Annotated in this window: 53 protein-coding genes and 2 pseudogenes (2 of these 55 cut by a window edge); 28 read left to right on the forward strand and 27 right to left on the reverse strand. The window is 72.6% G+C overall.

Annotated features, from left to right (window positions below):
• On the forward strand, positions 1-83 hold the end of the coding sequence (locus tag ACIRPU_RS18425; protein ID WP_384115671.1) for a type II toxin-antitoxin system PemK/MazF family toxin. It extends 364 nt beyond the left edge of the window; the window shows 83 of its 447 coding nt (coding positions 365-447); the start codon falls outside the window, past its left edge; the stop codon is at positions 81-83.
• On the opposite strand, the pseudogene ACIRPU_RS18430 reads toward ACIRPU_RS18425, so the two are convergent.
• Positions 68-924, reverse strand: a pseudogene (locus ACIRPU_RS18430) (TIGR02452 family protein). The gene ACIRPU_RS18425 and the pseudogene ACIRPU_RS18430 sit on opposite strands and share 16 nt — an antisense overlap.
• Positions 925-1232: 308 nt before the next feature.
• Between ACIRPU_RS18430 and egtA the strand changes: the two are divergent.
• From egtA to egtD, 4 genes are read left to right on the forward strand one after another with little or no spacing between them, the layout of a single operon-like run.
• Complete coding sequence (gene egtA / locus ACIRPU_RS18435; protein WP_403868126.1) at positions 1233-2537, forward strand: ergothioneine biosynthesis glutamate--cysteine ligase EgtA; 1305 nt, start codon at positions 1233-1235, stop codon at positions 2535-2537.
• Positions 2534-3904 (forward strand): ergothioneine biosynthesis protein EgtB, encoded by a 1371-nt coding sequence (gene egtB / locus ACIRPU_RS18440; protein ID WP_403868129.1) that lies wholly within the window; start codon positions 2534-2536, stop codon positions 3902-3904. The genes egtA and egtB overlap by 4 nt, the downstream gene beginning before the upstream one ends.
• Positions 3904-4695: an ergothioneine biosynthesis protein EgtC gene (gene egtC / locus ACIRPU_RS18445; RefSeq protein ID WP_403868132.1), complete on the forward strand. Its 792-nt coding sequence runs from the start codon at positions 3904-3906 to the stop codon at positions 4693-4695. The genes egtB and egtC overlap by 1 nt, the downstream gene beginning before the upstream one ends.
• Complete coding sequence (gene egtD / locus ACIRPU_RS18450; RefSeq protein ID WP_403868135.1) at positions 4692-5654, forward strand: L-histidine N(alpha)-methyltransferase; 963 nt, start codon at positions 4692-4694, stop codon at positions 5652-5654. Before egtC ends, egtD begins: the two co-directional genes overlap by 4 nt.
• Before the next feature lie 81 nt (positions 5655-5735).
• Here the strand turns inward: egtD and ACIRPU_RS18455 are convergent, their stop codons facing one another.
• A complete protein-coding gene (locus tag ACIRPU_RS18455; protein WP_403868138.1) occupies positions 5736-6995 on the reverse strand; it encodes an extracellular solute-binding protein in 1260 nt (419 codons plus the stop codon).
• A 230-nt stretch (positions 6996-7225) separates the two neighbouring features.
• Between ACIRPU_RS18455 and ACIRPU_RS18460 the strand changes: the two genes are divergently transcribed.
• The gene (locus ACIRPU_RS18460; RefSeq protein WP_351756939.1) at positions 7226-7441 is read left to right on the forward strand and encodes a dodecin; all 216 of its coding nucleotides are present in this window, start codon (positions 7226-7228) and stop codon (positions 7439-7441) included.
• 66 nt (positions 7442-7507) lie between these two features.
• Here ACIRPU_RS18460 and ACIRPU_RS18465 read toward each other — a convergent pair whose 3' ends face one another.
• Complete coding sequence (locus tag ACIRPU_RS18465) at positions 7508-7999, reverse strand: hypothetical protein (RefSeq protein WP_403868142.1); 492 nt, start codon at positions 7997-7999, stop codon at positions 7508-7510.
• 248 nt (positions 8000-8247) lie between these two features.
• On the opposite strand from ACIRPU_RS18465, the gene ACIRPU_RS18470 reads away from it, so the two are divergent.
• Together ACIRPU_RS18470 and ACIRPU_RS18475 are read left to right on the forward strand one after the other, a co-directional pair.
• Complete coding sequence (locus ACIRPU_RS18470; RefSeq protein WP_403868145.1) at positions 8248-9312, forward strand: LLM class flavin-dependent oxidoreductase; 1065 nt, start codon at positions 8248-8250, stop codon at positions 9310-9312.
• Between the two features lie 79 nt (positions 9313-9391).
• The gene (locus ACIRPU_RS18475; RefSeq protein ID WP_403868148.1) at positions 9392-11761 is read left to right on the forward strand and encodes an ATP-binding cassette domain-containing protein; all 2370 of its coding nucleotides are present in this window, start codon (positions 9392-9394) and stop codon (positions 11759-11761) included.
• Here ACIRPU_RS18475 and ACIRPU_RS18480 read toward each other — a convergent pair.
• The 6 genes from ACIRPU_RS18480 to ACIRPU_RS18505 form a co-directional block, all read right to left on the reverse strand.
• Positions 11758-12813, reverse strand: a complete 1056-nt coding sequence (locus ACIRPU_RS18480) for an NAD-dependent epimerase/dehydratase family protein (protein ID WP_403868151.1) — start codon at positions 12811-12813, stop codon at positions 11758-11760. The genes ACIRPU_RS18475 and ACIRPU_RS18480 overlap by 4 nt on opposite strands.
• Before the next feature lie 55 nt (positions 12814-12868).
• Positions 12869-13822 carry a lysophospholipid acyltransferase family protein gene (locus tag ACIRPU_RS18485; protein ID WP_403868154.1) on the reverse strand — a complete coding sequence of 318 codons (954 nt, stop codon included), beginning with the start codon at positions 13820-13822 and terminating at the stop codon, positions 12869-12871.
• Entirely contained in the window at positions 13822-14595 is a 774-nt protein-coding gene (locus ACIRPU_RS18490; RefSeq protein ID WP_403868157.1) for a GNAT family N-acetyltransferase, read from the reverse strand. Before ACIRPU_RS18490 ends, ACIRPU_RS18485 begins: the two co-directional genes overlap by 1 nt.
• A gap of 327 nt (positions 14596-14922) precedes the next feature.
• Positions 14923-15672 carry a succinate dehydrogenase/fumarate reductase iron-sulfur subunit gene (locus ACIRPU_RS18495; RefSeq protein WP_230196666.1) on the reverse strand — a complete coding sequence of 250 codons (750 nt, stop codon included), beginning with the start codon at positions 15670-15672 and terminating at the stop codon, positions 14923-14925.
• On the reverse strand, positions 15669-17627 hold the full coding sequence (locus ACIRPU_RS18500) for a fumarate reductase/succinate dehydrogenase flavoprotein subunit (protein ID WP_403868160.1): 1959 nt from the start codon (positions 17625-17627) through the stop codon (positions 15669-15671). The genes ACIRPU_RS18495 and ACIRPU_RS18500 overlap by 4 nt, the downstream gene beginning before the upstream one ends.
• Positions 17628-17629: 2 nt before the next feature.
• A complete protein-coding gene (locus ACIRPU_RS18505) occupies positions 17630-18301 on the reverse strand; it encodes a succinate dehydrogenase (RefSeq protein ID WP_403868730.1) in 672 nt (223 codons plus the stop codon).
• A gap of 131 nt (positions 18302-18432) precedes the next feature.
• Between ACIRPU_RS18505 and ACIRPU_RS18510 the strand changes: the two genes are divergently transcribed.
• The 3 genes and pseudogenes from ACIRPU_RS18510 (at position 18433) to ACIRPU_RS18520 (ending at position 20951) form a co-directional block, all read left to right on the forward strand.
• A complete protein-coding gene (locus tag ACIRPU_RS18510) occupies positions 18433-19317 on the forward strand; it encodes a LysR family transcriptional regulator (RefSeq protein WP_267023204.1) in 885 nt (294 codons plus the stop codon).
• A gap of 118 nt (positions 19318-19435) precedes the next feature.
• A pseudogene (locus ACIRPU_RS18515) lies at positions 19436-20272 on the forward strand (APC family permease); the annotation flags it as partial.
• A gap of 103 nt (positions 20273-20375) precedes the next feature.
• Positions 20376-20951 carry an amino acid permease gene (locus ACIRPU_RS18520; protein WP_403868163.1) on the forward strand — a complete coding sequence of 192 codons (576 nt, stop codon included), beginning with the start codon at positions 20376-20378 and terminating at the stop codon, positions 20949-20951.
• 14 nt (positions 20952-20965) lie between these two features.
• Here the strand turns inward: ACIRPU_RS18520 and ACIRPU_RS18525 are convergent, their stop codons facing one another.
• Complete coding sequence (locus ACIRPU_RS18525) at positions 20966-21853, reverse strand: NAD(P)H-binding protein (RefSeq protein ID WP_403868166.1); 888 nt, start codon at positions 21851-21853, stop codon at positions 20966-20968.
• 128 nt (positions 21854-21981) lie between these two features.
• On the opposite strand from ACIRPU_RS18525, the gene ACIRPU_RS18530 reads away from it, so the two are divergent.
• Positions 21982-22827 carry a LysR family transcriptional regulator gene (locus ACIRPU_RS18530; protein ID WP_403868168.1) on the forward strand — a complete coding sequence of 282 codons (846 nt, stop codon included), beginning with the start codon at positions 21982-21984 and terminating at the stop codon, positions 22825-22827.
• Positions 22828-22855: 28 nt separating this feature from the next.
• Here ACIRPU_RS18530 and ACIRPU_RS18535 read toward each other — a convergent pair whose 3' ends face one another.
• The 4 genes from ACIRPU_RS18535 to ACIRPU_RS18550 form a co-directional block, all read right to left on the reverse strand.
• Positions 22856-23188 (reverse strand): DUF4440 domain-containing protein, encoded by a 333-nt coding sequence (locus ACIRPU_RS18535; RefSeq protein ID WP_403868733.1) that lies wholly within the window; start codon positions 23186-23188, stop codon positions 22856-22858.
• Positions 23189-23328: 140 nt separating this feature from the next.
• Complete coding sequence (locus tag ACIRPU_RS18540; protein ID WP_403868171.1) at positions 23329-25464, reverse strand: putative bifunctional diguanylate cyclase/phosphodiesterase; 2136 nt, start codon at positions 25462-25464, stop codon at positions 23329-23331.
• Complete coding sequence (locus ACIRPU_RS18545; RefSeq protein ID WP_384115623.1) at positions 25461-26273, reverse strand: SAM-dependent methyltransferase; 813 nt, start codon at positions 26271-26273, stop codon at positions 25461-25463. The genes ACIRPU_RS18540 and ACIRPU_RS18545 overlap by 4 nt, the downstream gene beginning before the upstream one ends.
• A 382-nt stretch (positions 26274-26655) precedes the next feature.
• Positions 26656-27630 (reverse strand): SCO0930 family lipoprotein, encoded by a 975-nt coding sequence (locus tag ACIRPU_RS18550; RefSeq protein ID WP_403868174.1) that lies wholly within the window; start codon positions 27628-27630, stop codon positions 26656-26658.
• Between the two features lie 457 nt (positions 27631-28087).
• Here ACIRPU_RS18550 and ACIRPU_RS18555 point away from each other — a divergent pair, with 457 nt between their 5' ends.
• The 4 genes from ACIRPU_RS18555 to ACIRPU_RS18570 all read left to right on the forward strand — a co-directional run bounded on the left by ACIRPU_RS18555 (position 28088) and on the right by ACIRPU_RS18570 (position 30103).
• Entirely contained in the window at positions 28088-28282 is a 195-nt protein-coding gene (locus ACIRPU_RS18555; RefSeq protein ID WP_403868177.1) for a hypothetical protein, read from the forward strand.
• A gap of 142 nt (positions 28283-28424) precedes the next feature.
• Entirely contained in the window at positions 28425-28553 is a 129-nt protein-coding gene (locus ACIRPU_RS18560) for a hypothetical protein (protein ID WP_403868180.1), read from the forward strand.
• Positions 28554-28574: 21 nt separating this feature from the next.
• Positions 28575-29339, forward strand: a complete 765-nt coding sequence (locus tag ACIRPU_RS18565) for a hypothetical protein (protein WP_384115614.1) — start codon at positions 28575-28577, stop codon at positions 29337-29339.
• A gap of 224 nt (positions 29340-29563) precedes the next feature.
• A complete protein-coding gene (locus tag ACIRPU_RS18570; protein ID WP_403868183.1) occupies positions 29564-30103 on the forward strand; it encodes a hypothetical protein in 540 nt (179 codons plus the stop codon).
• A gap of 110 nt (positions 30104-30213) precedes the next feature.
• On the opposite strand, the gene ACIRPU_RS18575 is transcribed toward ACIRPU_RS18570, so the two are convergent.
• On the reverse strand, positions 30214-30720 hold the full coding sequence (locus ACIRPU_RS18575) for a hypothetical protein (RefSeq protein WP_355702199.1): 507 nt from the start codon (positions 30718-30720) through the stop codon (positions 30214-30216).
• 333 nt (positions 30721-31053) lie between these two features.
• On the opposite strand from ACIRPU_RS18575, the gene ACIRPU_RS18580 reads away from it, so the two are divergent.
• Positions 31054-31722 (forward strand): class F sortase, encoded by a 669-nt coding sequence (locus ACIRPU_RS18580; protein ID WP_171400940.1) that lies wholly within the window; start codon positions 31054-31056, stop codon positions 31720-31722.
• A gap of 32 nt (positions 31723-31754) precedes the next feature.
• Here ACIRPU_RS18580 and ACIRPU_RS18585 read toward each other — a convergent pair whose 3' ends face one another.
• Entirely contained in the window at positions 31755-32594 is an 840-nt protein-coding gene (locus ACIRPU_RS18585) for a polysaccharide deacetylase family protein (RefSeq protein ID WP_403868187.1), read from the reverse strand.
• 115 nt (positions 32595-32709) lie between these two features.
• A complete protein-coding gene (gene lysX, locus ACIRPU_RS18590) occupies positions 32710-35976 on the reverse strand; it encodes a bifunctional lysylphosphatidylglycerol synthetase/lysine--tRNA ligase LysX (RefSeq protein ID WP_403868189.1) in 3267 nt (1088 codons plus the stop codon).
• Positions 35977-36064: 88 nt separating this feature from the next.
• Here lysX and ACIRPU_RS18595 point away from each other — a divergent pair, with 88 nt between their 5' ends.
• Complete coding sequence (locus tag ACIRPU_RS18595; protein WP_403868191.1) at positions 36065-36538, forward strand: universal stress protein; 474 nt, start codon at positions 36065-36067, stop codon at positions 36536-36538.
• A 33-nt stretch (positions 36539-36571) separates the two neighbouring features.
• On the opposite strand, the gene ACIRPU_RS18600 is transcribed toward ACIRPU_RS18595, so the two are convergent.
• A complete protein-coding gene (locus tag ACIRPU_RS18600; protein ID WP_403868736.1) occupies positions 36572-37723 on the reverse strand; it encodes a CapA family protein in 1152 nt (383 codons plus the stop codon).
• Positions 37724-37945: 222 nt separating this feature from the next.
• On the opposite strand from ACIRPU_RS18600, the gene ACIRPU_RS18605 reads away from it, so the two are divergent.
• The 5 genes from ACIRPU_RS18605 (at position 37946) to ACIRPU_RS18625 (ending at position 42829) form a co-directional block, all read left to right on the forward strand.
• Positions 37946-38494 carry a sigma-70 family RNA polymerase sigma factor gene (locus tag ACIRPU_RS18605; protein WP_355702204.1) on the forward strand — a complete coding sequence of 183 codons (549 nt, stop codon included), beginning with the start codon at positions 37946-37948 and terminating at the stop codon, positions 38492-38494.
• A gap of 156 nt (positions 38495-38650) precedes the next feature.
• On the forward strand, positions 38651-39166 hold the full coding sequence (locus tag ACIRPU_RS18610; RefSeq protein ID WP_355702205.1) for a hypothetical protein: 516 nt from the start codon (positions 38651-38653) through the stop codon (positions 39164-39166).
• A 141-nt stretch (positions 39167-39307) separates the two neighbouring features.
• Complete coding sequence (locus ACIRPU_RS18615) at positions 39308-39970, forward strand: zf-HC2 domain-containing protein (RefSeq protein ID WP_403868195.1); 663 nt, start codon at positions 39308-39310, stop codon at positions 39968-39970.
• A gap of 439 nt (positions 39971-40409) precedes the next feature.
• Complete coding sequence (locus tag ACIRPU_RS18620) at positions 40410-40802, forward strand: hypothetical protein (protein WP_403868198.1); 393 nt, start codon at positions 40410-40412, stop codon at positions 40800-40802.
• Entirely contained in the window at positions 40799-42829 is a 2031-nt protein-coding gene (locus ACIRPU_RS18625; RefSeq protein ID WP_403868201.1) for a caspase family protein, read from the forward strand. The genes ACIRPU_RS18620 and ACIRPU_RS18625 overlap by 4 nt, the downstream gene beginning before the upstream one ends.
• Here the strand turns inward: ACIRPU_RS18625 and ACIRPU_RS18630 are convergent, their stop codons facing one another.
• The 3 genes from ACIRPU_RS18630 to ACIRPU_RS18640 all read right to left on the reverse strand — a co-directional run bounded on the left by ACIRPU_RS18630 (position 42830) and on the right by ACIRPU_RS18640 (position 46369).
• Positions 42830-43693: an Fpg/Nei family DNA glycosylase gene (locus ACIRPU_RS18630; protein ID WP_403868204.1), complete on the reverse strand. Its 864-nt coding sequence runs from the start codon at positions 43691-43693 to the stop codon at positions 42830-42832.
• A gap of 31 nt (positions 43694-43724) precedes the next feature.
• Positions 43725-45812, reverse strand: coding sequence for a SpoIIE family protein phosphatase (locus tag ACIRPU_RS18635; RefSeq protein WP_403868207.1), 2088 nt, complete (start codon positions 45810-45812; stop codon positions 43725-43727).
• 62 nt (positions 45813-45874) lie between these two features.
• Positions 45875-46369 carry a hypothetical protein gene (locus tag ACIRPU_RS18640; RefSeq protein ID WP_403868210.1) on the reverse strand — a complete coding sequence of 165 codons (495 nt, stop codon included), beginning with the start codon at positions 46367-46369 and terminating at the stop codon, positions 45875-45877.
• 141 nt (positions 46370-46510) lie between these two features.
• On the opposite strand from ACIRPU_RS18640, the gene ACIRPU_RS18645 reads away from it, so the two are divergent.
• Positions 46511-47932: a lipase maturation factor family protein gene (locus tag ACIRPU_RS18645; protein ID WP_403868213.1), complete on the forward strand. Its 1422-nt coding sequence runs from the start codon at positions 46511-46513 to the stop codon at positions 47930-47932.
• On the opposite strand, the gene ACIRPU_RS18650 is transcribed toward ACIRPU_RS18645, so the two are convergent.
• The 4 genes from ACIRPU_RS18650 to ACIRPU_RS18665 are packed head-to-tail and all read right to left on the reverse strand — an operon-like array spanning position 47920 to position 50772.
• Positions 47920-48744 (reverse strand): amidohydrolase family protein, encoded by an 825-nt coding sequence (locus ACIRPU_RS18650; RefSeq protein ID WP_403868216.1) that lies wholly within the window; start codon positions 48742-48744, stop codon positions 47920-47922. The two genes, ACIRPU_RS18645 and ACIRPU_RS18650, sit on opposite strands and share 13 nt — an antisense overlap.
• A complete protein-coding gene (locus ACIRPU_RS18655; RefSeq protein ID WP_403868219.1) occupies positions 48741-49055 on the reverse strand; it encodes an L-rhamnose mutarotase in 315 nt (104 codons plus the stop codon). The genes ACIRPU_RS18650 and ACIRPU_RS18655 overlap by 4 nt, the downstream gene beginning before the upstream one ends.
• Positions 49052-50020 carry an aldo/keto reductase gene (locus tag ACIRPU_RS18660; RefSeq protein WP_403868222.1) on the reverse strand — a complete coding sequence of 323 codons (969 nt, stop codon included), beginning with the start codon at positions 50018-50020 and terminating at the stop codon, positions 49052-49054. The genes ACIRPU_RS18655 and ACIRPU_RS18660 overlap by 4 nt, the downstream gene beginning before the upstream one ends.
• On the reverse strand, positions 50017-50772 hold the full coding sequence (locus ACIRPU_RS18665) for an SDR family oxidoreductase (RefSeq protein WP_351757022.1): 756 nt from the start codon (positions 50770-50772) through the stop codon (positions 50017-50019). The genes ACIRPU_RS18660 and ACIRPU_RS18665 overlap by 4 nt, the downstream gene beginning before the upstream one ends.
• Positions 50773-50958: 186 nt before the next feature.
• On the opposite strand from ACIRPU_RS18665, the gene ACIRPU_RS18670 reads away from it, so the two are divergent.
• Positions 50959-51675: a FadR/GntR family transcriptional regulator gene (locus ACIRPU_RS18670; RefSeq protein WP_384109080.1), complete on the forward strand. Its 717-nt coding sequence runs from the start codon at positions 50959-50961 to the stop codon at positions 51673-51675.
• 117 nt (positions 51676-51792) lie between these two features.
• The gene (locus ACIRPU_RS18675) at positions 51793-53136 is read left to right on the forward strand and encodes an amidase (RefSeq protein WP_355702217.1); all 1344 of its coding nucleotides are present in this window, start codon (positions 51793-51795) and stop codon (positions 53134-53136) included.
• Positions 53137-53199: 63 nt separating this feature from the next.
• Here ACIRPU_RS18675 and ACIRPU_RS18680 read toward each other — a convergent pair whose 3' ends face one another.
• Positions 53200-53373 (reverse strand): hypothetical protein, encoded by a 174-nt coding sequence (locus ACIRPU_RS18680; protein WP_103782545.1) that lies wholly within the window; start codon positions 53371-53373, stop codon positions 53200-53202.
• 484 nt (positions 53374-53857) lie between these two features.
• Between ACIRPU_RS18680 and ACIRPU_RS18685 the strand changes: the two genes are divergently transcribed.
• The gene (locus ACIRPU_RS18685) at positions 53858-54307 is read left to right on the forward strand and encodes a hypothetical protein (protein WP_355702218.1); all 450 of its coding nucleotides are present in this window, start codon (positions 53858-53860) and stop codon (positions 54305-54307) included.
• Positions 54308-54332: 25 nt separating this feature from the next.
• Positions 54333-55151 (forward strand): SDR family oxidoreductase, encoded by an 819-nt coding sequence (locus ACIRPU_RS18690; protein ID WP_355702219.1) that lies wholly within the window; start codon positions 54333-54335, stop codon positions 55149-55151.
• On the opposite strand, the gene ACIRPU_RS18695 is transcribed toward ACIRPU_RS18690, so the two are convergent.
• Positions 55130-55221: the end of an SDR family NAD(P)-dependent oxidoreductase gene (locus ACIRPU_RS18695; RefSeq protein ID WP_403868227.1), read on the reverse strand. It continues 1432 nt past the right edge of the window; only the last 92 of its 1524 coding nucleotides appear in the window; its start codon lies off the right edge, out of view; its stop codon occupies positions 55130-55132. The genes ACIRPU_RS18690 and ACIRPU_RS18695 overlap by 22 nt on opposite strands.

The following is a 55221-nucleotide window of genomic DNA, read 5'->3' on the forward strand; positions in this document are numbered from 1 at the left end:
TGCGCCGTGAGGCCTGCGCGCTGGACCGGATGCGGTTCAACCTGGTCCGGCACCGACTGCACGAGCGCTACGGCTGGACCTGAGCACTCCGGTCGAACGCCCGCTCGAAAGCGCCCAGCACCACGCTCCCCGGCGTCCGGTCCAGCACTCCGAACACCACATGCCCGAACGTCCGCTCGAACCGCCCACCGGGGCCGAGGAGCGCCCGGAACGCCCCCGCCACCTGCGCGGGGTCGTTGCGGAACACCCCGCAGCCCCACGCGCCCAGCACCAGGCGCCGGTAGCCGTGCGCGGCGGCCGTCTCCAGGACCCGCTCGGCGCGGACGGCCAGCGCGCCCGGCAACTCGGACGCGCGCTCCGGGCCGTGCGCAGCACCACGCCCGCGTTCGGGGCGGCGGCCGTCAGGAAGCCGACGCCGTAGGGCTCGTCGAGCAGACGGCCCCGGTCGTCGCGGAAGACGGGCACGGCCGGTGAGTGGATGACGCGGTCCGTGTAGAACGGGTCGCGGTGGGCGCGGTGGTGGTCGTAGAACTCCCGGGCCTCGAGCAGGCACGTGTACAGCGCGGAGGCCCGGCACAGGGCCTCCTCCTGCGCCTGGGCGCCGTTGAGGTAGCCGCCGCCGGGATTGCGTGCGGAGGCGAAGTTCAGCACGGCGACCGGACCGGCGCCGTCGAGCCGGCGGGCCGCCTCCAGGCTGCTCTCGCCCGTGACCTCGATCGACGTGTCGCCCGGGGCATGCGCCGGAGAGTCCACGGCCGGCCCCCGCGGGACCGCGACGGGCCCCGGTCCCGCCATCCGCGTCCTCGCCCGGGCGGTCTCGATCGCCGGGGCGAGGGAGACCTCGCGCCCGTCGGACGCGCGGTACCGCCCCGCCGCGACGATCTCCTCCGTCTCGCGCGCGATGCCGCGCAGCCGCGCGCTCATGGCGCCACCCCCGTGGACTCCATGGCCGCGGGCCGCACGGTCTCCCGTGCCCCGCCCGTCTCCCCCGTCGTGCTCATACACGCATCGTGAGCGATCCTGGACATGGCGTGCAACAGAGTTTCCCGGGTCGGGGAACACTGCACGGACCGGTCGGGAACGCCTGGAAAACAGATCGAACTCGGTCCGAAATGTACGGTTGTGTATCCTTGTGCGGATCCGTTCGAGGGTTTTGGGTGGGACGAGCGATGCCTGCCCGGCCGCACCGAGGCCGGACCGGTGGCATGGTGGAATCTCAGGAGGATCCCGACATGTCCGACTCAGTCAGCGACTGTACCGACGAGACACCGTCCCGCAGCGCCCTCACCGAAGCAGAGGTGGAGGCCCTGGTCAGGGGCATCTGTTTCAAGACCGGACCACCCCGCACCGTCGGGGTCGAAGTGGAATGGCTCGTCCACGAGCTGCGCGAGCCGCGGCTCCCCGTCCCACCCGAACGACTCGAAGCGGCCTACGCCGCACTGCGCACCCTGCCCCTGAGCTCACCGCTCACCGTCGAACCCGGCGGCCAGCTGGAACTGAGCTCACCGCCCGCCGCCTCCCTGATGGAGTGCGTGGGCACCGTCTCCGCCGATCTGACCGCCGTCCGCGCGGTCCTGGGCGAGCAGGGCCTCGCCCTCTCCGGCCACGGCACGGACCCCTGGCGCACACCCCGCCGCTTCCTGCGCGAGCCCCGGTACGACGCCATGGAGGCGTGCCTGGACCGCACGGGCCCGGCCGGCCGCGCCATGATGTGCACCTCGGCCTCCGTGCAGGTCTGCCTGGACGCCGGGCACGAGGAGCCCGGCCCCCTGGGGCACGGGCGGCGCTGGTGGCTGTCGCACACGCTGGGCGCCGTGCTGGTGGCGGCCTTCGCCAACTCCCCGCTGCTCGGCGGCGCCTCCACCGGCTGGCGTTCCACCCGGCAGCTGCTGTGGACGGAGATAGGCGCCGGCCGCGCGGGCGGGCCCGTGCTGAACGGCGATCCGCGCACGGCCTGGGCCCGGCACGTCCTGGACGCGCCGGTGATGTGCGTGCGGCGCGACAGCGGGCCGTGGGACGTGCCCGACCGGCTCACGTTCCGGCAGTGGACCCGGACCGGATCGCCGCCGACCCGGGAGGATCTCGACTACCACCTCACCACGCTGTTCCCCCCGGTCAGACCACGCGGCCACCTGGAGCTGCGCATGATCGACGCGCAGCCCGGCGACGACGGCTGGATCGTGCCGCTCGCCGTGACGACGGCGCTGTTCGACGACCCGGAGGCCGCCGAGAGCGTCTACCGCGCGGTGAAGCCGCTGGCCGAACGGGCTCAGCCGCTGCCGGCCCCGCACAATCCGCTGTGGATCGACGCGGCCCGGTACGGACTGACCGACCCGGAGCTGCGCGAGGTCGCCGTCACCTGCTTCACCACGGCTCTGCGGGCCCTGCCCCGCCTCGGCGCCACCGAGGCGGTGACGGACGCCGTGTCGGACTACCTGGACCGGTACGTCCTCAGGGGCCGTACTCCCGCCGACGACCTGCTCGACCGCCTGCGCGGCACGGACACCCGCGCGTACGGGAAGGACCTCCGCACATGACCGACCCCGCCCTGGACACCGGGCCGGCCCTGGACGCCGTTCCCGGCCCGGACGCCGGCCCCGGCCTGGACGCGGACACGCTCCGCGCCCGGGTGCTCGCCTCCCTCACCACGGCCCGGGAGCGCACCACGCTCCTGACGAGCTGTGTCGAGGAGCCCGACCTCACCGCCCAGCACTCCCCGCTGATGTCCCCCCTGGTGTGGGACCTCGCGCACATCGGCAACCAGGAGGAGCTGTGGCTGCTGCGGGCGGTGGCCGGCCGGGAGGCGATGCGCCCCGAGATCGACGGCCTCTACGACGCCTTCGAGCACTCGCGCGCCGAACGGCCCTCCCTGCCGCTGCTGCCGCCGGCTGAGGCCCGCCGGTACGCGGCGGAGGTGCGCGGCCGGGTGATGGACGTGCTGGAGTCCGCCGAGTTCGGCGGCGCCCGGCTGACGGAGGCCGGCTTCGCCTTCGGGATGATCGCGCAGCACGAACAGCAGCACGACGAGACGATGCTGATCACCCATCAGCTCCGCACCGGGCCGCAGGCCCTGACCGCGCCCGACCCGGATCCGGTGCCGCTGTTCACCGGTCCGGCCGAAGTCCTCGTGCCCGGCGGCCCGTTCACCATGGGCACCTCCGGCGAACCCTGGGCGCTGGACAACGAACGGCCGGCGCACCGGCGCGAGGTGGCGCCCTTCCACATCGACACCACCCCGGTGACGAACGGCGCGTACCAGGCGTTCATCGAGGACGGCGGCTACGACGACGAGCGCTGGTGGACGAAGGAGGGCTGGACGCACCTTCGCCACAGCGGCATCCGGGCGCCGCTGTTCTGGCACCGGGACGGCGGGCAGTGGCTGCGCCGCCGCTTCGGCGTCACCGAGGTCGTACCGCCCGACGAGCCGGTGCTGCACGTGTGCTGGTACGAGGCCGACGCCTACGCCCGCTGGGCCGGACGCCGGCTGCCCACCGAGGCGGAGTGGGAGAAGGCGGCCCGCTTCGACCCGGCGACCGGCGGCTCGATGCGCTACCCGTGGGGCGACGCCGATCCCGCCCCCGAGCACGCCAACCTGGGCCAGCGCCATCTGCGGCCGGCCCCGGCGGGCAGCTACCCGGCCGGTGAGTCCCCGCTCGGGGTACGTCAGTTGATCGGTGATGTGTGGGAATGGACGTCCAGCGACTTCCTGCCCTACCCCGGTTTCCGGATGTTCCCGTACAAGGAGTACTCGGAGGTGTTCTTCGGCCCCGAGTACAAGGTGCTGCGCGGCGGTTCGTTCGCGGTGGACCCGGTGGCCTGCCGGGGCACGTTCCGCAACTGGGACTACCCGATCCGGCGGCAGATCTTCTCCGGGTTCCGCACGGCCCGCTCGGGGGCGGTCTGATGTGCCGTCACCTCGCCTACCTGGGGTCCGGGGCGCCGCTGGGCCGGCTCCTCACGGAGCCCCCGCACAGTCTGTACCGCCAGTCGTGGGCACCCCGGCGGCAGCGGTACGGGACGGTCAACGCCGATGGTTTCGGGGTGGGTTGGTACGCCGAGGGAGACCCGGTGCCGGCCCGCTACCGCCGCGCCGGACCCATCTGGGCGGACCTGTCCTTCGCCGACCTGGCCCGGGTCGTACGCAGCCGGGCCCTGCTGGCCGCCGTACGGGACGCGACGCTGGCCGGGGCCGACGCGGAGGCCGCGGCGGCGCCGTACGGCGCCGGGACCTGGCTGTTCAGCCACAACGGGGCGGTCGCGGGCTGGCCGGGCTCCCTGGAGTCGCTGACCGGTTCGCTGCCCGCGGCGGACCTGCTGTCGATGGAGGCGCGCAACGACTCCGCGTTCGTCTGGGCGCTGGTCCTCGCCCGGCTGCGCGCCGGCGACACGGGGAGCCAGGCACTGGCCGACACGGTGCTGGAGGTCGCCGCGGCGGCTCCCGGTTCGCGCCTCAACCTGCTCCTCACCGACGGGGAGTCCATCACCGCCACCGCTTGGGGCGACACCCTCTGGTACCTGGCCGAGCCCGGCCGGGGCACGGTCGTGGCCTCCGAACCGTACGACGACGATCCGCGCTGGCAGGAGGTCCCCGACCGCACCCTGCTCGCGGCGAGCCGCGCCGACGTCCTGCTCACCCCACTGAAGGAACCGAGCACCGACACGGCGTCCGCACCACCCAAGGAGACCGGCACGTGAGCCCGTTCCACATCACCCGCACCCTCCCCGAGGACGCCACGGACGCCGCCCTGCGCGCCGACGTCCAGCGCGGCCTCACCGACACCCCGAAGACGCTGCCGCCGAAGTGGTTCTACGACGCGCACGGCAGCGAGCTGTTCGAGCGGATCACCGAACTGCCCGAGTACTACCCGACACGCGCCGAGCGCGAGATCCTCGTGGACCGGGCCGGCGAGATCGCCGCGGCGGCCCGCGCCCGCACGCTCGTCGAACTCGGCTCGGGCTCCTCGGAGAAGACCCGCCATCTGATCGACGCGCTGACCGACCTGGACACCTACGTGCCCGTCGACGTCAGCGAGAGCGCCCTCACCCAGGCCGGGCAGGCCCTGATCGCCGAGCGGCCGGCGCTGAACGTGCACGCCCTGATCGCCGACTTCACGGCGGTGCTGGCACTGCCCGACACCCCGGGGCCGCGCCTGGTGGCCTTCCTCGGCGGCACGATCGGCAACCTGCTGCCGGCCGAGCGCCGGGAGTTCCTCGCCTCGGTGCGCGCGCTGCTCGCGCCGGGCGACGCGCTGCTGCTGGGCACCGACCTCGTCAAGGACGAGGGCGTGCTGGTGCGGGCGTACGACGACGCGGCCGGGGTGACGGCCGCGTTCAACAAGAACGTGCTGGCCGTCGTCAACCGTGAACTGGGGGCCGACTTCGACCCCGGAGCCTTCGAGCACGTCGCTCTCTGGGACGCGGGGAACGAGTGGATCGAGATGCGGCTGCGCTCCCGTACGGCACAGACGGTGAAGGTTCCGGCGCTCGACCTCGCCGTCGACTTCGCGGCCGGCGAGGAACTGCGCACCGAGGTGTCGGCCAAGTTCCGGGAGGAGGGAGTGCGCACGGAACTGGCGGCTGCCGGACTGGAGTCGACCCACTGGTGGACGGACGCCGCGGGCCGCTTCGCACTGTCGCTGAGCACCGCCCGCTGAACACCGCCCGCTAAACACCGCCCGCCGAGAACCCGGCGCCGAGGACCGGCCGCCGAGCACCGCTGCGGGCGGCCAAGGCCGTCAGAAGGTCACCGTCAGCGCCTCCGTGATCCGGCGGGCGGCGCGGCGGGCCTCGGTCGCCGGGTCGGCGCCGGAGAGCACCTTCGTCATGTAGTCCTTGATCGGGTTGTCCGCCTCGACGGCGGCCCACTCGGGTGTGCTGGGGGTCGCGCGGCCTTGCGCGGCCCCCGCCGCCATGGCCGCGACCCCCTCCTCGCCGGTGACGGACTTCGCCAGCTTCGCCTTGTTCGGCACGTAGTTCATGCTGCGGGCGAGTTCGGTGTCCCACTTCGCGCCGGTCAGCGCGGCGACCACCTCGATCGCGCCCCGCCTGACGTCGGTGTTGCGCGGCACGACGAGGTCCGAGCCGCCCGTGAAGACCGCGCCGGGCCTGCCCGCGTTCTTCCCGGGCACGGGGAAGTAGCCCAACTCGCCCTCCAGGTCCGGATTCTGCTGCACCACCGCCCGGGCCAGTCCGGGCACGGCCACGATCTGCGCCACCTTGCCCGCGGCGAACACCCCGGCCTGGGGCGGGTGTTCCTCGTCCGCCGCCACGGGGCCGCCGCCGAGGGACTGGAGCCGTCGGTAGAAGTCCATGCCGCGCAGGGCGGCCCGGGTGTCGAGGGCGCCCTCCCAGCGGCCGCCGTCCTCGGTGGCGAGGTCGCCGCCCTCGTCCCAGACGAACCCGGCGAGCGTGTACCAGTCCTGCCCGGCCAGGTAGATGCCCTGGTTCCCGCCCGAGTTCAGCTTCTCGGTGGCGGCCAGCCACTCGGCGCGGGTGTCCGGCGGTGCGGTGACGCCGGCCTGCTCGAAGAGGTCCTTGCGGTAGATCACGACCCGGTTCGCCGCGTACCAGGGGATGCCGTACTGGTGGAAGCGCTGCTGCCCCGGTTCGGCGAGGCCGGGCAGCCAGTCGTCCCGGCCCCATTTCGCGGCGGACTCCAGGGTCAGGTCGAGCAGTCCGTGCCCGTCGACGTACTGCGGGACCTGGGTGTTGCCGACCTCGATGACGTCCGGCCCGTTCCGGTCCTCGGCCTCCAGCGCGGCCTCCACCTTGCCGCCGATCCCGGTCCACTCCTGGATGCGGAGGTCGAGGTCCAGGTCCGGGTGGCGGTGCTCGAAGTCCTCGGTGAACCGGTCCAGGAACTCCTGCGACGCACTGTCCTTCATCAGCCACACCGTGACCGTCCGGCGGTCGGGTCCCCCCGTCCCCGGCAGCACGCCACAGGCGGTGAGGAGGCAGGCGGACACGCAGAGGAGGGCGAGGAGGCGATGTCTCACGGGGGTCCTGTTCTGCCCGGCGGACAGGGCGAGGGGCCCGACGTGGGGGACGAGCGCGGCGCTCGTGCGGGTGTCCCGGATTTTGGTATGGACCAATGCGGAGGGTCAAGGGGGTCCGGGCGGAAGCAGCCCGTCCGGTCCGACGCCTCGCGCTCCGCCGCAGCTTGGGGCACGGTGGAGTGACGCGTGACACACGTGACGAGGCCGTCACGGTCGAGAGGAGCACCCTGATGTCGAAACACACCTACCGGGTCACGGAGATCGTCGGCACCTCGCCGGACGGCGTCGACGACGCCATCCGCAACGGCATCACCCGCGCCTCGCAGACCCTGCGCAACCTGGACTGGTTCGAGGTGACGCAGGTGCGCGGCCAGATCGAGAACGGCGACATCGCGCACTGGCAGGTGGGTCTGAAGGTCGGCTTCCGTCTGGACGAGTCGGACTGACGGCCGGACGCCCTCCGCACCGGGCCGCGCCTTCCCGTACGGCCGGCCCTCAGGTGCGGTCGGCCCTCAGGTACGCCCCTCGCGCTCCTGCGCCTGCTCCAGCGTGTCCGAGGGAGCCGTCCAGCGCGCCAGGACGACGGCGAAACCGGCCCGTCGGGCGTCGCCGCACACCAACTCGTCGTCGTCCACCAGGACGCGCACCTCCCGGTCGCGGGCCAGTCGGCGCAGCACCTCCAGCTTGGTGCGCCGGGCGGGCCTGCGGTCGTCGTTGCGCCGCATGTGGAGACGTCCCTCCGGCAGTCCCTGCGCGGCGAGCCACTCCAGCGTGTCGCGCCGGCAGCGCTCGGGCCGGCCGGTGAGGTAGACGATCTCGCACTCCTCTGCGCGGGCCAGCACCAGCGCGACGCCCTCCGGGATCGGCGGGTCCTGCGGCGCGGCCGCGAAGAACGCGGCCCAGTCGCGCGGGCTGCGCTCCAGGAACCGCTGCCGATGGGCCGTGTCGGCGAGGGTGTTGTCCAGGTCGAAGACGGCGAGGGGCCGCTTGCTGCTGTCGGTCACGCCGTCCACCCTAGACAGTCGCCCCCGGCCGAGCGGCCCCGCCCGGTCTGCCCCGGCCGGGCGAACACACCGCAGCTCGTGCCGGTCACCGTCGACGACGTCCGTCGTGTCGTCCCCGGTACCTGGTGAAGGCGGGACCGCGCGGTCCGCCGCTCCTCGAGGGCTGACTCGCGTCGACCCGGCGGGTGATCCCGCGCACGGCGTCACGCGGTGCGGAATCCAGCGGGCCCCGCGGTGTTGAACTCTGTATGAGCTCCGTCATCGCTTCGGCCCGCTTCTCCGTCCTCGACCGCTCGCGCACCCGCGAGGGCCACACCGGCGCCGAGGCGCTCCGGGACACCGTGCGGCTGGCGCGGGAGGCGGAGGCGCTGGGCTACCACCGGTTCTGGGTCTCGGAGCACCACGGTGTGCCCGGGGTCGCCGGATCGGCGCCCACCGTGCTGGCCGCGGCCGTGGCCGGCGCGACGGACCGGATCCGGGTCGGCACCGGCGGGGTGATGCTGCCCAACCACCGGCCCCTGGTCGTGGCGGAGCACTTCGGCGTCCTGGAGTCGCTCTTCCCCGGCCGCGTCGACATGGGCCTGGGACGCTCGGTGGGCTTCACCGACGGGGTGCGCAGGGCGCTGGGACGGGACAAGGACGACGCGGACGACTTCGCGGGGCAACTCCAGGAGCTGCTCGGCTGGTTCCTCGGCAGTTCGCCGACGGGGGTGCACGCGCGGCCCTCGGAAGGGCTGACCGTGCCGCCGTTCGTGCTGGCCATGGGCGAGGGCGCGGAGATCGCCGCCCGCGCGGGGCTGCCGATGGTCATCGGCGACCTCCGCGACCGCGAGAGGATGCGGCGCGGCGTCGACCGCTACCGGGCCCGCTTCCGGCCCTCCCCCTGGGCGTCGGAGCCGTACGTGGTCGTCTCCGGGACGATCGCGGTGGCCGGGACGCCCGAGGAGGCACGACGGCTCCTGGTCCCGGAGGCCTGGTCGATGGCGTACTCACGCACCCACGGCACCTTCCCCCCGCTGCCGCCCGCCGAGGAGGCCGAGCTCCGCGCGATGACCGCGAAGGAGCGCGGCTTCTACGAGTCCGGGCTCACCGGCCACCTCGCGGGCACCGAGGAGCAGGTCGCGGACGGGCTGGAGACGCTGCTGAAGGAGACGGAGGCGCAGGAGGTCCTGGTGACCACCAGCACCTACGACCGTGCCGCGCTGCTGGACTCCTATCGGCGGCTCGCCGGCATCGTGCGCGCGGAGCGCGGCGGGGGCCGGCCGGCCGCCACCCGCGCAGCTCACCGGGCGTCGCACACCCCGCGCGCATAGGATCGTGGGGTTTGTCCCGCCCGGCGGAAGCCGCACAACCGAAGACCCGCACAGCCGAAGACCCGTACGGAGTTCCCCCATGCCGAGCCCACCCGAGCCGCACGGCGGCGAGCCGTCCACGAAGGACGGGTACATCCGGGTCCGGGGAGCCCGCGAGCACAATCTCCAGGGCGTGGACGTCGACGTCCCGCGCGACGTGGTGGCCGTGTTCACGGGGGTGTCCGGCTCCGGGAAGTCGTCGCTGGCGTTCGGGACGATCTACGCGGAGGCCCAGCGCCGGTACTTCGAGTCGGTCGCGCCGTACGCACGGCGGCTGATCCACCAGGTCGGCGCGCCGAAGGTCGGCGAGATCACCGGACTGCCCCCGGCGGTCTCGCTCCAGCAGCGCCGCTCGGCGCCCACCTCGCGCTCCTCGGTGGGCACGGTCACGAACCTGTCGAACTCGCTGCGGATGCTCTTCTCCCGCGCGGGCGACTACCCGCCGGGCGCGGAGCGCCTCGACTCGGACGCCTTCTCCCCCAACACGGCGGCCGGGGCCTGCCCCGAGTGCCACGGCCTCGGCGAGGTCCACCGCACCACCGAGGAGTCGCTGGTACCGGACCCGTCGCTGTCCGTCCGCGAGGGCGCGATCGCCGCCTGGCCGGGCGCCTGGCAGGGCAAGAACCTGCGGGACATCCTCGACGCGCTCGGTCACGACGTCGACGTCCCGTGGCGCGAACTGCCCGCCGGGCAGCGGGAGTGGATCCTGTTCACGGACGAGCAGCCGGTGGTGACGGTCCACCCGGTGCGGGACGCCGACCGCATCCAACGCCCTTACCAGGGCACCTACATGAGCGCCCACCGCTATGTGATGAAGACCTTCGCGGACTCCAGGAGCCAGACCCTGCGGGCCAGGGCGGAACGCTTCCTGACGGCCGCCCCCTGCCCGGCGTGCGGTGGCGGCCGACTGCGGCCGGAATCCCTCGCCGTGACGTTCGCGGGCCGGACGATCGCGGAACTGGCCGCGCTGCCGCTGGCGGAACTGGCCCAGCTCCTCGAGGGGACGTCCGAGACGGCCCGCGTCCTCACCGACGACCTCAGGACCCGGATCGCCCCCGTCCTCGAACTCGGACTCGGCTACCTCGGCCTGGACCGCGCCACCCCCACCCTCTCGGCGGGCGAGCTGCAACGGCTGCGGATCGCGACACAGCTGCGCTCCGGACTGTTCGGCGTGGTGTACGTGCTCGACGAGCCGTCGGCGGGACTGCACCCGGCGGACACGGAGGCGCTGCTCACGGTGCTGGAGCGGCTGAAGGCGGCGGGCAACTCGGTGTTCGTGGTGGAACACCGGCTGGACGTGATGCGCGCCGCCGACTGGCTGGTGGACGTGGGCCCCCGGGCGGGCGAGCACGGCGGGCGGGTGCTGCACAGCGGCCCGGTGGCGGCGCTGGCGTCCGTCGCGGAGTCGGCGACGGCACGCTTCCTGTTCGGCCACTCCCCGGCGCCCGTCCGCGAAGTCCGCACCGCCCGGGGCCGGTTGACGATCGGTCCAGTGACCCGGCACAACCTGCGCGGGGTGACCGCGGAGTTCGGCCTCGGCGTGTTCACGGCGGTGACCGGTGTGTCGGGCTCGGGAAAGTCCACGCTCATCGGGGAGATCACGGAGGACCTGCCGGGCGTGGGCCGGCTGGTCGCGGTCGACCAGAAGCCGATCGGTCGCACCCCGCGCTCGAACCTGGCGACGTACACGGGCCTGTTCGACGAGGTCCGCAAGGTCTTCGCGGCGACGGACGCGGCCCGGGCCAGGAAGTACGGCGTCGGCCGGTTCTCCTTCAACGTGGCCGGAGGGCGCTGCGAGACCTGTCAGGGCGAGGGGTTCGTGAGCGTCGAACTCCTCTTCCTGCCCAGCACGTACGCGCCCTGTCCGGACTGCGGCGGGGCCCGCTACAACCCCGCGACACTCGAAGTGACGTACCGGGACCGGAACATCGCGCAGGTGCTGGACCTGACGGTGGAGTCGGCGGCGGACTTCTTCGCCGACGTCCCGGCCGTCTCGCGGAGTCTGGCCACCCTCCTCGACGTCGGCCTCGGCTATCTGCGCCTCGGCCAGCCGGCCACGGAACTCTCCGGCGGTGAGGCCCAGCGCATCAAGCTGGCCGCCGAGTTGCAGCGGGGCCGGCGTGGTCGCACGCTCTACCTCCTCGACGAACCGACGGCCGGCCTGCACCCGGCCGACGTCGAGGTCCTCATGCGGCAGCTGCACGGCCTGGTCGACGCCGGACACACGGTGATCGTCGTCGAGCACGACATGTCCGTGGTGGCGGGCGCCGACCGGGTGATCGACCTCGGGCCCGGCGGCGGCGACGCGGGCGGACGGATCGTGGCGACGGGGACGCCGCAGGAGGTGGCGGGGGTCCGGGAGAGCGCGACGGCGCCGTATCTGCGCCGGGTGCTGGGCACGCGCCGCTAGCCGCGCTGCTCCCGCCAGGCCCGGTGGTGGTCCACCAGGGTCTCCTCGATCGGACGGTAGGTGAGGCCCAGTTCCTCGGTGCTTCTGCGGTTGTCGACGCGGAAGCGGATGCCGAGGTGGCCTCGGATGTACTCCTGGGAGAGGCCGAAGGCGGGGCCGAGAATCCGCACCGGCCAGTGCGGGAGGGCGGTCCGCGGGAGGCGCCGGTCGCGCGGGTGGTGCTTGAGCAGGGCTCTCGACATCTGGTGGAACGAGGTCATCTCCCGCGCCGCGACGATGTAGCGGCCGTGCGCCCCGGGGTGTTCCGCCGCAGCGATGTGGGCGGCGGCGACCTCGCGGACGTCGGCCGTGGTGAAGCTGAAGTCCGGTGCGCCGTAGAAGAAGTAGCCCTTGAAGAGCTCGTCCAGGAGGAAGAGGCTGCCCGAGTCCGAGCCGGGGGTGAGGGAGGGGCCCAGGATCAGGCCGGGGTTCACGGAGACCATGCGCCAGCGGCTCTGGGCGGCCTCCGCCTCCCAGGCGGCCCGCTCGGCCACCGTCTTGGCGTAGTGGTACGGGTTGTTGTCGACGGTGCTGGTGGTGTTGAAGTACTTCTCCGACAGGGTCTGGTCGTCCATCTCCCGTACGTCGGCGTAGTCGCCGAAGATCGCGCCCACCGTGGACGTGAGGACGAGGCGCTCGACGGACTCGGTGCGCCCGATCGACGCCACGACGTTGCGCGTGCCGGTCAGGGCCGGTTCCACCACGTCCCGTCGGCCGTCCTTGATCTTCTCCGGCATCAGGAAGGGCGAGGCCACGTGGAAGACCACCGCGCAGCCCTTCATGGCCTCGTCGAAGGAACCCTCCGCCAGCAGGTCCGCCTCGAAGAGGTCGAGGCGGCCGGGATGGGCGTCCCCCAGGGCGCGCAGGGGCCGGCGCTTGGCCGCGTCCGCCGTGGCCCGCACGGTGGTGCGCACGTGGTAGCCGCGCTCCAGGAGCTGCTGGACGAGATGGGCGGCCACGAAGCCGCTGCCTCCCGTCACCAGTACCGTCCGGCCGGCCGGGCTTCCGCTCACGCGCACGCTCCCCTCAGAGGTCAGAGGTCAGAGGTCAGAGTGCGTCATGATTCCATCAAGACGCCCCGACAGCCCCCCGCTCACCGGGAATTCGTCCGGCGTCGGCCTGCACGCCGGCTCGCTCACCGGCATTGCGGGGCACCCGGCGGCGACCGCCGAGGCGGTGGCCGGCCGGCCCGGACAGGCCGACGGGCCGGCCGAGCGGGGCGACGGGACGCCCCTCCCCCGCTTCGCCCCGCACCCGGGCGGCGGCGGCCGCGGCCAGCGCCCTGCGGTCCGGGTGGCTGCCCGGCGCGAGCGCGGGCAGGACCTCGACCTCCGCCACCAGGCCGCGCGCCGACACGACCCGCCACAGCGAGGCGAGCAGCGGGTCGTCGCCGACGAACGCGGTCACGGTGCTGGCCGCCCCGGCACGGTCCCGGTAGCGGATGCGCACGGGCTGGACCGGCACCCGGGCGTCCAGAGCGGCCTGGAACACCGCCCGCCGGAAGTGCCCCTGGGCGCGGCCGCACCAGGTGCTCCCCTCCGGGAACACCGCCACCGCCCGCCCGGCGCGCAGCGTTTCGGCGATCGCGGCGACCGTCTCGGGCAGCGCCCGCAGCCGGTCACGGTCGATGAACAGCACACCGCCGCGCGCGACCATCGCGCCCGCCACCGGCCACCTGCGGATCTCGTCCTTGGCGAGCATCCTGGCCGGGCGGACGGCGGCCAGCAGCGGGATGTCCAGCCAGGAGATGTGGTTCGCGACCAGCAGCAGCCCGGTTCCGGTGGGCGCGGTCGCGCCGGTCACCCGCACCCGCACCCCCGCCGCCCGCACCACGGTCCGGCTCCACCACCGCACCACCCGGGACGGGAACCGTCCGCCGACCGGCGCCAGCACCACCCCGACCAGGACCAGCACGACCACCGCCGTGAGCCGCAGCGCGGCCCGCGGGACGGCCGTGAGGGACACCGTCGCCTCCACGCACGCCCGCGGGGTGCAGGGCGCGCTGGGCAGCCAGACGCTCATCAGGCCGGGACGAGGGAGAGGAAGTGCCGCAGATAGCGCGCGTTGACGCGGCTCATCGGCAGCAGCACGTACAGGTCGGCGACGCCGAAGTCGGGGTCGTGGGCGGGCTCCCCGCACACCCAGGCGCCGAGGCGGAGGTAGCCGCGCAGCAGGGCCGGGAGTTCGGTGCGGGCGGCCGGGACGGCGTCGTTCGGGGTCCAGGGCCGCAGGGGCCGTACCCGGTACTCCGGCGGGGCGAGGTGCTTGTCGCGCACCCGGTCCCAGGTCGCCGTCGCCAGGGTGCCGCCGTCGGCCAGCGGGATGGAGCAGCAGCCGGCCAGCCACTCGTGGCCGCGGTCCACCATGTAGCGGGCTATCCCGGCCCAGATGAGCCCGATGACGGCGCCGTCGCGGTGGTCGGGGTGCACGCACGAGCGGCCGACCTCGACCAGGCCGGGCCGGATCGCGTCGAGCGGGCTCAGGTCGAACTCGCCCTCGGAGTAGAGCCGTCCGGCGACCGCGGCCCGCTCGGGCGGCAGCAGCCGGTAGGTGCCGACCACCTCGCCGGTGGCCCGGTCCCGGATGAGAAGGTGATCGCAGTACGCGTCGAAGGCGTCCGTGTCCAGGCCCGGTTCCGGGCCGTCGAGCCGGGCGCCCAGCTCCCCGGCGAACACCTGGTGGCGCAGCCGCTGCGCGGCCCGGACGTCGTCCTGGTCGCGGGCGAGCGACACGAGATAGCCGGCACCGCCGGGCGGGACGGCGAGAGCGGGGGGTGCGACGGGCATGGCGGTCATGGAGGTCTCCTGCGCCGGGCGGAAGAAGCATGGGGACGGTGCACGGGGATACGCACCTGCTTTCTTCCGCGCCCGGCTGGCCTCGGCGTGACCGGCACGGGGCCCGTGGATGTGCGGCTGCTGAATGCCGGGAGTCACCGCCCGCCCGGCATCGCGCATGCCTGGCGGGGCCGGGGATGAGCACCACTCCCGGCCCCGCCCGTCCGCACCTCGTCGGCGAACGGCTCTTGTCGAAGCGGGCGTCGGGGCGACCCCCCAGAGGCGCGGGGAACTGCGCGACCGGCCCGAACGGACCCGCGGCCCGAAACGACGCTCCGCCCTACGGCGCTACCGCTTCGTGACCTTCCGAGCGGCCCGCAGCCACTCCTTGTTCATACCGGTGATGGACACCAGCGGGATGCCCTTCGGGCAGGCGGTCGCGCACTCGCCCGCCAGCGTGCACCCGCCGAACCCCTCCTCGTCCATCTGCGCCACCATGTCCAGCACCCGGGTCTCGCGCTCGGGCGCGCCCTGCGGCAGCACGTTCAGGTGGTTGACCTTGGCGGAGGTGAACAGCATCGCCGCGCCGTTCGGGCAGGCGGCCACGCACGCCCCGCAGCCGATGCACTCGGCGTGCTCGAAGGCGAAGTCGGCGTCGGGCTTGGGCACGGGCGTCGCGTGCGCCTCGGGGGCGGCGCCGGTCGGGGCGGTGACGTAACCGCCGGCCTGGATGATCCGGTCGAAGGCGCTCCGGTCGACCACCAGGTCCTTGACGACCGGGAAGGCGGCGGCCCGCCACGGCTCGACGTCGATCGTGTCGCCGTCCCGGAAGGACCGCATGTGCAGCTGGCAGGTGGTGGTCCGCTCCGGCCCGTGCGCGTCGCCGTTGATGACGAGCGAGCACGCGCCGCAGATGCCCTCGCGGCAGTCGTGGTCGAAGGCGACCGGGTCGTCGCCACGCAGGATGAGCTCTTCGTTGAGGGTGTCGAGCATCTCCAGGAAGGACATGTCGGGTGAGATGCCGTCCACCTCGTACGTGGACATGGCGCCGTCGGCGTCCGCGTTCTTCTGCCGCCAGACGCGCAGGTTGAGCCTCATGCGTAGCTCCGCTGGGTGGGATGGACGTACTCGAAGACCAGGTCTTCCCGGTGCAGGGCCGGGGCCTCGCCCGTCCCGGTGAACTCCCAGGCGGCCGCGTAGGCGAACGCGTCGTCGCGCCGGGCCGCCTCACCGTCCGGGGTCTGCGACTCCTCGCGGAAGTGGCCGCCGCAGGACTCGGCGCGGTGCAGCGCGTCGAGGCACATCAGCTCGGCGAGCTCCAGGTAGTCGACCACGCGGTTGGCCTTCTCCAGGGACTGGTTGAACTCCTCGCCGGTGCCGGGCACCTTGATGCGCCGCCAGAACTCCTCACGGATCTGCGGGATGCGTTCGAGGGCCTTGCGCAGACCGGCGTCGGTGCGGGCCATGCCGCAGAACTCCCACATGAGTTCGCCGACCTCGCGGTGGAAGGAGTCCGGGGTGCGGTCGCCGTCGACCGAGAGCAGCAGGTTGAGGCGGTCCTGGGTCTCCGCCAACACCTCCTGGACGACGGGGTGTTCGTCGGTCACCTCGCCCTGGTGCGGGTTGCGGGCGAGGTAGTCGTTGATGGTGGCCGGGAGCACGAAGTAGCCGTCGGCCAGCCCCTGCATCAGCGCGGAGGCGCCGAGGCGGTTGGCCCCGTGGTCGGAGAAGTTGGCCTCGCCGATCGCGAACAGGCCGGGGACGGTGGTCTGGAGGTCGTAGTCGACCCACAGGCCTCCCATCGTGTAGTGCACGGCCGGGTAGATCCGCATCGGCACGGTGTAGGGGTCCTCGGCGGTGATCCGGGCGTACATGTCGAAGAGGTTGCCGTACTTCTCCTCGACCGCTGCCCGGCCCATCCGCCGGACGGCGTCGGCGAAGTCCAGGTAGACGCCCTGGCCGCCGGGTCCGACGCCCCTGCCCTCGTCGCAGACGTTCTTCGCGGCGCGGGAGGCGATGTCGCGGGGCACGAGGTTGCCGAAGGACGGGTAGACGCGCTCCAGGTAGTAGTCGCGCTCGTCCTCGGGGATCTCGTTCGGCGGACGGGTGTCGCCGAGCGCCTTCGGCACCCAGATCCGGCCGTCGTTGCGCAGCGACTCGCTCATCAGCGTCAGCTTCGACTGGTGGTCGCCGGTGCGCGGGATGCAGGTCGGGTGGATCTGCGTGAAGCAGGGGTTGGCGAAGTACGCGCCTCGCCGGTGCGCCCGCCAGATCGCGGTGGCGTTGGAGTTCATGGCGTTGGTCGACAGGTAGAAGACGTTGCCGTAACCGCCGCTCGCCAGGACGACGGCGTCCGCGAAGTACGTGTCGATCCTGCCGGTGATCAGGTCGCGCGCCACGATCCCGCGGGCCCTGCCGTCCACGACGATCAGGTCGAGCATCTCGGTGCGCGGGTGCATCTCGATGTTGCCGGCGGCGATCTGCCTGCTCAGGGCCTGGTACGCGCCCAGCAGGAGCTGCTGGCCCGTCTGGCCGCGGGCGTAGAAGGTCCGCGAGACCTGCACTCCGCCGAACGAGCGGGTGTCGAGCAGGCCGCCGTACTCCCGTGCGAAGGGGACGCCCTGGGCCACGCACTGGTCGATGATCTCGACCGAGATCTGCGCGAGCCGGTGCACGTTGGACTCCCGGGCCCGGAAGTCGCCGCCCTTGACGGTGTCGTAGAACAGCCGGTGGATGGAGTCGCCGTCGTTGCGGTAGTTCTTCGCCGCGTTGATGCCGCCCTGGGCGGCGATGGAGTGGGCGCGGCGCGGGGAGTCCTGGTAGCAGAACTGGACGACGTGGTAGCCCTGTTCGGCGAGGGTGGCGCCGGCCGAGCCGCCCGCGAGGCCGGTGCCCACGACGATGACCGTGTGCTTGCGTCGGTTGGCCGGGTTGACCAGCTTGGCCTCGAAACGGCGCTTGTCCCAGCGCTCGGCGACGGGGCCGGAAGGGGCCTTGGTGTCGACGACCGGCTCACCGGTCCGGTAGTCCGCGTAGGGGGAGAAGGCAGTCATGTTCAGCTCACCACTCCGGTCATGACGCCCACGGGTACGGCGAGGAAGCCGGCCGTGAGCAGCAGCGCGAGGACGTCGGCGACGGTCTTGAGGGCGCGGTCGCGGGTGCGGCTGCCGACGCCGAGGGTCTGGGCGGCGCTCCAGAAGCCGTGCCGGACGTGCAGGCCGACGGCGAGCATCGCGACGATGTAGATGACGTTGCCGTACCAGGTGGAGAAGGTGTCCACGACGTTCTGGTACGGGTGGCCCGCCTGGAAGCCGCCGCTGTGCACGGTGCCGGTGGTCAGGTCCAGGATGTGCCAGACGATGAAGAGGGCGAGGATGATGCCGCCCCAGCGCATGGTGCGGGTGGCGTAGCTCGCCCGCGCCTTCCTGTGCACGTACTTGCTGGGCCGCGCCTTGATGTCGCGGCGGCTGAGCTGGTACGCGGAGACGGCATGGGCGACCACCGCGACGACCAGGACGACGCGCACGAGCCAGAGCGTCCACCCGTAGTGCATGAACGGTTCGCCGACGGTGCGCAGCCAGTGGGCGTAGTGGTCGAACTCCTCCGCGCCGAAGAAGATCTTCAGATTGCCGATGACGTGGACGACCAGGTACAGCAGCATGATCATGCCGCTGACCGCCATCACCGTCTTCTTGCCGACGGAGGAGTCCCACACGGTGCGCGCCATGGACGGCCGTCGGCCCGTCCGCGTTGCCAGAGCCATGGGTCAAGACGCTAGGGCCGGACCACCCCATCGGTCCAAGACATGGTTGGCCTTGATTCCATAGCCTCCGACTATCGCCGACGTAGTCTTGGGGCATGCAGTTCCAGCAGCTCCAGTACTTCGTGGCGGTCGCCGAGACCCGGCACTTCACCCGGGCCGCCGAGCTCGTACACGTCGCGCAGCCTTCGCTGTCGCAGCAGATCAAGGCGCTGGAGCGGGAGTTGGGGGCGGATCTGTTCCTGCGGGCGCGCGGCAACATCACCCTCACCGACGCGGGCGAGGCGCTGCTGCCGCTCGCGCGGCGCATCCTCGCGGACACCGAGACCGCACGGTACGAGGTGCAGGAGCTGGTGCAGCTGCGCAGCGGGCGGGTGCGGCTCGGAGCGACGCCGAGTCTGTGCACGGGTCTGCTGCCGGACGTGCTGCGCGCCTTCCACGACCGCTATCCGGGCATCCGGCTGCTGATCGAGGAGGGCGGCTCGCACGACCTCGTCCGGGAGCTGGCCCGCGGCGCCCTCGACCTCGCTCTGGTCGTCCTGCCGCTGCCCACCCCGTCCCCGGCCCTGACGACGGTGGAGCTGCTGCGCGAGGACCTGGTGGTGGTGTCCTCCCCGGAGGCCTCGCGGCCGGGGAACGGGCGGCGGACCGTGCGGATCGCCGACCTGGAGGGTGAGCGCCTGGTGATGTTCCGGCACGGCTACGACCTGCGGGAACTGACCGTGGCCGCATGCCGGGCGGAGGGGTTCGAGCCGGACTTCGCGGTGGAGGGCGGGGAGATGGACGCGGTGCTCGGCTTCGTGCGGGCCGGACTGGGAGTGGCCGTCGTGCCCCGGATGGTGGCCGCCCGGTCGGGCCGGGGACTGCGGGTCACCCCGCTCGCCCGACCCGGTCTGCACCGCGCGATCGCCCTCGCGCACCGCAGCGACGTGGCCCCGCCCCGGGCGGCCCGCGAACTCCAGCGGATGCTGCTGGAGCGATGAGGCCGCGTTCCGCTCCGGTGACCTTCCGGTGACCTTCCGGTGCCAAATTCCTCCACAGTGCCCTCCGCGATCGACGCACGGCAGGCCTGAGAGGAATGCGCCGTATGTCATGAGATAGATGGGTGCCGGACGGCCGCCGGGGCCGCCGGAAAGTGAGGTGACCGAGGTGGCCGATGCCTCCGAGGGTGTGCAGTCCGACGAGAGTTCCGTCGAGCGCGGGGGCTACCAGCAGGAGCTGAAACGGTCGCTCGGCTCCTTTCAGGTGTTCGCGATCTCGTTCGCGTTCATCTCGGTGGCGGTCGGCATCTTCGGGACGTACGACGACGTGTTGCAGAACGCGGGGCCGGTCGGGCTGTGGCTGTGGCCCGTCGCCGCGGTGGGGCAGACCCTGGTGGCGTTGGTGGTCGCGCAGCTCGCCGCTCGCATTCCGCTCAGCGGCTCGTCCTACCAATGGGCCTCTCGGCTGGCCAACCCGAAGATCGGCTGGGGCTTCGGCTGGCTGACGTTCTGTTACCTGGCGATCGCGGTCGTGGCGGTCGACGACGCACTCGCCAGTCAGGCGTTCATACCGCTCTTCGGCATGCAGCCGGACGAGGACACGGCGCGACTGATCACGCTCGTGGTGCTGCTCGTCCAGGCCGTGCTGACCGTGGCCTCGACGCGCATCGTCAGCCTGATCAACACCGCCGCGGTGGGGCTCGAGATGGTGCTGGTCATCGTGGTGGGGATCGCGCTCGTCATCGCGGTGGCGGTCACGGGTGACGGCACGCCCGCCAACCTCGCCTCGCGCGGTGTCACGTCGCACGCCCACAACTATTTCGGCGTGGGCGGCGGGCTAATGGCTGCGATGATCATGGGCCTCGCTACGCTCGTCGGCTTCGACGCCGCGGCGAACCTGGCCGAGGAGGCCAAGGATCCCTACCGGAGCGTGCCGCGCGCGATCGTGGGATCCGTCGTGGCCGCCGGGCTGCTGGGCATGCTGTTCCTGATCTCCCTCACCGTCGCGATTCAAAGACATCCCGCGGATCACCGCCAGCGACTCGCCGGTCGCGGCGATCATGCGCGATCAGCTCGGTCCGGTCATGGAGAGAGTGCTTCTGGCGGCGATCTCGTTCGCGTTCTTCGGCGCCGGGATGGTGGTGATGGCCGCGTGCTCGCGGATCGTCTTCGCGATGTCGCGCGACGCACGCTTCCCTGCCCACCGGCTGATGCGACGGGTCAGCCCGCGCACGCACACGCCGGTCCCGGCGACCATCCTGATCTTCCTCGTGGGAGTCGTGCTGATGATCGCGTTGCCCGGGGCCGCGCTGTTGAAGCTGATCACGGCGTCGACGATCCTGCCGGCGCTCATCTACTGCTCGACGATCGTCCTCTACCTGGCGGTGCGCCGAGGGCTGGATCGCCGCAAGGACGCGTTCCACCTCGGCCGCTTCGAGCTGCCGGTCGCGATCTGTGCGCTGGTGTGGTCGGTCGCCTCACTGTTCGTGCTGGCGTCGCCCGCGGAGGCGCTCGTGCCCGTCCTGATCGTGGTCGGGCTGCTCGCCGCGGGCGGGCTCTTCTTCCTCGGCCTGCTGATCTTCGACCGCGCGTCACTGGAGGCCGAGCCCGCAGAAGCGCGCGCGAGCACATCCTGAGCCACACCCCGGCCTCACACCGCCGGCTTCAGCACCTCCTCGCACCACTGGCGGAAGCTCGTGGGCGCGGTGTCGGGGGTGCTGGGCTGCGCGGCGCCGTAGAAGCCCTGGGTGTTCTGGGCGTCCATCATGTCGGCCACACCCTGCGCCCAAGCCTGCGTGGCGCCGAAGCCCGTCAGCCTGGCCTTCTGCTCGGCGACGGTGATCTGCCGCACCCGTACGGGCCGGTCCAGCACCTCCGAGACGACCCGGGCCATGCCCTCGGGGGTCAGATCGTCGGGGCCCACCAGCGGAACGTCGGCGTACCCGGTCCAGGAGTCGTCGAGGAGCAGCCGGGCCGCCGTGGCGGCGACGTCCCGGATCGCGCAGGTGCGCACCACGCGGTCCCGCTCGAGCGCCTCCGACCAGACGCCCTCGGCGCGGATCGAGGCGGTCTGGCGGAGCAGGTTCTCCATCAGCGACGGCGGACACAGCGCCCGGTAGTGCACGCCCGTGGCGGCGATGGCCTCGTCCATGGCCAGGGACGCCGAGATCGGCCCGGCGTTCCGGGCGACGCCCCGGCCCAGGGTCGAGACGGCCACGACCCGCTCGACGCCCTGGTGGCCCCCGATCACCTCGCACAGCGGCTCGGTGAAGGCGCGGAAGTGGCCCTCGACGCTGTCGGCCCCGGGCGTCGGGGGCACCAGCCAGAAGATCCGGTCCGCGCCCGCGCACGCCTCCTTCAGGACGGCGGGGTCCGCGTGGGACCCCTGGACGACCTCGACGCGTTCGCGGATCCGCGGGGCGAGCCGGGCGGGGTCGCGGACGATCACCCGGACCGGTGTCGCGCCGTTGCCGGCGTCCAGCAGACGGGCCAGGACCTCGCGACCGATCTGGCCGGTCGGAGTGGTGACGACGATCATGAACTGCTCCTGGGACGGCGTGGTCGGTATGCGGTACGACGTCGAGCCTGCTGCCCCGCGCGTCCGAACTGAAGGACCGATCGGCTCGCGGTTGTTACCCTCAGGGCAATACCGATCGGAGGGCCCCCATGGAGTCCCGCCCACTGCGCTATTTCGTCGCCGTCGCCGAGGAGCTCAACTTCGCCCGCGCCGCCGAACGGCTCGGCATCTCGCCGCCGCCGCTGTCCCGGGCGATCCGCCAGTTGGAGACGGAGCTGGGGGCGATGCTGTTCGAGCGGACCACGCACAGCGTGGCACTGACCCCGGCGGGCGAAGTCCTGCTGGTGGAGGCCCGGTTCGCGCTCGCCGCGCTGGAGGCCGCGGGGCGCCGGGCCCGGCGGGCCGCCGCCCCGAAACCGAAGCTCGCGCTGGCGGTGAAGGCCGACGGGGACGCCGGGCTGCTGGAGGCGATCCTCGCCCGGTACGCGTCCGACCCCGCGGCGGTGCCGGTAGCCGTCCGCCTGTGCGCCTGGCACGAGCAGTCCCGGCTGCTGTGCCGGGGCGAGGCCGATGTGGCCCTGGTCTACGAGCCGTACGACCGCACCGGCCTGGACACGGAGGACCTGGCCGCCGAACCGCGCGTCGCCGCCCTCGCCGTGAGCCATCCGCTCGCCGCCCGGGCCGCGTTGCGGGTCGGCGATCTCGGGCTGCGCCCGGACGAGGTGCACCGCTACATCGACGAGGTACGCGGCAGGGGCCAGGACCTCGCCCAGCTCCTGACGTTGGTCGGCCTGGGCGAGGTCGTCGCCCTGCTGCCCGCGTCCGTCGCCGACCGCTATCCCCGGCCGGGCGTCGTCTACCGCCCGGTCCTGGACGCGCCCCCGGCCGTCCTGGCCGTCGCGTGGCCCCAGCAGTCCCGCTCGACGGCGACGGCGGCGCTCGTCCGGGCGGCCGTGTCGGTGGCCGAGGACGCCCGTGCGCGGGAGGCGGGCTGAATCCACCCGGCCGCGGGGCGGGCCGACGCTACTCGGCCCCGGGAGGCACCGGTGTGCCCTGGTGGTAGTACATCCGCCAGCCGGTCTCCCCGCTTCCCCTGCGCCACAGCGAGCTGCGGCGGGTGCGCCGGCCGTCCAAGCGGGTCTCGAACGTGAGGTGCACCAGGCCGGGAGCCAGGAAGACGCCCGTGATCGCCGGCGGCTCGTAACGGGGGCCGCCCTGCGAGCTGCCCGGGTGGTCGGGCAGCCACGCCAGCATGTCCTCGTACGTGTAACGGCGGCCCGAGGAGCCCACCTCGACGAACTCGGGGTCGAGCAGCCGCTCGAAGCGGGCTCGGGAGGCGCGCACGGCGGGGTCCATGAGGGCCAGCTCGCCGGCGATCGCCTCGTCCACGCCGCCGTTCGCGCCGCCGTCCACGTCATCGTTCGTGTCGTCGTTCTCGTGGGTCACCCGCCCATCTTCGTGGGTGACCCACGCGGCCCCGCAACCGAGTTGTCCGGTCAGCCCGTCGCGTCGACCAGGGCCAGCTCGTGGAGCCGGTCCGGCGGGCCCGGGCGGGCGTAGTACCAGCCCTGGGCCGTGTCGCAGCCCAGTATCCGCAGTTGCTCGGCCTGCGCGCCGGTCTCCACGCCCTCCACCGTGACCGCGAGGTTCAGGCTGTGGGCGAGCGAGACGATCCCCTCGACGATCTTGAGGTCGACGGGGTCCGCCGGGAACTGCTGCATGCCCTGGGTGAAGGAGCGGTCCAGTTTGAGCACGCTCACCGGGAGGCGGCGCAGGTTGGCCAGGTTGGAGTAGCCGGTGCCGAAGTCGTCCAGGGCGATGTCGACGCCCATCTCGGCGAGCCGGCGCAGCGGCTTGAGCAGGTCGTCGTCGGCGCCGATCAACGCCGACTCCGTCACCTCCAGGCACAGCGCCTCCGGTGCGACGCCCGCGCGTTCCAGGATGTCGACGGTGTCCTGCACCAGACCGGGATGGGTGAGCTGGCACGGGGAGAGGTTGACGTTGATCCGGAGGGGAGCCGTGTCGCCGCCCCGGTCCCGCCACTCGCCGGCCTGCCGGACCGACTCCTCCAGGACCCAGCGGCCCAGCGGCACGATCAGCCCGGTGTGCTCGGCGAGCGGGATGAACCGGTCGGGACCGAGCACCCCGTGCTGCGGGTGCAGCCAGCGCACCAGGGCCTCAGCGCCGCGCACACTGCCGTCGCCGAGGTGGACGAGCGGCTGGTACTCGATGAAGAACTCGCCGCGGTCGAGGGCCGCCGGGAGCGCCGTGGTCAGCCCGTGGCGGGTGATCGCGCGGGCGTCGGCCTCCGGGTCGGCGAGCTCGAAGCGGTTGCCGCCCGCCGACTTGGCCCGGTACATGGTGATGTCGGCGCTGCGCAGCACCTCCGCCGCGCTGCGCTCCCCCGCCGGGCCTTCGACGATGCCGATGCTGCCGCGCACGGTCAGGTCCCGGCCGTCGATGCTCACCGGCGCGATCAGGGCGTTCATGATGCGCGCGGCGAGTTCGTCGACCTCGTGGCGGGTGTCGGGGCCGGTGGTCAGCGCGACGAACTCGTCGCCGCCGAGGCGCGCGACCATCTCGCCGGGCGCGGTCGCGCAGGACTGGAGCCGGTCGGCGACCTCCACGAGCAGCCGGTCGCCGGCCGCGTGCCCGAGACTGTCGTTGATGGTCTTGAAGCCGTCCAGGTCGAGGTAGCACAGCCCGAAGCGCTGGCCGACGCCGGCGCCGAGCGCCTTCTCCAGGCGTTCGAAGAACAGGGTGCGGTTGGGCAGGCCGGTGAGCGCGTCGTGGGTGGCCTCGTAACGCAGCCGCAGGTTGAGCAGCCGGCGCTCGGTGGTGTCCTCCATCAGGGCCAGCGAGTACTGCGGGGCGCCGTCCGCGTCGCGCAGCAGGGAGACCGTCAGGTTGGTCCACAGGACCGTTCCGTCGGGGCGGCTGAACGCCTTCTCCGTGTGGTAGTGCTCGCGTTCGCCGCGCACCAGCTCGTCGTACAGCCTCCAGGTCTGGGGCGCGTCCTCCGGATGGGTGAGGTCCTGGACCTTACGGCCGCGCAGGGTCTGCTCGGAGCCGCCGAACATCCGCAGCAACGCCCCGTTGATCTGGAGGACGTTGCCCTCCAGGTCGGCGATGCCGATTCCTATCGCGGCGCCCTCGAAGACCGCGCGGAAGCGGGCCTCGCTCGCGTGCAGCGCCTGTGCGACGACGCCCTGGGCCCGCAACGCGGCCTGGGCGATGGCCTCCTGTTCGGCCAGCGTGCGCTCACGCAGGGCCTGCGCGTAGCCGGCCGCCATGGCGTGCTGGAGCCTGGAGGAGCGGGCGCGCAGATCCTCCTGGGGGCCGTTCTCGCCGCAGTAGAGCACCAGATAGGCGTCCACGCAGTCGAGGGAGCGGCTGAGCGCCTCGGGGTCGGTGCAGTGCGCGTCGACGAGGGCGGCGCCGACCGCCTTTCCCGTGTCGGCGTCGAAGGCGCGCTCCAGCAGCGCCTCGCGCAACCGCCGGGCCAGCGGCAGGAGTTCGTCCTCCAGTTCGGACCGGGTCAGCGACGTCGAGGTCACCGGGTACACGGCCCGGCTCCAGATCGTCGCGAACCGCCGCAGTCTGTCCTCCGGCCCGTCCGGCTCGGCGGTCACGCCGTACGCCCCACGCCGGCGAAACCGGAGAGGGCCCAGGGGTCCTCGTCCTCCGGCGCCGTGTCCGGCCGCCAGTGCGGCATCGGCACCAGTCCGGGTTCCACCATGTCGTACCCCTCGAAGAACCGCGCGATCTCTTCACGCGAGCGCATGATCAGCGGGTTGCGGATGTCCTTGTACACGTCCACGGCGCCCCCGGCCCGCTCCGGTGGCAGTGGGATTCCCTCGTACGAGGCATGGGTGAGCAGAAGCAGACTGCCGGGCGCGAGCGCGGCGGTGAGTTCGGCCACCGCGGCGAACGGGTCGTCCGCGTCCTCCACGAAGTGCAGTACGGCGACGAGCAGCAGCGCCACCGGCCGGTCCAGGTCGATCAATTCGGTCACCTGCGGGCTGCTCAGAATCTCCCGCGGCTTGCGCAGATCGGCGGCCACGACATCCGCGTCGGCGTTGCCGGCCAGCACCGCCTGGCTGTGCGCGACGGCCACCGGGTCGTGATCGACGTAGACCACGCGGGCTCCGGGGCTCACCGCCTGGGCGACCTCGTGCACGTTGCCGAAGGTGGGGATGCCCGAGCCGATGTCGAGGAACTGGGTGACGCCCTCGTCGGCCGCGTACCGCACGGCCCGGCGCATGAACGCCCGGTTCGCCTGGCTGATCTTCGGAAGCCCCGGCATGAACTCCATGGCCTTGCGGGCTGCCTCCCGGTCGACCTCGAAGTTGTGCGAGCCGCCCAGGTAGTGGTCGTAGATCCGCGAGACGCTCGGCAGCGAGATGTCGATGCTCCGAGGGGCCCAGGCGGGTCGCTCCATCTATCTCTCCAAGGCGTAGGCGATCCGGTGTTCGAGCTGAGGCTACTGATCGCCCGCCAAACGGGCGAGGGGAAACGGAAATTGACCGTCCGTTCCCGGTCACTGCCTGCGGCACGTGCCGAATCGACCCCCCCTGAGGGGCTACTTGGGGTGCCCGGGTCGTTCCGGAGAGTTCCGGAGGGTTCCGGAGCGGTCCGCGGGGCGGCGAAAGTCTACGCACAGGAAGCGGCGTCCGGACAAGCACGCCGGACGCCGGACAGGCACGCCGGGCCGGCGGAACGGCCAAGCACAACGGTCCGCCCCCTCCGTGCGGCGCGGAGGGGGCGGACCAATGGTCGTGCGCGATGGGGCAGCTGCGGGATCAGCCCTGGGGAGGTGACCTCTACTGCGCCGGCGCTCCGACCAGCTTTCCGTTCGGCGCGACGGCGTACCACGTGCCGCCCACGCCCTGGCCGTTGATGTCGCCGGGCGACTTGTCACCGGAGAAGGTGTAGATCGGCGAGCAGTTGATCGTCTGCTGCTTGGTGCCGTCGGACCGGGTGAAGTTCATGTAGCCCTTCTCCTGGATGCCCTCGGTCTCGTTGAAGGCGACCGGCGCGACGGCCGGCCACTTCTCGAGGCAGGCGCCGTTGCAGTTCGACACCGGCTCGGGCCAGGCCTTGTCCTTCAGGAAGCGGTAGACCGTCATGCCGTTCTTGTCGACGACGATCTCACCGAGGTTGGCGTCCTTGCGGACGGACAGCCCGGCCAGCTCGGTGCCGGACTCGGAGGACGAGCCGGACGCCTTGGCCTTCTTGCCCTCGGGGGTGAGCGCGAACCACTTGTTGCCCACGCCCTGACCGGTGATGTCACCGGCCTTGGCGTCCTTGGCGTAGTAGTACGCGGGCCAGCCGGCAACGGTCAGCTGCTTGCTGCCGTCGGTGCGGGTGACCTCGCCCAGCAGCGACTTGTCGATGCCGTCGCCGGCGGAGATGTCATCGGCGGAGACCGGCGGCCAGGCGGTCGCGCAGTCGCCGTCACAGTTCGATTTCGGGGGTTCAGCGGTGTCCGCGTCGAAGCGGTAGAGGGTCTTGCCGCCGCCGTCGGTGAGGATCTTGCCGAGTTCGCCGTTCGCGGTGATGGCCAGTTCGCCGGCGCTCTGCGCACCGGTCCCTCCGGCCGCGCTGGCGCTCGCCGTGGAGCCGACGCCACTGCCGACTCCAGTGCCCACGCCGACACCCGCGATGCCACCGGCCGGAGCCGTGGCCCCGACGTTCTGGCTCGACGACGTGCCGCTCTCAGAACCGCACGCCGTCGTCAGCGCCAGCACGGCCACAGCACTCGCCGCAAGTGAGGCGCTCCGCCAGGTGGTCTTCATCGTCAACAACTCCCCGATCGTCACAAGGTGTTGCAGCGCCCTGCTGCGCCGCCGCACGGCACTGAGTACGCATGGTGACGGTCGTTGTGTTCAAACACGGCACAAATTTCTTTTCGTGACCTGTGACACCGGCCGCGCCAGGCCGCCGGATCGCACAGGCGCACGGCCTGCCGGATGCGCGAACGCACCGCCCGGCAAACCTGTGGACGTGAACTTCCCCCGTTCGGGGCAATCCCCACCGGGCACGGGCGTGAGCCGGTACGAGACGCCGCATGATCTCCGTCGTGCATGGACCCGAACCGACCCGATCCGCCCTCGTCACCAGGACCCTGGCCCTGGTGACCGCGGCCTGGATCCTCGCGGCCGTCCCGGCCGGGGTGGCCGCGGCCGACGCGTGCGCGTACGCCTCGACGGGCCCGGACGGCATCGAGGCGGTGGCGGTCGCGGGGAGTCGCTCATGGCCGACTCCCCCGGTGTGCCCGGAACCGACGCCGACGCCCACCCCGCCCCCCACCCCGCCGAAGCCGAAACCCCCGCCCAGGCCGACGCCCAGCCCCACGCCCACACCGACCCCCACCCCGCCCCCGAAGCCGACGCCCCCACCGCCGCCGCCTCCCGAGCCCAGGCCGCCGGCGCCGAAGCCGCGCCCTGAGCCGCCCGCGCCGCCCCGCCTCGCGGCACCGCTCCCTCGGCCGGCCCCCACGGCCCCGCCGCCCCCACCGGCTCCCGTCCCCGAGCCGACGCCGACACCCAAGCCCCCGCCCAAGCCCACGCCACGCCCGTCCGCGACCCCGGTGAGCTACCCGGCGTACCACGCCTCGCGGCAGCAGCGACCGGTCCGCCGCGGCCAGTCGCCGGTCACCTACGTCCTGCTCGTCACCGTGCCCGCGGTGATCGCCGTCGCCGCGCTGCGGCCGCGCTAGTGCCGACCCTGGAGGCATCTCTTGCCGGAATGGCTTGTTCTCACCCTCGCGATGCTCGCCGCCTGCGCGGTGGTGGTCGTGATCACCCTCCTTCGGCACCGCAGGGCGCCCGAGGACGAGGACCCCTCCGAGACCCCGGACGTCATCGAGTACATGACGATGTGGATCGGCGTGGTGTACGCCATCGTCCTGGGCCTGGCCATCGCCGGCGTCTGGGAGGCGCGCAGCGTCGCCCAGGACCACGTCCAGGCGGAGGCGCAGGCGCTCCACGAGATCTCGGAGCGGGTGCGCGTCTACCCGGCCGACGCCCGTGACCGCATTCGGGAGGATGTCAACGCCTATGTCGGACACGTCGTCACCGTCGAGTGGAAGTCGATGGCCGACGACGGCGAGGTGACGAAGCGCGGCGACGAACTCCTGCAGCGGGTCCGGGTGGACGTCACCGACTACGAGCCGGCCTCCGACTTCCAGGCGCAGGCCTACCAGCCGCTGCTCGACCAGATGGCCGCCGCGGACCAGGCACGCAACGCCCGCGCCGAGTCGACCGGGGCGACCATGCCCGGCGTGGTGTGGTTCGGGCTGCTGGCAGGGGCCGCCATCACCATCGGCATGGTGTTCGCGCTGCAGATCCGGCGTACGCCCCGCGAACTGGTGCTCGCCGGGCTGTTCTCCGCGCTGATCGCGTTTCTGCTCTTCCTCATCTGGGACTTCGACGCGCCCTACAGCCGGGGCGTCACCGCGTCGGCGGAACCGTTCCTCCATCTTTTCCCCGGCGTCCAGGGCTGACGTCCGCTCATCTCGCGCTCCCGCGACGGGGGACGGCCGCCACGCCGTAGCCGTCCCCCGGTTGCGGGAACGACGTCCCCTGGGCGGCCCACACGCTTGCCCCATTCGCGCGACTGCGCGCGCGGGAGGGCACACATGTTCCTAGCGTTTCGGTCATCGAGGTGCATTTATGACGCAAGCGGAAAAAGATCCGCAGCTGCTCCTCGGGGACCGGAGGATCCACCATGCACGCGATACGCGTCGCTTCGGCCGCACTGCTGGGCGTCACCGCCCTGACCTTCTCCGCACCGGCCGCCGTCGCGAGCGACGACGACAACCACTACGTCATGTCCAACGGCTACAGCGTGCTGCCCTCGACGGTCGCGGCGGGCGGACAGGTCAGTCTTCAGGTGGACCGCGACACCAGTGGCTGCCGAAGCTCCGTGACGGTCTCCTCGGGCGTGTTCGACGCGGTCGTCATCCCCAGGGGGTCCTCCTCCGCGGTGACCAGGGTCGACTGGGACGCCCAGCCGGGCGCCTCGTACCGGGTGACGTTCGCCTGCGGCGGCATCAGCGCCGTCAAGGAGTTGACGATCTCCGGCGGCCGTCCGGTCGATCTCACGCCGACTCCCTATCCCCTCCCGCAGGGCGTGCACGCCGGTGAGGGCGGCACCGTCGCCGGGTTCGATCTCGAGGAGATCGGGCTGGGCGCCGCGCTCATCGCGGGCTCGGTCGGCGCCGCGTACTGGTTCTCGCGGCGCCGCGCCGACGAGGACGGCGGCTGACGGGCCATCACCGACGACTCCGCCGCGCGCGGGCCTTCGCCCCGGATCCCCGCGGGACCGGGGCGAAGGCCCGCGTCACGTGCGACGTGCGGTCCCCTTCGGGGCGGACCTCAGACGCGGCGCTCGGCGCGGCGGCGCATCCAGAACAGACCACCCCCGACCACGGCCGCCGCGACGAGACCGCCGCCGATCGCCATGTCGGTCGGGGTGGCGCCCGTGGTGGTGCTGCCGCCGAGACCGCCGCGGACACCGCCGATGACGGTGAAGGCGGCCGGGCGGGTCAGGGTCCGGCCGGAGCAGTTGACGGTGATGTCGTAGGTGCCGGGCCGGGCGTTCTCGTTGATGGTCGCCGTCCCCTTGGCGGTCTGGTTGGCGCCGTTGATCGGCGTCAGGTTGGCCTGGGGGAACGCCGCCGAGGTCATGGTGCCGCCGCCGGGGCAGCCGTCGACGGTGACCGTCATCTGGCCGCCGCGGGCGATGACGGCGGGCAGGGCCACGATGTTGCTCGGGTTGGCCCCCATACCGTCGCGCGCGACGGCGGCCGGGGCGGTGACGCCGAGAGAGGCGACCGCGGCGGCCGAGACCGCCGAGACCGCCAGAACACGAATGATGCGCATGTGATCCTCCGCGGAAGGCGCCCCGGGGCCCGTCCCCGGCATGTCGGCGAGAAAGCGCCTCCCGAAAAGACCCTCAGATGCCGTGCACGCGCCCGCATTTCGGGAATGGTCCGTCCTGGTGAGAGGACACGCCGAGCGAAATGCACACAATCGGATATCGCCGCAGGTCACGGACCGTCAGAAAATTCCTTCCGTCGGCAACTCGGATGGCGCACCGAACGGCGTCGGAGCCACCCGTTCGCTGCCGCCCCGTCGCCGCTTCCCGCTCGGGGACTTAGCGTTCTCGTATGCGCGAAGGGACGCGGTGACGGCCGTGTCGAAAGGGGATGGCGAATGCCTGCGTACGAGCTGTCCGAGGTGGCGGAAGAAGAGGAGCGGCGGCGGAAGCGCGCGCCATGGGGCGTGATAGCGCTTGTTCTGCTGACCGGTCTCGCGCTCATCCGGAACGGGTCGGGAGAGTTCGACATCGGCCCGCCGCAGCCCGCGTCGGCGGCGGCCGCGGACGGCCGCACCGCCGGCGCCTTCGGCCGGACCCCGGCACCGCTGCCCTACGCCGTGCCGGACCGGGTCCGGATCCCCGCCATCCGGGTGGACGCGCCGGTCACGTCGGTCGGCCTGGACGCGGACGGCTGGGTCGGCGCGCCGCCGCCGGAGGACCCGAATCTGGCCGGCTGGTTCACCGGTGGCGTCTCGCCCGGCGAGAAGGGGACCGCTGTCGTCGTCGGTCATGTCGACAACAAACTCGGACCGGCCGTCTTCTACGGTCTCGGGGCCCTGAAGAAGGGAAATCGCGTCGAGGTGTCGCGGGGAGACGGAAAGACGGCGGTCTTCGAGATCTACGGCATCGAGGTGTTCGAGAAGAACAACTTCCCCGGCGACCGTGTCTACGCCTCCAAGGGCTCCCCCGAATTGCGGGTCATCACCTGTGGCGGCGGTTTCTCCAAGGCGAACGGATACGACGGGAACGTCGTCGCCTTCGCCCGCCTGGCCGAGGTCCGCTGAGCGGTTCCCGGCCGGGCGGGCAGGGGCTCACGTCAGGTGTACCGCCGGTGCGGGACGGTGATGTGGTAGCCGGAGTCCAGTAGCTGCGGCAGATATCTGCGCAGTGCCCGCACGCTCTGTGTGCGGTCGCCCCCGGCGTCGTGCGAGAGCACCACGACGCCGGGGGCGGCGCCCTTCTCGACCCGCTCGACGATGGTGCCGGCGCCGGGGGCGGTCCAGTCGAGGGTGTCGACCGTCCAGGCGAGCGGCTCCATGCCCAGTTCGGCGCCGAGCTGGAAGGCGGCACGGTTCCAGGCGCCGTAGGGGGCGCGGAACCAGCGGGGCCGCTCACCGTAGCCCTCCTCGATGACGTCGCTGGTGCGGGACATCTCGGAGCGGATCTGACGGCGGGTGAGGCCGGTCAGCAGGGGGTGGGACCAGGTGTGGTTGCCCACGACGTGGCCCTCGTCGGCCATCCGTGCCAGCAGGTCCTGGTGGTAGGAGGCCATCTCCCCGCACACGAAGAACATCGCGCGCACGTCGTAGTGCGCCAGCGTGTCGAGGATGCCGGGGGTGTAGCGGGGGTCGGGTCCGTCGTCGAAGGTCAGCACCATGGTGCGGCCGCGGCCGGTCATCTTCAGCAGCGGTTCGTGACGCACCGGGGTGCGGCCGAGGGCGGTGCGCGGGGGGCCGTAGCCGGTGAGCGGCTGCAGGCGGTAGGCGGAGGGCTTCAGCGGCAGGCTCTGCGCCGGGGCGCCCGCGGCGGGGGCGGCGGCCCGGACCGGCTCGCCGCCCTCGCCCCACAGGAACACTCCGGCCGTGCCGACCGCTCCGACGGCGGCGGCGCCGGCGAGCAACGCCCGGCGGCGCGTGAACAACTGATCCTTCTTCATGCAGTCATCAGTCGCCCGGCCGGGCCCCGACGCACCACACCGACACCGGACCGGCGGCACGATTCCACCCGCCCGGCGCAGTCACGGTCGGTCCGAACAGTGGAAGAGACGCGGATCAGCGGTGTCGTACCAGCGGGAACGGCAGGGTCTCGCGGATCGTGAGGCCGGTGAGGAACATGACCAGGCGGTCGACGCCGATGCCGAGGCCGCCGGTCGGCGGCATCGCGTACTCGAGGGCGTCGAGGAAGTCCTCGTCGAGTTCCATCGCCTCGGGGTCTCCACCGGCGGCGAGCAGGGACTGTTCGGTGAGGCGTCGGCGTTGTTCGACCGGGTCGGTCAACTCGGAGTAGGCGGTGCCGAGTTCGGTGCCGAAGGCGACGAGGTCCCAGCGTTCGGCGAGCCGCGGGTCGGTGCGGTGCTGCCGGGTGAGCGGGGAGACGTCGGTGGGGAAGTCCTTGTAGAAGGTCGGGAGTTGGGTCCGTTCCTCGACCAGGCGTTCGTACATCTCCAGGACGACGTCGCCCCGGCCGTCGTCCGGTGTGTACGGGACGTGGGCGCGGTCGCAGTGCCGCTTCAGGACCGTCAGCGGGGTGTCGGCGTCGATCGGCTCGCCGAGGGCCTCGGAGATCGCCCCGTGGACCGTCCGTACCGGCCACCGGCCCGAGATGTCGTACTCCCGTCCGTCCTTGCGGGCGAGAGGTGAGCCGAAGGCGGCCGTGGCCGCGCCCTGGATCAGCTCGCGGACCAGGTCGAGCATCACGTCGTAATCGGCGTACGCCTGGTAGGCCTCCAGCATCGTGAACTCGGGGTTGTGCTTGTAGGAGACGCCCTCGTTGCGGAAGGTGCGGCCCATCTCGAAGACCTTCTCCAGGCCGCCGACGCACAGCCGCTTGAGGTACAGCTCGGGGGCGATGCGCAGATAGAGGTCGAGGTCGTAGGCGTTGATGTGGGTGGTGAAGGGGCGGGCGTTGGCGCCGCCGTGGATCTGCTGGAGCATCGGGGTCTCGACCTCGAGGTAGCCGCGCTCCAACAGGCCCTGCCGCAGAGCCTGGACGGCGTGGGAGCGGGCGCGCACGACATCGCGGGCGGCGGGGCTGGCGACCAGGTCGAGATAGCGCATGCGGACCTTGGCCTCGGGGTCGCTGAGGCCGCGGCGCTTGTCGGGCAGGGGGCGCAGACACTTGGCGGTGAGCTGCCAGGAGGCGACGAAGACGGTGGGCTCGCCCTTGTCGCTCGTCCCGGCCGTGCCGGTGACGACGAGATGGTCGCCGAGGTCGGTGTCGGTCCTGAAGGAGCCGAGGGCTTCGCGGGTGAGGGCGAGTTGGTGGTCGCCCGACCAGTCGCGCAGCGTCACGAAGACGATGCCGCCGAAGTCGCGTACCCGCATGACCCGGCCGGCGACGGTGACCGTCTCCCCCTCGCGGATCTGGGCGAGGGTGTGGGTGCGGAGCGGGACGCCCACCGGGTAGGGGTCGACGCCCTCGGCGCGCAGCCGGTCGAGCTTGCGGTGCCGGACGCGGACCTGCTCGGGCAGGCCCGCGTCCGGACCGGTGTCCCCGGCCTCGTCCCCTCCGTCGAGGCCGAGCGCCGCCAACGGCGGCAGGCCCTCGGTGGTGGCGGGGCGCGGCCCGCCCTTCGCGTTCCGCTTGCCCCAGAGCTTGCGCAGCGAGGGTACGGAGACGAAGCCCTCGGCGATACCGGAGGCGAGGCCGACCCGGGCGAGGGAGCCGGCGTCGGCGTAGCAGAGGAAGCGGGGGTACCACTCGGGGTGGTACTTGGCGTTGGAGCGGTAGAGGGCCTCCAGTTGCCACCACTTGGAGAAGAACAGCAGCAGCCGGCGCCACAGCCGCAGGACCGGTCCGGCGCCGATGCGGGCGCCCTCCTCGAAGGCGGAGCGGAAGACCGCGAAGTTGAGGGAGATCCGGCGCACGCCGAGCTTCGGTGCGGCGGCGCACAGGTCGGCGACCATGAACTCCATGACCCCGTTGGGGGCGGAGCGGTCGCGGCGCATCAGGTCCAGGGAGATGCCGTCCCGGCCCCAGGGGACGAAGGACAGCAGGGCGAGGAGGCGGCCGTCGCCGTCCAGTGCCTCCACGAGGAGGCAGTCGCCGTCGGCGGGGTCGCCGAGGCGGTCCAGGGCCATGGAGAAGCCGCGTTCGGTCTCGGTGTCGCGCCAGGCGTCGGCGCGGCCGAGGACCTCCTCCATCTCCTGGTCGGTGAGTGTGGAGTGGCGGCGGACGCGGCAGCCGGCGCCGGTGCGCCGCACCCGGTTCACGGCCTGCCGGGTGACCCGCATCTCCCGGCCGCCGAGGTCGAAGGAGGCGACCGGCAGGATCGCCTCGTCGCCGAGCTGGAGGGCGCCGAGTCCGGCGCGGGCGAAGGCCTTCGCGCCGTCCTCGGAGGCGCCCATCACCGCGGGTGCCCAGGCGTGCAGGCGGGCCGCGTCCAGCCAGGCGGCGATGGCGTGCGGCCAGGCCTCGCGGTCGCCGACGGGGTCGCCGCTGGCGAGGCAGACCCCGGCCTCGACGCGGTAGGTGACGGCGGCCTTGCCGCTGGGTGAGAAGACGACGGCCTTGTCGCGCCGGGTGGCGAAGTAGCCGAGGGAGTCCTGGTCTCCGTAGGCCTTGAGCAGGGCCCGGATGCGGGCCTCCTCGTCGCCGTGCAGGGCCGCTTCCATCCGCTGGGAGCGGAAGAGGGTGGCGGCCGCGTTCAGGAGGGCGAGGGCGCCGAAGAGGCCGAGGAGGAAGAAGAGGGGGCGGGGCGGCCGGCCGTCGAAGGAGCGGGTGGAGACCAGGCCGCCCAGGACCCGGTTGGCGGCCCATCCGAAGCGCTGGCTCTCGGGCAGGGTGCCCGGGAACAGTTCCACCAGGCCCCAGCCCGCGAGGATGGCCAGGACCAGCCCGACGACCAGGACGGCGAGCGCCCGCCGGACCGCCGCGCGGCGCGAGGCGGCGTAGAACTCGCCGCGGGCGACGACCAGGAGGACCAGCGCGAGCGCGCACACCACCAGGGACGGGAGGGACTCGCCGTACAGGCCGACGGCCATGCCGAGGATGTCGGTGAGGACGAGCAGGCCGAGGTAGACGACGACCAGCCACCAGGCGACCTTCTTGCGGGCGGCGGTGGCGGCGGCCAGCAGGAAGAGGAAGACGGCGTAGGCGAGGTTGGCGCTGACGGGGACGATCAGCAGGTCCAGGAAGCGGACGACCGGGCGCAGCAGGCGGCGCAGCGGCGGGATCAGGGCCAGCAGGACGCAGAGCAGGCCGAGGGCGCCGAAGAAGGTCGCGAAGCCTTGGGGTACCCGGCCCAGGAAGCGGCCGGCGGGCCGCCGTGCCGGGCCCGGGACGCCCTCGGCCGTGGCGCTCTCCACGGTGGCACTCATGTTCCGACTGTAGGAACACCGGGGCAGGACCGCCCGTCGAGCGGCCCGCGCACCGGCCGGACCTGCGGCTTCCGATAGCCTCTGGGCCGTGACGGAACAGCACTCGCAGCAGCCCGCGCACCAGTTCGAGCGGGGCACGGACGGGCCCAAGGTCATCCTCGTGGGGGTGGACGGCTCCGACTCCTCGCTCCGGGCCGCGGCGTACGCCGGTGGCCTGGCCCGCCGGCAGCACGCGCTGCTCGCCGTGGTGTACGTGCAGCCGGTGCTCGCGGCGGGCGCGGCGCTCGGGGTGCCGGTCGCGGAGACGACCGACGAGATCGCCCGGGACCTGGTCGCGCAGATCCGGGAGGCCACCGAGCGCACCCGGGGGATATTCGACGTGCGCTGGGAGTTCCACACCTTCCACGGCGACCCCTACGGCGGCCTCGTGAAGGCGGCGGACCAGCTCAAGGCGGACGCGGTGGTGGTGGGCGCCTCCGAACAGGCCGGCCACCGGATCGTGGGGTCCGTCGCGGTGCGGCTGGTGAAGGCGGGGCGGTGGCCGGTGACGGTGGTGCCGTAGCCCCCGGCCACCCCGTGCGCGCCTACTCGCGGCTCACTTCCCCATCACCAGCCCGTCCTTCGCCGCGCCCCGGCCGAGGACGACCTCTCTGATCCGGTCGCGTACCCCTTCGACGTCCGCGCCCTGGGCGAGGGCCTTGCCGAGGTCGACCACCCGGCCGGCGTCGATGTCGAACAACTGCGGCACGAACTCGGCCTTGCGCACCTCCCAGCGACCGCCGGACCGGGCGGGCGGGGCGAAGGTGAAGCGGGCGACGGTGGACTGGTTGCCGCGCGCGTCCTGGACGCCTTGGTGGTTGAACATCTCGCCCGCGATCTGGTCGCCCATGCCGTAGACGACCCAGGTGCCGTTGACCTTCTCGTACGCCTGGGGGACGTGGGCGTGCGTCCCGAGGATCAGGTCGATGTCGGGGCGACCGCCCGTGCGGGAGGCGGTGAGGGTGCGGGCGAGGGTGAGCTGGCGGTCGTCCGGGGCGTCCTGCCATTCGGTGCCCCAGTGCACGGAGACGACGACCACGTCGGCGCCCGCCTTCCGGGCGGCCTTGGCGTCGGCGAGGATCCGGTTCGCGTCGAGGAGGTTGACGGTCCAGGGCTGTCCCTGCGGGACGAGGTGGCCGTTGGTGTCGTAGGTGTAGGCGAGGTGGGCGACGTTCGCCGGGCCCGCGCGCAGAAGCGTGACCGAGTTGCCCTCCGCCTCGGTGCGGGCGGTGCCCGCGTGCCGTACGCCGGCGGCGTCGAGCGCGTCGAGGGTGCGCTGTACGCCGGCGGCGCCGTCGTCGAGGCTGTGGTTGGAGGCGGTGGAGCAGCCGTCGTAGCCGGTGGCGGCGAGGGCGGCGGCGATCTCCGGCGGGGACTTGAAGTCCGGGTAGCCGGTGTAGACGCCGTTGGCGCCGTACACGGTCTCCATGTGGCACAGCGCCAGATCGGCGCCGGAGACGACGGGTTTGATGCCCGCGAGCATCGGACGGAAGTCGTAGCCGGCGCCCCCGGCGTCGAAGCCGGCGCGGTCGATGACGGTGGTGTGCGGGAGGATGTCGCCGGAGGCGACGAGCGTGAAGCCGCGGGCGGCCGACGGCGCCGGACGGCCGGGCCGCTCGGCCGGCCCGTGGTCGTGGGCCTGGCAGGCGGCGGCCGAGGTGAGCACGGCCGTCAGGGCCAGGGCCACCTGGTGTCTGCGGGCGATCACCGGGTCACCCCACTTCCCATGGATTGTCATATTTACGCATGGATCAGTACTAATCCATGAGAGGCCCCGGTCCGCCCCGGCACTCCCTTCGTCCAGGGCCGATGCCCGCGATCGGCGTAGCCCGGACCGTTCGTCGAACCGTTCGTCGACGCGATCGACCGTCCGCCGCAGATCCGTGTGCGTGCCCTGTCCCGAACCGGCGCACTGCGGTGCCATACGCCCATGACCGCCGGAACCACCCTCAACGCCCGAACGACGACCGCCGAGCACGAGCTCGCCGCGCTCCAGCGCGAGCACGGCCGACCGCTCTTCGCGCTGCTGCTGAGGCTGTGCGACGGCGACCGCCAGCGCGCCGAGGACCTCGTCCAGGAGACCCTGGTACGCGCCTGGCAGCACCCCGAGGCCCTGCGCGCCGACGCCTTCGACTCCGTACGGCCCTGGCTGCTCACCGTCGGCCGACGGCTCGCGATCGACGCGCGGCGGGCCCGGCAGGCGCGTCCCGCGGAGGTCGGGGACGCGGTACTGGAGAACGCGCCGGTCTGCGCCGACCACGCCGAACGGGCGGCCGCCACCCTCGACGTGCGCGAGGCTGTGAAGACTCTCACTCCGGAGCACCGTGAAGTACTGGTGCTGGTGTATTTCCAGGGGGCCAGTGTGGCGGAGGCCGCCGAAGCCCTCGGAATTCCGCCCGGTACCGTGAAATCCCGCGCGTACTACGCACTGCGTGCCCTGCGCCGGGTGCTTCCGGGATACGCGGCCGACCTGCGCTGAAACCCACGACTGGGTCAAGTCTCCGTAAAGCGCCTTGCCGTGGACCCCCTATGAGTAATCGGGTGTCCTTATCCGTGTTCCGGATGGGGCCCGGTGACCGGGTCCCCAGCGTCCCGGCAACGGGCGAGCGCAAGCACCGGAGGAAGGCAGGAAGGGATGCTGCACAGAGGTCACCAGAGCACGGACGGCACCGGCGGCGGTGAACTGACCGTCCCCATGGCCTGGTTGTACGCCGAGTACATCGCCGACGAACTGCTGCGGACCGGCGATCTGATGCCGCCGACGTCCTTCGAGTTCCGCGCCGGGCGCGACGCCCTGGCGCTCACCATCTTCCTGTCCGACACCGACGGCGAACTGCCCGGCATCCGGGTCGTCACCCAGCTCGAGACCTGGCTTTCGCTCACGGCGTACGACCAGCCGTGGCAGAACTGGGTCGACGAACGTATGTCTCAACTGAAGGCCGAGGCGGCCGAGTCGGACGGACCGGCTCCCGACCTCGACCTGGCGGCCGCGGCCTGGCGCTGGCTGGAGGAGACGGAGCTGCTCGCTCCCGATCTCAACGCGGTTCCCGGCGGTGCGCCGGTGGTCGGCGAGGACGACGGACCCAAGGTCTGGACGCCCGCCTGGCAGCTCGGACTGCCCCTCGGCCACCTGGCGATTCATCTTTTTTAGATTCACACCAATCCGGGGACCGGTCCGCTCCGAACATCTGGGTCACGATTCGGTACGTGGCTTGAGTGATTCGACGGCCGGGTGCGTACCGGTGGGAGCAAGGAGTAACCCCACTGGCACTCAAAGGCACGAGGTTTCGGCATGAGGTCCCTGGAAAGGCATCGCGACGTCGGCGCGTACGCGCTCGGCGTGCTGGACGAAACGGAAGCCTTCCGCTTCGAGGACCACCTCATGGAGTGTCCTCAGTGTGCGGCGCAGGTCACCGAGTTCGGCCCCACCACACGGCAGATGATGCTCTACCGGCGCGCCACCCCGCGCGCCGTGCACCCCTTCGCCGGGCCCGGCCCGCAGCTGCTGGACCGGCTGCTGGGCGAGGTGGCCGTCCGGCACCGGGCGGTACGCCGACGCGTGCTCTACGCCGTGGCCGCCTCGGTGGTGGTCGCCCTGGCCGGCCCCGTGCTCGCGATGATGGCGGGCAGCGCCGGCGCCGAGGCCGACAGCGCCGTACGGGTCACCGCGACGGACGAGAAGTCCGGGGTGTGGGCGCAGGTCACCACCGAGAACGAGGCGTGGGGCAGCCATGTGGAGCTCGAGGTCAAGGACGGGGCGGGCCCCCGCTCCTGCCGGCTGATCGCCATCGGCCTCGACGGCTCCGAGCAGACGGTCACCAGCTGGAACGTCCCCAAGCACGACGCCCGCCCCAACACCATGCAGGGCGCCGCGGCCTGGCACCCCGACGAGATCGCCCGCTACGAGCTGCGCACCGCGGCCGGAGAGCACCTGGTGACGCTCGAGACCCACTGACGTCGCGCGGAAGTGAGTTCAAGTCACTTCGGCATCGACGTCGGCGGAACCCGGGACGGAAGACCGAGGTCCCGGGCGCAACACGAGCTGAGTCTGGGCGAGTTGGGCGCAGTACGGCGGAACAGGCCTCTGGTGCACGGCGTCTGGTGCACGGCGTCTGGTGCACGACGTCCGGTGCACTGCTGGCGGGTTCATGACGCCACGCCGTCCACCGCCGCGGTGATGTGCGCTCCGCCGAACGGCCCGAGCAGCTGATTCCAGCCTCTTTCCCTCCCCGGAATCGCGCAAGTTGACGCTGTGCCCGTCCTCCTCCGTGCTCCGCGTGATTTGCGACCATGGGGAGAACGGCGGAAAATTTGCTGTGGAAGAAGACGCGGAGCCCCCGGTGACTCCGACTCCGCGCCGCCCCTGCGCGTACGACGGAGGAGGGGCTGAGCCGGTGGACACGACCCTGCGCATCCTGGTGACCGAAGAGGGCGCGGACCCCGAGGACATCGCGGACCTGACGGGCTGTCTGCGCGAGGAACTGCTTCAACTCGACGTGGAGGACGTGACGTCCGTCCCCGGCGAGCCGGCCCCGCCCGGCGCCCGGGTCGTCGAGGTGGCCGCGATCGGCGCCCTGCTGGTGACGCTGGGCAGCACGGCCAAGGGGCTGAGCCAGGTCCTCGACGTGATCCGTGAATGGCGCGGACGCCACCGGGAGTCCCGCCCCGCGCTGCGCCTGACGCTGGACGACGACGTGCTGGAGATATCCGAGGCGACCGACGAACAGCTCGCGAAGGCCTTCGACCTCTTCGAACGACGTCATTCCACGGCCGGAGCCCAGCCATGACGGGCGCCAGACACGCGCTGATCATCGCCAACGACCGCTATGCCGACCAGGGACTCAAGCAGCTCAGGGCGCCCGCCGAGGACGCCACCGCCCTCGCCGGGGTGTTGCACGACCCGCAGATCGGCGACTTCGAGGTGGACGTCGTGCGCAACGCGCCGGCCGACACCATGCGCCGCCGGATCCAGGGCTTCTTCAACGACCGCCGTCGCGACGACACCCTCGTGCTGCACTTCTCCTGCCACGGTCTGAAGAGCGAGTCCGGCGAGCTGTACTTCGCCGCCAGCGACACCGAGCCCCGGCTGCTGGACGCCACGGCGATCCCCGCCCACTTCGTCCGCGGGTGCATGTCCCGGACCCGGGCCGGCCGGAGCGTCCTGTTCCTCGACTGCTGCTACGGCGGCGCCTTCTCGCGGGGATCGTCCTCTATGCGCGCCTCCGGGGACGTCGACGTCCTGGAGAGCTTCACCCACGACAGGCCGCCCGGCGGCCGGGGCTGGGCCGTCATCACGGCGTCCAGCTCGATGGAGTTCGCCTTCGAGGGCGACGAACTCGCCGAGAAATCCGCTCCGCGGCCCTCGGTGTTCACGCACGCGGTGGTCCAGGGCCTGGAGACCGGCGAGGCCGACCTCGACGCGGACGGCGAGGTCTCCCTGGACGACCTGTACGACTACGTCTTCGACCGCGTACAGGAGCAGAACCCCCACCAGACGCCGAGCAAGACGGTGGAGATGCAGGGGGAGCTGCATCTGGCACACAGCCGGCGCGGCCGTATCAAGATCGCCGCCCTCCCCTCGCCGCCCTCCCTGCTGGCTGCCGTCAACAGCGACAACGCCTTCACCCGGCAGGGAGCCGTGCTGGAGCTGCGCTCCCGGCTGCGGAACGACTCCCTGGCCCTGGCGGAAGGGGCGCGCCAGGCCTTGGAGGAGGTCCAGCGCAACGACATCCAGCAGATCGCCGACCAGGCGAGCCGCGCGCTGCGCGACATCCGCCTCGCGCCGTCCCCCGACCACCTGGACTTCGGCCCGGTGCCGAAGGGTTCCACGCCCGAGGAGCGGGCCGTGACCATGACCGGCCCGCCGCTGGCCCGGCACTGCGTCGTCCAGCCCGGCCAGTCGTGGCTGCACGTCGAACCGACCGCGAGCGGTCTGCGGGTCCGGATCGACACCGCCGTCGAGGGACCCCTGTCCGGTGACATCGCGCTGAAGGGCGTGGCCGAGGAGGCGGTGATCCGCGTCGAGGCGGTGGTGGTCGCGGCGCCCGCCTCCGAACCGACGACCGACGCCACGGGGCCCGCGGACGGATCGGCCAATGCCCAGGACACGGTGGTCGTCGGGCAGTCCGGCGGCCCGCAGGAGCGACACCGGCCACCAGGATCGACCGGCGACCCGTCCCGGACCACCGCGGACGAGACCCAGACCCGCGTGGACCTCACGAACCCACACCGGCACCCCACGCATCAGACCCGCCGTGAGCAGGACGAGGCCCGCCGTGAGCGGGACCAGGCCCGTCGGGAGTGGGACGAGGCCCGTCGGGAACGGGACCGGACCGGTCGGGAGCAGGACGAGGCCCGTCGAGAGCGGGAGCGGACCGGTCGGGAGCGGGACGGGACCCGTCGGGAGGCCGGCGGCGGCCGGCCCGCGACTGCGTCCCGGCGCGCCCCGGCCCTGGCCGGCGCGGCCCTCGCTCTCGCCGCGGCCGCGGTCATCACGCTGCTGGTGACCCTCCCGAAGGCGGTGGCGGCCGTCCTGGACCGCATAGAGGACGGGGGGTCGGGCAACATCGAGGACAACGTGCAGGACCACGGAGTGCTTCCGCTGCTCACCGCGTCCCTGATCACCGCCGCGGTGGCGCTCGCTGTCGGCGCGTTCGCCCGGCACGACCTCGGCGCCCGGCAGGGGCCGCTCGCCCGGTCGTCGACGCACGGCACATGGAGCATGACGGCGGTGGCGAAGGGCCTGGCGGTCCCGGTCCTGATACTCGCCCTGCTCGTGCTCGTCGCCTACTTGGTGGGCAAAGGCTCGTGGTGACTACTTCAGCAGCCTGGACATCCTCCGGTCCGCCAGCGGCTTGCCGCCCGTCTGGCAGGTGGGGCAGTACTGGAGCGAGGAGTCGCTGAAGGAGACCTCTCGGATGGTGTCGCCGCAGACCGGGCAGGGCTCGCCGGCGCGGCCGTGGACGCGCAGCCCGCTCTTCTTCTCGGCCTTCAGCCGTCCCGCCGCCAGGCCCCGTGAGCGCTCGACCGCCTCGGTGAGCGTGGTCCGCAGGGCCTCGTAGAGGGTGTGGGTCTCCTCCGGCGTCAGGGTGGCCGCCAGTTTGAACGGGGACATCTTCGCCGCGTGCAGGATCTCGTCGCTGTAGGCGTTGCCGACGCCGGCGATCAGGCCCTGGTCGCGCAGGGCGCCCTTCAGCCGGCGCCGTTCACCCGCGAGCAGCGCGGCGAAGCGGGCCTCGTCGAAGTCGGCGGCGAGCGGGTCGGGACCGAGACGGGCGACGCCGGGGACCTGCCCCGCATCCTGGACGACGTGGACCGCGAGCCGCTTCTGGGTGCCGGCCTCCGTCAGGTCGAAGCCCGCTCCCGTCTCCAGTGCGACACGCAGGGCCAGGGGCCCCTTGCCGGGGCGGGGCGGACCGTCCGGGAGCTTGTCCTTCCAGTGCAGCCAGCCCGCGCGGGCGAGGTGCGTGACGAGGTGCGGGCCGTCACCGGTCGCCAGGTCGAGGAACTTGCCGTGCCGGCGCACGGCGGTGACCTCCCGGCCCTCGAGGGCGGTGACGGGCGGGTCGTACGTCTTCAGCACGCTGATCGCGACGGGCAGCACGCGGACGATCTCGTGGCCGACGAGATGCTCGGCCAGGAAGTCCTTCAGCGCTTCGACCTCGGGGAGCTCCGGCATACGTCCAGAGTGCCATCCGGGGCCGGAGTCCTCAGCTCCGTTCCGGCAGCACGAACTCGCACCACACGCACTTGCCGCCGCCCCGCGCCTCCACGCCCCAGGCGTCGGTGAGCAGGTCCACCAGCAGCAGGCCCCGCCCGGAGACCCCCGACTCGCCCGCTTCACGGCGGCGCGGGAGGGCGCTGGAGGAGTCCTCCACCTCCACCCGCAGCCGGTGTTCGCTGCCGGTGAGCACCCGCAGGGTGACGATCGCCGCGCCCTCGGTGTGCATGAGCGCGTTGGTGATCAGTTCGTCGGCGACCAGTTCGACCTCGTCGGCGCGGCCCCCGACGCCCCACGTGCGCACCGCCGCGCGGATCATGTGCCGGGCCTCGCTGAGGGCCTCCGGGTCGCCGGGGGCCACATGCTGCTGGAGCCGGTTCCCGGCCTGGGGGCTGTCGGGGCCGCGCCGGCGCAGCAGGAGCAGGGCGACGTCGTCGTCCCCGCCGCGCTCCTCGGCGACCTCGATGAGCTGGTCGGCGAGTTTCCGGACGTCCGCGGGGCCCGCGGCGATCAGGGCGGCGAGGGCCCGCATGCCGTCGTCGAGGTCCGCGCCGGGCTGCTCGACCAGCCCGTCGGTGCACAGCAGCAGGGTGTGGCCGGGGTCGAGCTCCACGGTGCCGACCGGATACTCGAGGCTGCCGAACTCGGCGGACAGGCCGAGCGGCAGCCCGCCGGGCACCGGGACGCGCCGGCAGGTCCCGTCGAGGCCGCGCAGCAGGGGGTCGATGTGCCCGGCGCGGACCACCTGGACGACCCCCGTGGAGAGGTCGACCTCCGCGTACAGGCAGGTGGCGAAGCGGTCGGTGTCGAGCTCGTGCAGGAAGACCGAGGCGCGGGCCATCACGGTGGCCGGGGTGTGGCCCTCGGCCGCGTAGGCCTTCAGGACGATCCGCAGCTGACCCATGACGGCGGCGGCGTGCGTGTCGTGGCCCTGGACGTCGCCGATGACGGCGCCGACCCGGCCGCCGGGCAACGGGATCAGGTCGTACCAGTCGCCGCCGATGTCGCGGCCCAGGGAGCCGCCGATGGTGGCGGCGCGGTAGCGGACGGCGACGTCGGCGCCGGGCACGCTGGGGATGGTGCGCGGCAGCATGGCCTGCTGGAGGCCCTGCGCGATGTCCTTCTCCTGCTCGTAGAACATCGCGCGCTGGAGACTCTGCGCGATGCTGCTGCCGAGGGCGACGAGTATGTTGCGGTCCTCCTGGGTGAAGCCCCGCCGGTCGCTGTAGAGCAGCCCCATCGCGCCGATCGGGCGGGCCTGCACGATCAGCGGCAGATAGGCCGCCGAGGTGATCTTCAGATCGGTGAGGTGCGGCCACAGCACGGGGTAGCCGCCCGCGAACTCCTCCGGCGACTCGATGAACCGGGGGGTGAGGGTGCGCACGACCTCGCTCATCGGGTAGGGCTCGTCGAGGCGGGTGACCAGCGTGCCGGGCACGAAGCTGCCCTCCGGCCCCTCGGCGATCAGCCGGATCCGGCCGGCCTCGACCAGTCCCATGACGAGGCTGGTCGCGCCGAGGTGGGTGAGGCCCTGGGTGTCCTTGAGGACGTCGATGACGTCGCGCACGGTACGGGCGTGCGCCAGGGCCGCCGTGGTGAGCTGGACGACGTTGGTCTGCTCGCGGCGCGCGTCGTCGAGGGCGGCCTCGTCGCGGCGGGCGGCGAGATCGCTGAGCTCGTCGGTCGCGTCCCGCACGATGCCCACGATGCGACGCGGCCGGCCGGTCCCGTCACGCCGGATGTAGCCCTGGGTGTGGGTCCAGCGCAGGGTGCCGTCGCGCAGCCGCATACGGAAGTAGGCGCCGTAGTTCTCGCTGCCGTCCTTGATGGCCTGGGCGACCAGCCCGTCCAGGCGGATGCCCTCGGTCGGCGGGACCCGGACGGCGAGGGTCACGGGGTTGCCGTCGTACTCGTCGGGCCGCAGATCGAAGATCTCGTGGGCTCGGGCGTCCATGTGGAACTGCCCCGAGTCCAGGTCCCAGTCGAAGCTGCCCATGCGGTTGAGCGCCAGGATCGGATCCGGGTGGGCGGGCCAGTCGTCCGGGAGAGACAGGGCGCTCGCTCCCCGATCAACCATGGGGCCACCTTGCCAGGGTTTGTCCGATTCTTCGACCGGGGAACCAGGACCCGGGACCACGGTCAACCCAGGACGACGTCGAGCGGGCTGCCGAAGATGCTGTCGGACCGGTCCAGCGCGTCGGACTCGTCCGGCCCGTCGGGGATCAGCCCGCCGCCGTCGGGCAGGTCGGGGACTTCCGGCACGGTCTCGGGGCCGATCTCACCGGGGTCGGCAGCACGGTCGTGGCCGGAACCGAGGCCCTCGTCGGAGCCGGGGTCTTCGCCCGGACCGAGCTCGTCGCCGGAGCCGGAGCCGGTTGCCGCGCCGGGGTCGGTGCCGCTGTCGCTGTCGCTGTCGCTGTCGGCGAAGGAGGAGCCGGAATCCGGGTCGACGGCCGCGGGATCGGCGAAGAGGCCGGTGAAGGGGTCGCCGGAGACGACACGCCCCTCGGCCGCCGGGACGACGGACTCCGCGCCCGGCATCGTGATCTTCTCCCCCGCACCACCGCGTCCGGCGACGAGGAGCGCCGCCGAGAGCGCACAGGCGGTGAGGAGAGTGGCAGTGGGTAGTCGCACCACGTTCTCCCGCATCGTCTCGGTCCCTCACCAGGAGGTGATTCGACCACTATTGTCTGCTTCACCCACCAGGGTCACGCAACCGGAGGGCCTGACCACACACGGTGACATCGCCCGACCGGAGAGAAGGAGCGCACGGCCGTGGACTGGTTCACCGCACCCGAGTACTGGCTGAGCCGCCTGGTCTTCCAGCGGGCCCTGGCCGGGGTCTACCTGGTCGCGTTCCTGACGGCCGCCCTCCAGTTCCGGGCGCTGCTCGGCGAACGGGGGATGCTGCCGGTGCCACGCTTCGTCGAGCGGGTGCCCTTTCGGCGGGCGCCGAGCCTGTTCCAGCTGCGCTACTCCGACCGCCTGTTCGCGGGCTGCGCCTGGACCGGCTGCGCGGTGTCGGCGGCGCTGCTCGCCGGTCTGGACGGCCTGCTGCCCCTGGGGGCGGCGATGCTGTTGTGGCTGGTGCCGTGGGCGCTCTATCTGTCGATCGTCAACGTGGGCCAGACCTGGTACGGGTTCGGCTGGGAGTCCCTGCTGCTGGAGACGGGCTTCCTGGCCGTGTTCCTCGGCAACGACGAGGTGGCCCCGCCGATCCTCGTGCTCTTCGCCGTGCGCTGGATCCTGTTCCGGGTCGAGTTCGGCGCGGGTCTGATCAAGATGCGGGGCGACGCCTGCTGGCGGAAGCTGACCTGTCTCTACCACCACCACGAGACCCAGCCGATGCCCGGCCCGCTGAGCTGGTTCTTCCACCATCTGCCGAAGCCGCTGCACCGCGTGGAGGCGGCGGCCAACCACTTCACCCAACTCGTCGTGCCGTTCCTGCTGTTCGCCCCGCAGCCGATCGCGACGGCGGCCGCGTGTCTGATGATCCTGACCCAACTCTGGCTGGTGCTGTCCGGCAACTTCGCCTGGCTCAACTGGATCACCGTCGTCCTGGCCGTGTCCGCGCTCCGACTGCCCGCCGGCCGCCGGTCGGCCCCCGCCGCACCCCTCTGGTACGAGATCGTGGTCCTCACCGCGATCGCGCTGCTGCTGTTCCTCAGCTACCGCCCGGTGGTCAACATGCTCTCCCGCCGCCAGGTGATGAACCGCTCCTTCGATCCGCTGCATCTGGTCAACACCTACGGCGCGTTCGGCAGCGTCAGCCGGATCCGCCACGAGGTGGTGATCGAGGGCACGCTCGACGACGTGCCGCGCGAGGACTCCGACTGGCGGGAGTACGAGTTCAAGGGCAAGCCGGGTGATCCCCGGCACTGGCCGCGCCAGTTCGCCCCCTACCATCTGCGCCTGGACTGGATGATGTGGTTCGCTGCGCTCTCCCCCGCCTATGCCGGGGAGTGGTTCACCGCCCTGGTGGAACGGCTGCTGGAGAACGACCGCGACACGCTGAAGCTGCTGCGCCGTTCCCCGTTCCCGGCCGACGAGCCCCCGCGCCACATCCGCGCCCGCCTCTTCCGCTACCGCTGCACCACCTGGCGGGAACTGCGGGAGACGGGCGCGTACTGGCATCGGACGTATGTGCGGGAGTATCTGCCGCCGACGCGGCTGGCGGGATCGGCTCAGAGGTCGTAGACCCGGACGGCGGTGGTCTCGAAGATCTCGCCGTGCGCGCCCGGGTCGGTCAACCGCCGTGCGATGTCCAGGACTTCGCCGTAGGACGCGGTGGGCGTGCACACCGGCCAGTCCGAGCCGAACATCAGCCGGGCCGGCCCGAAGGCCTCGAGCACGGTGTCCGCGTACGGGCGCAGGTCGTCGACGGTCCAGGACGCGGGATCGACCTCGGTGACCATGCCGGAGAGCTTGCAGACCGTGTTGGGCAGCGCCGCCAGGGCCCGGACGTGGGACGCCCAGGGTTCCAGCGCGCCGGCGGCGATCGGCGGCTTGCCCAGGTGGTCGAGGACGAAGGTGAGTCCGGGCAGCGAGGCGGCCGCCTCGACGCAGGCGGGGAGCTGGTGGGGCAGCACCACCAGGTCGTGGACCAGGCCGGCGGCGGCGAGGGCGGTGAGCCCGCGGTGCACGTCCGCCCGCAACAGCCACCGCGGGTCCGGCTCGCCCTGGACCTGGTGCCGGATGCCCTTGAGGTAGCGGCCGCCGGGGAGCTCCCGCAGCCGGGCCAGTTCGTCGGCGACGTCCATGCGGGTGAGGTCGGTCCAGCCGACGACCCCCGCGATCAGGTCGTTCGCGGCCGCGAGGGCGAGGAACTCGGGGGTCTCCTCGGCCACGGTGACCGTCTGGACGAGGACCGTGCGGTCGACTCCGGCCGCGCGGGCCTGCGGCGTCAGGTCGTCGACGGTGAAGTCCCGCCGGAGCGGGCTGCCTTCGGCGATCCAGTCCTGGTCCCGTACCGACAGGTCCCACAGGTGGTGGTGCGCGTCGACGGTCACGGCAGCTCCCACACGACGGGCAGACCGGCGCCCGCGCCCTCGTCGGAGTAGTCGTGCACCACGTCGAGGAGCTCGGCCATCCGCGCCTGCCACACCACGTTGACCGGCAGCTTCCCCAGTTCGGCGAGGAGGCGCGGGTAGTCCTCGCACTCCAGGACATGGAACAGATCGGTGCCGCTGCGCCAGATCGTCCAGGAGACGGCGCCGGCGGCGCGGATGGCGTCCGTCAGCTCCCTGGGCACCTCCCGGTGCGCGGCCTCGTACGCGGTGACGCGGTCGGCGCGGACCCTGGTGTGCAGGGCGACCCTCATGACGGCTCCTGCGGGGGCAGCAGCCCGGCGTCCCGCAGCTCCTGCCAGAAGGCGGCGGGGACGGGGGTCGCGAACTGTGCGGCGCAGTCGCGCACTTCGGCCGCCGAGCGGGCGCCGACCAGGACGCTCACGACGGCCGGGTGGGCGGCGCAGAACGCCAGGGCGGCGGCCCGCAGGGTGATGCCGTGCCGGTCGGCGGTCTCCTTCAGGCGCAGGGCGCGGTCCAGCAGTTCGGCGGGCGCCCGCGCGTAGTCGAACGTGGCGCCGGGCCGGGGGTCGGCCAGCAGACCGGAGTTGAAGGCGCCCCCGACGACCACCGACACCCCCCGCTCCACGGCGGCGGGCAGCAGCTCCACCCGGGCCCGCTGGTCGAGCAGCGTGTACCGGCCCGCGCACAGCACCACGTCGACGTCCGTGTCACGGACGAACCGCGTGAGCATCTCCGCCTGGTTCATCCCGGCGCCGATCGCCCCGACGACGCCCTCCGAGCGCAGTCTCTCCAGCGCCGGGTAGCCCTCGCGGAAGGCCTGTTCGCCATGGTCGTCGGGGTCGTGGAGGTAGACGACGTCCACGCGGTCGAGGCCGAGCCGTTCCAGGCTGGCCTCCAGGGTGCGTCGTACGCCGTCGGCGCTGAAGTCCCACACGCGGCGGTGCGTGGCGGGGACGGCGAAGCCGTCGGCCAGGTCGTCGCCGCCCCGGTCCGTCGCCTCCAGGCGGCGGCCCACCTTGGTGGAGACCGTGTACCGCGAGCGGGGGTGCTCGCGCAGGGCCGCGCCGAGGCGGCGCTCGGACAGGCCGAGGCCGTAGTGCGGCGCCGTGTCGAAGTAGCGGATGCCCTGCTGCCAGGCGGCGGCCACCGCCTCGTGCGCCTGCTCCTCGCCGACCTCGGTGAAGAGGTTGCCGATGACGGCGGCGCCGAAGGCGAGCGGGCTGACCGGGACGCCGCTGCGCCCGAGCGTGGTCACCGGCCCACCGGCCGCAGCCGCAGGCCCTGCATCCCGCCGTCGACGGCGAGGGAGGTGCCGGTGGTGGCGCCGGACAGGGGGCTCGCCAGGTAGGCGATGGCGCCCGCGACCTCGTCGGCGCCGACCAGCCGGCCGGTGGGCTGGCGGGCCTCAAGGGCGGCGCGCTCGGCGGCCGGGTCGTCGGCCGCGTCGAGCAGCCGGCCGACCCACGGGGTGTCCGCGGTGCCGGGGTTGACGCAGTTGACGCGGATGCCCTCGCGTACGTGGTCGGCGGCCATGGCGAGGGTCAGCGAGTACACCGCGCCCTTGGTCGCGCTGTAGAGCGCGCGCTGCGGCAGGCCCGCGGTGGCGGCGATGGAGCATGTGTTGACGATCGCCGCGTGCGAGGAACGCCTCAGGTGGGGCAGGACGGCGCGGGCCGTGCGGACCATGCCGACGACGTTGACGTCGAGGACGCGGTGCCATTCGGCGTCGTCGTTGTCCTCGACGGTGCCCTGGGCGCCGACACCCGCGTTGTTGACCAGGATGTCCAGCCCCCCGAGGTCGGCCACGGCGGCCGCGACCGCCACCCGCACGGAGGCGTCGTCGGTGACGTCGGCGGGATATCCGAGAAGGGGCTCGTGCACGCCCGACGGATCCAGGTCGAGGACGGCGACCCGGGCGCCGCGCTCGGCCAGGAGCTCCGCGGTCGCCCGCCCGATGCCGGAGCCACCCCCCGTCACCAGGGCCGTCAGCCCTTCGAAGTCGCTCACGCCGCCTTCTCCTTCCGGATCGCGAGGTCGGCGGCATGGAAGTCGCCGGCGGGATACCTGCCGCATATTTATCAGACCACTTCCGCTCCACAACACCCCCCGGGTAGCTTTTTGACGAGTTCCGGGTCCAAGTGGTCCGACCACCTCGGTCGGGGATCGGGGCACACCGGCGACAGGAGAGGCCACGTGGAAGACACCCCGCGCAGCGGGACCGCCGCCCCGAAGGGCACGGTGACACAGCGCGCCATCGAGCGGATCAAGACGATGATCACCGACGGGTCGCTGGAACCCGGCCAGCGGCTGCCGACCGAGCGCGATCTCGCGGTCGAGCTGGGCATCTCCCGCAGCTCGATGCGCGAGGCGATCCGGGCGCTCACCGTGCTGGGGGTGCTGGAGGCCCGGCACGGTTCCGGGATCTACGTCACCGCGCTGAAGGCGGGGGACCTGCTGGAGACGTTCGGAGTGGTGGCCGACCTGTCGCGGGGTCCGCGGCTGGTCGAACTGCTCCAGGTGCGCCGGATCCTGGAGTCGACGGCCACCGCGCTGGCCGCGGCCCGCATCACCGCGGAACAGCTGGCCGTCGTGGAGGGTCACCTGGCGGCGATGAACGCGACGGACGACCCGGAGGAGATCCTCGCGCACGACCTGGAGTTCCACCGGGTGATCGCGGCGGCGGCCGGCAACGAGACGATGGCGGCGATCCTGGAGGGCCTCTCCTCCCGCACCTTCCGGGCCCGCGTCTGGCGCGGCTACCAGGAGGAGGGCGCCTTCGCCCGGACCCGCCGCGAACACGCCGCGATCCACCGCGCGCTGGCCGCCCGCGACCCGGAGGCCGCCCGGGCGGCCGCGGCCGCCCACGTCGGCGAGGTGGAGGAGTGGCTCAGGGGGCAGGTGGGGCCCTGAGCCACGGCCGCCTCTCGACGGCCCCGAGCCACGGCCGCCTCTCGACGCGGGACTCCCGGCGGGGCAGAGTTCTCCTACGTACTCGCCAGTAGTGCACGCACACCGTGGGAGTTGCCTGTGACCAGCTGGGTCGGCCGGACCGCCGTCGAGATCGCCGCCGCCGTACACGCCAAGGAGGTCACGCCCCGTGAGGTGGTGGCCGAGCATCTCGCGCGCATCGAGCTGCTGGACGGCCGGATCGGGGCGTTCCGCACGGTGCGGGCCCGAGCGGCCCTGGCCGAGGCCGACGCGCTGGCCGCCCGGGACGACCTGGCCGCACTGCCGCTGGCCGGGGTCCCGGTGGCGGTCAAGGACAACCTCGCCGTGCGGGGCGAGTCGACCCGGGTCGGCTCGGCCGCGACATCGGACACCCCGGCCGACGCCGACCATGTCACGGTGGCCCGGCTGCGGGCGGCCGGCGCGGTGGTCGTGGGCCTGACCAACGTGCCGGAGCTGTGCGTCTTCGGCACCACGGAGGGCGTGCACGGCACCGCCCGCAACCCCTGGGACACCTCCCGCACGGCGGGCGGCTCGTCGGGCGGCAGCGCGGCCGCGGTCGCCGCGGGCCTGGTGCCGATCGCCCTCGGCAACGACGGCATGGGCTCGCTGCGGATCCCGGCGGCCAACTGCGGCCTGGTGACCATCAAGCCGGGCCACGGGGTGGTGCCGGCCGGGATCGGCGAGGGCGACTGGTTCGGGATGTCGGAGAACGGTCCGCTCGCCACGACGGTCGAGGACGCGCGGCTGATGCTGTCGGTCCTCGCGGACACGGACATCGCCTCGGCCGGGGAGCCCGGCGGGCTGAAGATCGCCGTCTCGGTGCGCAGCCCCCTGGCCGGGGTCACGGTGAGCAGGCCGTACACGGACGCCGCGCGGGACGCGGCCGGGGTGCTGATCCGGGCGGGGCACCAGGTGGAACGGGCCGAGCCGCCGTATCCGCTGTCGCTGGGCGTCACCTCGCTGGCGCACTGGACGGCGGGCACGGCCGTGGACGCCGCGAGCCTCGACGCTCGACTGCTCACCCGGCGCACCCGGGTGCACGCGGCCGTCGGCCGGCGCTTCCTGTCGGGGGTGCGGGGCGGCTCGGCACGGGACGCACTGCGCCGGCGTCTCGAGCCGTTCTTCGCGGAGTACGACGTGCTGCTCACCCCGGCGCTGGCGCGACGGTCGCCGAAGTCGGCGCCGTGGCACGAGCGGGGCTGGCTGCGCAACGTCCTGGTGAACACGAACTACTCGCCGCTGACGCCGCCGTGGAACCTGACCGGCTGGCCCGCCATGGCGGTCCCCTTCGGCACGCTGCCGTCCGGTGCTCCCACCGCGGTGCAGCTGGTGGCCCTGCCGGGCCGGGAGGGCGAACTGCTGCGGCTCGCCGAGCAGTTGGAGAGCCTGCGTCCGTGGCGGCGGACGGCTCCGCTCGACTGAGCGGGGCAGGAGCCCGGCTCGGGCGCGTCTGGCGCACACCCGAGCCGGGCGACCGCGAGCGGCTCAGTCCACGCTGGGCAGGATGTGGGGCTCGGCGAGGTCCTCCTCGTAGCCCGCCAGGCGGATGGGGGCGGAGCGGGCCCACACGTCGAGGCTGCCGATCTCGCCGGGTCGGCGGCCGGCCCGCTCCGTGCGTTCCTTGGGACGTTGCTCGCGATTCGTCTTCTCCGGTGTCACCGCGCACTCCTTATGTGTCGGGTCACCCTCGGGGCGTGCCGGCCAGTCTGCGGTCCGGCGCCTGACGCTCCCTCGGGCCTGGCTCAAGTCGGTCGAGGACGCGGTGGCGCCGGCAACTTCTTGGAGGGCGAGCCGTTGTGAAGCGGCCTGTCCCATGACGGACCGTGGGTGTGGGTGGCACTCCGTACTGCTGTCCGTCCGCTACACATTAACCAAATGAGCGGGTAGCCGCTCGATAGGGCTGAAAATTTGGGGTAACCATGGCAAGTCACCCGTATGTCACCGCAGGTGAATTGAACCCTTTTCCACCCTGATACACCTTCTTGATTCACCCGTCCGGGGGATATTGATGGGCGTGGCGGCCCAGCGAGGCCGCGCATTCGCCCGAGAGTTCGCCGCGCAGTTCAAGTGCCGTTCGTCCGGTCGCAAGCAGGCCATGGTCTGCTGGCGTCCGGCAACGGCGGTCTCGCGGAAGGACTGACGCATGGAGCTGCGCAGCGTCGAGGAGCTGATGGACCTGCTGTACGCCTGCCGGGGCGTGCGGGACACCCCGGACCGCGGTGTGTCCGGCGTCGACCTGCACGATCACGCGCTCCAGACGGCGGCACTGCTGCGCCGCAGCCGCCCCGCCGACAAGGAACTCCAGCTCACCGGGCTCGTCCACCCCATCGGTCACCTGCTGTGCCCCACCGACGCCACCGGCCGGCCGGATCGGGCCGCCGACGCCGTACGCCCCCTGCTCGGCACCCGCGTCTCGCGCCTCGTCCGGCTGCACCCCTGGCACGGGCCCACCGCCGACGACGATCTGCTCAGCCTGCGCCAGGCCGACGAGGACGGCCGGGTGGCCGGGTTCGACGCGGGCGTGCTGGAGGACTGGCGCACGGTGCTGGAACTCGTGGCGGCACGGAACTCGCGTCTCGGGGCTGTCGACTGACGCCCCGTCATGAGACCGTACGCCGATGACGTCGTCGTACGGGTTGCGGGGCAGGGCCGCCGTCGTCACGGGGGCCACGCGCGGGATCGGCTGGGCGGTGGCACGGGCGCTCGCCGACGCCGGGGCGCGCGTGTGCGTCAGCGCGCGGGACCCGGACCGGGTCCGTCGCGCGGCCCGGGAGCTGGACGGCGTCGGACTGGCCGGCGACGTCGGGGACCCCGGGCATCCCCGGAAGCTGACGGAGCTCTGCCTGGACGCGTTCGGCCGGCTGGACGTGCTGGTCAACAACGCGGCGACCAACCAGCCCTACGGTCCCCTCATGGACGCCGATCCGGGCGCCTGGCGGGAGGCGTTCACGGTGAACGTCGAGGCGCCGCTGCGGCTGGTGCAGTGCGCGTGGCGGGGCTGGATGCGTGCGCACGGCGGTGTGGTCGTCAACATCTGCACGGAGGGCGCGGGGCACGTCGGCCCCGCCGTCGGCGCCTACGGCACCAGCAAGGCGGCCCTCCTCCACCTCACCCGGCAGCTCGCGGGCGAACTGGGCCCCGGAGTGCGGGTGAACTCCGTCTCCCCCGGCCTGGTGCGGACCGAGATGGCCCGGTTCGTGTGGGAGCCGGGGGAAGCGGAGATCGCGCCGGGTCTGCCGCTCGGCAGGATCGGCGAGCCGGCGGACGTGGCGAGGGCGGTGCTGTGGCTGGCGTCGGACGAGGCCGACTGGGTCACCGGCGCGGACCTGGTGGTGGACGGCGGCACGAGGGTACGGGCGGCACGCACCGCGTCCCCGGGGGACGACCGGTCACGCGCGACCCGCACCCCGGGACGTCACCACTTGCCCGGCGCGTAGTCCTTCAGGAACACCCCGTACAGATCCTCACCCTGCTCGCCGCGCACGATCGGGTCGTAGACCCGGGCCG

This window comes from Streptomyces sp. NPDC102259 (assembly GCF_044766465.1).
In the GTDB taxonomy this organism is placed as follows: domain Bacteria; phylum Actinomycetota; class Actinomycetes; order Streptomycetales; family Streptomycetaceae; genus Streptomyces.

Excerpts from the sequence above, each read along its gene's own strand:
- ACIRPU_RS18570 (WP_403868183.1), top strand. The coding sequence starts at position 29,564 with ATGCACGCGATACGCGTCGCTTCGGCCGCACTGCTGGGCGTCACCGCC.
- ACIRPU_RS18655 (WP_403868219.1), bottom strand. The coding sequence starts at position 49,055 with ATGAGGGTCGCCCTGCACACCAGGGTCCGCGCCGACCGCGTCACCGCG.
- egtC (WP_403868132.1), top strand. The coding sequence starts at position 3,904 with ATGTGCCGTCACCTCGCCTACCTGGGGTCCGGGGCGCCGCTGGGCCGG.
- ACIRPU_RS18605 (WP_355702204.1), top strand. The coding sequence starts at position 37,946 with ATGACCGCCGGAACCACCCTCAACGCCCGAACGACGACCGCCGAGCAC.
- egtA (WP_403868126.1), top strand. The coding sequence starts at position 1,233 with ATGTCCGACTCAGTCAGCGACTGTACCGACGAGACACCGTCCCGCAGC.
- ACIRPU_RS18685 (WP_355702218.1), top strand. The coding sequence starts at position 53,858 with ATGGAGCTGCGCAGCGTCGAGGAGCTGATGGACCTGCTGTACGCCTGC.
- ACIRPU_RS18475 (WP_403868148.1), top strand. The coding sequence starts at position 9,392 with ATGCCGAGCCCACCCGAGCCGCACGGCGGCGAGCCGTCCACGAAGGAC.
- ACIRPU_RS18495 (WP_230196666.1), bottom strand. The coding sequence starts at position 15,672 with ATGAGGCTCAACCTGCGCGTCTGGCGGCAGAAGAACGCGGACGCCGAC.
- ACIRPU_RS18545 (WP_384115623.1), bottom strand. The coding sequence starts at position 26,273 with ATGGAGCGACCCGCCTGGGCCCCTCGGAGCATCGACATCTCGCTGCCG.
- ACIRPU_RS18610 (WP_355702205.1), top strand. The coding sequence starts at position 38,651 with ATGCTGCACAGAGGTCACCAGAGCACGGACGGCACCGGCGGCGGTGAA.
- lysX (WP_403868189.1), bottom strand. The coding sequence starts at position 35,976 with ATGAGTGCCACCGTGGAGAGCGCCACGGCCGAGGGCGTCCCGGGCCCG.
- ACIRPU_RS18580 (WP_171400940.1), top strand. The coding sequence starts at position 31,054 with ATGCCTGCGTACGAGCTGTCCGAGGTGGCGGAAGAAGAGGAGCGGCGG.
- ACIRPU_RS18535 (WP_403868733.1), bottom strand. The coding sequence starts at position 23,188 with ATGGACCCCGCCGTGCGCGCCTCCCGAGCCCGCTTCGAGCGGCTGCTC.
- ACIRPU_RS18555 (WP_403868177.1), top strand. The coding sequence starts at position 28,088 with ATGGCCGACTCCCCCGGTGTGCCCGGAACCGACGCCGACGCCCACCCC.
- ACIRPU_RS18520 (WP_403868163.1), top strand. The coding sequence starts at position 20,376 with ATGCGCGATCAGCTCGGTCCGGTCATGGAGAGAGTGCTTCTGGCGGCG.
- ACIRPU_RS18690 (WP_355702219.1), top strand. The coding sequence starts at position 54,333 with ATGACGTCGTCGTACGGGTTGCGGGGCAGGGCCGCCGTCGTCACGGGG.
- ACIRPU_RS18490 (WP_403868157.1), bottom strand. The coding sequence starts at position 14,595 with ATGACCGCCATGCCCGTCGCACCCCCCGCTCTCGCCGTCCCGCCCGGC.
- ACIRPU_RS18485 (WP_403868154.1), bottom strand. The coding sequence starts at position 13,822 with ATGAGCGTCTGGCTGCCCAGCGCGCCCTGCACCCCGCGGGCGTGCGTG.
- ACIRPU_RS18500 (WP_403868160.1), bottom strand. The coding sequence starts at position 17,627 with ATGACTGCCTTCTCCCCCTACGCGGACTACCGGACCGGTGAGCCGGTC.
- ACIRPU_RS18575 (WP_355702199.1), bottom strand. The coding sequence starts at position 30,720 with ATGCGCATCATTCGTGTTCTGGCGGTCTCGGCGGTCTCGGCCGCCGCG.
- ACIRPU_RS18630 (WP_403868204.1), bottom strand. The coding sequence starts at position 43,693 with ATGCCGGAGCTCCCCGAGGTCGAAGCGCTGAAGGACTTCCTGGCCGAG.
- ACIRPU_RS18525 (WP_403868166.1), bottom strand. The coding sequence starts at position 21,853 with ATGATCGTCGTCACCACTCCGACCGGCCAGATCGGTCGCGAGGTCCTG.
- ACIRPU_RS18510 (WP_267023204.1), top strand. The coding sequence starts at position 18,433 with ATGCAGTTCCAGCAGCTCCAGTACTTCGTGGCGGTCGCCGAGACCCGG.
- ACIRPU_RS18635 (WP_403868207.1), bottom strand. The coding sequence starts at position 45,812 with ATGGTTGATCGGGGAGCGAGCGCCCTGTCTCTCCCGGACGACTGGCCC.
- ACIRPU_RS18585 (WP_403868187.1), bottom strand. The coding sequence starts at position 32,594 with ATGAAGAAGGATCAGTTGTTCACGCGCCGCCGGGCGTTGCTCGCCGGC.
- ACIRPU_RS18530 (WP_403868168.1), top strand. The coding sequence starts at position 21,982 with ATGGAGTCCCGCCCACTGCGCTATTTCGTCGCCGTCGCCGAGGAGCTC.
- ACIRPU_RS18550 (WP_403868174.1), bottom strand. The coding sequence starts at position 27,630 with ATGAAGACCACCTGGCGGAGCGCCTCACTTGCGGCGAGTGCTGTGGCC.
- ACIRPU_RS18470 (WP_403868145.1), top strand. The coding sequence starts at position 8,248 with ATGAGCTCCGTCATCGCTTCGGCCCGCTTCTCCGTCCTCGACCGCTCG.
- egtB (WP_403868129.1), top strand. The coding sequence starts at position 2,534 with ATGACCGACCCCGCCCTGGACACCGGGCCGGCCCTGGACGCCGTTCCC.
- ACIRPU_RS18625 (WP_403868201.1), top strand. The coding sequence starts at position 40,799 with ATGACGGGCGCCAGACACGCGCTGATCATCGCCAACGACCGCTATGCC.
- ACIRPU_RS18460 (WP_351756939.1), top strand. The coding sequence starts at position 7,226 with ATGTCGAAACACACCTACCGGGTCACGGAGATCGTCGGCACCTCGCCG.
- ACIRPU_RS18615 (WP_403868195.1), top strand. The coding sequence starts at position 39,308 with ATGAGGTCCCTGGAAAGGCATCGCGACGTCGGCGCGTACGCGCTCGGC.
- ACIRPU_RS18505 (WP_403868730.1), bottom strand. The coding sequence starts at position 18,301 with ATGGCGCGCACCGTGTGGGACTCCTCCGTCGGCAAGAAGACGGTGATG.